Genomic DNA, 53668 nt, shown 5'->3' with positions numbered 1-53668 from the left:
CCGTGGTGGCCGGGGGTGGCCTGGACGACGCCGGCCTGCGCGCCTGGCTGGCCGAGCGGCTGCCGTCCTACGCCCTCCCCGCCGCCGTCACCGTCCTGCCGGACCTCCCGCTCAACGCCAACGGCAAGGTCGACCGCGCCGCGGTCGCCCGCCTGGCCGAGGAGCACGGCGGCGGCGAGGCGCAGGACGCCCCGCCCGCCGGGCCCGTCGAGGAGGCCCTGGCCGGGATCTGGCAGGCACTGCTCGACGTGCCGCGGGTGGGCAGGCACCAGAACTTCGTGGCCCTCGGCGGGGACAGCATCCTGGCCACCCGCCTGGCCGAGGAGATCAGGATCGAGTTCGGCGTCGAGCTCCCCCTGCGGGAGCTGCTCGCCGGGCCGACCATCGCCGAGCACGCGGCCCTGATCGCACAGCGTCACGACGACGAAGCCTTCGAGGAGGGCACGATATGACAGCCGGTCAGCTCATCGCCGAACTGGCCCGCGAGGGCGTGCACCTGTGGGAGGAGTCGGGACGGCTGCGGTTCCGCGCTCCCCAGGGCGTGCTCACCGAGGAACGCCGCGCGCTGCTGGCCGCCCGCAAGGACGAGCTGCTGGAGCACCTGCGGCGTCCCGCCGCGCCGCGGCTGACGCCGGACCCCGCGCACCGGCACGATCCGTTCCCCCTCACCGACGTCCAGGCCGCCTACCTCCTCGGCCGCGGCGACGCCTTCGACTACGGCGGCACCGCCTGCCAGGTCTACGCCGAGCTCGCCATGGAGGACCTGGACCCGCAGCGGATGGAGGAGGCCTGGAACCGGCTCGTCGAACGGCACGACATGCTGCGCGCCACCGTCCACCGCGAGGGCCACCAGGTCACCGCCCCGGCGGCGCCGCGCTACCGCGTCCAGGCCGCCGACCTCACCGGCCGCCCCGCCGAGGAGGTCGCCGCGCACGTGGCCGCCACCAGGGCCGCCATGGACGGCCGCGTCTACGACCCCGCCGTCTGGCCGCTGTTCGAGGTGCGGGTCACCCGGACCGGCGAGCGCGACCTGCTCCATGTCTCGGTCGACTTCCTCATCGCCGACTACCTGAGCATCCAGCTCCTGCTCACCGAGCTGAAGCGGCTCTACCTCGACCCGGCCGCCGAGCTGCCGCCGCTGGAGGCCACCTTCCGCGACTACGTGGCCGCCGCGCGCGGCCTGCGCGACGGCGCCGCCTACGAGCGCGACCGGCGCTACTGGGAGGACCGGATCGACGACCTGCCCGGCGCCGCCGAGCTGCCGCTGCGCGAGCGGCCCGAGATCCGGGCGCGCGGGACCTTCACCCGCCACCGGGCCGCCTTCACGCCCGAGCAGTGGCAGGGGCTGCGCGAGCGGGCGGCGGCGCACGCCGTCACGCCCTCCACCGCGGTGCTCGCCGCCTTCGCCGAGGTCGTCGGCCGTTGGAGCCGCCAGCCGGCCTTCTGCCTCAACCTCACCCTGCTCGACCGCCGGCCGCTGCACCCCCAGGTCGGCTCGCTCGTCGGCGACTTCACCGCGGTCAGCCTCCTGGAGGTGGACGGCGCGGCCGGCGGCGACTTCACCGCCCGCGCCGCCGCACTCCAGCGGCGGCTCTGGGAGGACCTGGACCACCGGCTCTACTCCGGCGTGGAGCTGATGCGCGAGATCGCGCGCCGCAAGGGCAGGCAGGCCGCGCTCATGCCGGTCGTCTTCACCAGTACCGTCGGCCTCGGCGACGAGAACGAGGGCATGAGCGGCCTGGCCGAGGTCGTGTACGGCCGGAGCCAGACCCCCCAGGTGTGGATCGACTGCCAGGCCCTCGTGGAGGGCGGCGCCCTGGAGGTCAGGGCGGACGTGCGCGACGGCGTCCTCCCCGACGGGCTGGTGGAGGACATGTTCGACGCCCTGCGCGGGCTGCTGCTCGACCTGGCCGCCTCCGACGCCGCCTGGGAGTCGGCCTCGCCGGTCGCGCTCCCCGCCGCGCAGGCCGGGCGGCGCGAGCACGCCAACGCCACGGCGGCGCCCCGGCCCGCCGGGCTGCTGCACGAGCCCGTCGTCGCGCAGGCCGCCGACGCACCCGACGCACCCGCCGTCCTCGCCGCGGACCGTACGCTCACCTACGGCGAACTGCTCGCGCGGGCCACCGCGGTGGCCGAGCGCCTGGCGGGCGCCGGGAACGCGCCGGTCGCGATCGTCATGGACAAGGGCTGGGAACAGGTCGTCGCCGTGCTCGGCACGCTGCTGGCCGGAGCCGCCTACCTGCCCGTGGACACCGGCCAGCCGCCGGTCAGGCGCGAGCGCATCCTGGCCGACGCCGGGGTGACCACCGCGCTCACCCAGTCGTGGACCGGCGAGCGCCCGGCGGGTGTGCGCTGCATCGACGTCGACACGCTGCCGCCCTCCACCGCTCCCGCGCCCGCGAGCCCCGCACGTCCCGGCGACCTGGCCTACGTCATCTACACCTCCGGCTCCACCGGCGACCCCAAGGGAGTGATGATCTCCCACGAGGCGGTGCTCAACACCGTCGCCGACGTCAACCGCCGCTTCTCGGTCACCGCGGCGGACCGCGTGCTGGGACTGGCGGGCCTCGGCTTCGACCTGTCGGTCTACGACGTCTTCGGGCCGCTGGCGGCGGGCGGCGCCCTCGTGCTGCCGGACCCGGCCGGCCGCACCGACCCCGCCTCCTGGGCCCGGCTGATCGCCGAGCACGGGGTGACCCTGTGGAACTCGGTGCCCGCCCAGCTCCAGATGCTGGAGCACTACCTGGCCGCCGGCGCCGGCGCGGACCTGCCCACCCTGCGGCTGGCCCTGCTCAGCGGCGACTGGATCCCCGTCACGCTGCCCCCGGCGATCCGCGCCCACCTGCCGGGGCTGGAGCTGGTCGGCCTCGGCGGCGCGACCGAGGCGTCGATCTGGTCGATCCACCACCCGATAGACGAGCCCTCACCCGACTGGACGAGCATCCCGTACGGCAAGCCGCTGGCCAACCAGACCTTCCACGTGCTGGACCACGCGCTGCGGCCCTGCCCCGACTGGGTGGCCGGCGAGCTGTACATCGGCGGCGCCGGGCTGGCACTGGGATACCTGGGCGATCCCGACAAGACGGCCCAGCGCTTCATCCGCCGCCCGGAGACCGGTGAGCGCCTCTACCGCACCGGCGACCTCGGCCGCTACCGCGAGGACGGGGTGATCGAGTTCCTCGGCCGCGAGGACCGGCAGGTCAAGATCCGCGGGCACCGGATCGAGCTCGCCGAGGTCGAGGCCGCCCTGCAGGAGCACCCCGCCGTCGCCGCCGCGCACGTACTGGTCGACGGCGAGGGCATGGACCGCCGCCTGGCCGGCTTCGCCCAGCCCGTCCGCCGCGCCGCGACCGAGGGGGTACCGGCGGCGGACCCGGCCCGGGAGCTGCGCACGGCCGCCTCCCGCGCCGCCGACCCGCACACCGCGCACATCGACCGCACCGAGCTCATGGAGTTCATCGCCCGGCTCGACAGGGCGGCGGTCGTCGGCATCATGCGGGCCCTCGCCGGCCAGGGCGTGTTCGGCAAGCCCGGCGACACGGCCACCGCCGAACAGGTCGTCCACGCGGTCAAGGCCGCGCCCCGGCACCACCGCCTGGTCCGGCGCTGGCTGCGCGTGCTCCAGGACGAGGGCTTCCTGACGCGTGAGGGCGAGGTCCTGCGCGCCGTGCGCACCGCCGCCGCCGAGGACCTCGACGCCGCCTGGCGCGCGGTGGACGAGCTGCAGCGCGAGGACGGCTACCCCGCCGCGCTGATCTCGTATTTCAAGACCAGCACCGACCACCTGCCGGAGCTGGTCCGCGACGAGATGGACCCGCTGCCGCTGCTGTTCCCCGAGGGCCGTCTGGAGATCTCCGAGGCCGCCTACCGGGAGAACATCATCAGCCGCTACGTCAACCACGCCGCCGTCGAGATGCTGCGCCGCATCGCCGCGCGGCACGAGGGCCGCCTGCGGGTGCTGGAGGTCGGCGCGGGCGTCGGCGGCACCAGCGCCCAGACGATCCCGGCGCTGGCGGAGTTCGACGTCGACTACCTGTTCACCGACGTGTCCTCCTTCTTCCTCACCGAGGCCCGCAAGCGCTTCGGCGACCTGCCCTGGGTGCGCTACGGACTGTTCGACGTCAACGAGGACTTCCGCGAGCAGGGCTACGCACCCAACGACGTCGACGTCATCCTGTGCGCCAACGTGCTGCACAACTCCCGCCACGCCGGCCGCGTGCTGAACCGGCTGGTCCAGATGCTGCGCCCCGGCGGCTGGCTGGTCTTCATCGAGACCACCGAGGACAGTTACCAGATCATGACCTCGATGGAGTTCATGATGCCGGAGAAGGACCCGCGCAAGTGGGACTACGAGGACCTGCGCAGGGGCCTGGACCAGACCTTCCTCGGCCGCGGGCAGTGGCTGGACCTGCTCCGCGAGGCGGGCGCCGACGCCACCGTCTGCCTGCCGGAACCCCACGACGTCACCGGGCCGCTCGGCCAGCACGTCTTCGCCGCCCGTTTCAAGGCCGACCGGGCGGCGCCGGACGTCGCCTCGCTGGCCGGGCATCTGGCCAGGCGGCTGCCCGAGTACATGATCCCGGCGCACCTGCAGATCGTCGACGAGCTGCCGCTGACCCGCAACGGCAAGGTGGACACCGCCACGCTGCGTTCCTGGCTGCCGCGCGCCGCCGCGAGCCGTACCTCGGCGGGCGGCCCGCCCCGCGACGACCTCGAGCGCGAGCTGGCCGCGGTGTGGGCCGAGGTGCTGGACCTGCCCGAGGTCGGCCGTGACGACGACTTCTTCGACCTCGGCGGCGACTCGCTCGTGGTCGCCAAGCTGGCCGCCGCGCTGCGCGAGCGCGTCGCGGCCGCGGCCGGCGTCCACTGGGACGACCTGGTCCGCCACATCCTGCACCGGCCCACGGTCGCCGCGCTGGCCGGGGAACTGCGCCGCGGGGGCGGCCGCGAGGAGACCGGCGGTCGCGCGGAGGGCTCCCCGCTCATCCCGCTCGGCGGCGATCCGGGGGCCGGCGGCCCGCTGCGCGTGCTGGTCCACGAGGGCAGCGGCACCCTGGCCCCCTACCGGGCGCTGTCACGGCTGCTGGCGGCCGGGGGCGGTCCGCTGGCCGGTCTCGCGGTCACCGACGTGGACGCCTACCTGGCGGAGGAACCGCGCGGGCTGATCGAGCGCCGTGCCGCCCGCTACGCCCGCGCGCTGCTCGACACCGGCGCGCCCGCCTTCCAGGTGGTCGGCTACTGCATGGGCGGCCTGCTGGCCACCGAGGTGGCCAGGCAGCTCACCGAGGCGGGCGCCGACGTCGCCGGCCTCACCGTGATCAGCAGCTACCCGCTGCCCAGGATCATCGAGGACGAGCTCATCGCGGAGTACGTCTTCGCCAAGGTCATGGGCGTCGACCCGGGCGAGGTCGGCTATCCGGCCGACGAAGGGCTCATGTCCGAGGTCTTCGAGCTGCTCATGCGCGAGGATCCCGACCGGGTGCCGGCCGGACGCGTGACCGGGCTCACCGGCGGGCCGGCGGCCGCCGCCGAGGCCTTCCGCGCCCAGGCGGCCCGCCCGCGGGCCGAGCGGCTGGCCGCCATCGGCCGCGCCGGCGCCGGCCACGCCGACCCGGCCGTCGAGCAGCACGTGGACACCTCCTTCCAGGTGGTACGGCACAGCCTGCTCGCGGTCGGCTCCCACCGGCCGGAACCGTACGCCGGTGACATCACCTTCCTGCGCCAGCTCGGCGACACCCGCTTCCTGCCGTGGCTGCGCGACGACATGACCGGATTCTGGCGCGAGCTGTGCCTGGGCGAGCTGCGGGTGGCCGACATCCCCGGCGACCACTTCGGCTGCCTGCGACCACCCCACGTGGAGGAGGTCGCCGCCCTGCTGGCCCGCATCCACCGGGAGGGGTCATGAGGGTCGGCGTGATCGGATGCTGCGGCGCGGTGGGCCGCGCACTGGTGCGCCGCCTGCCCGGACCGCTGCGCCTGGGCGGCAGGGACCCGGACCGGGTACGGCGGACCGCCCGCCCCGGCGACGAGGCCGTCGCCGTGGACATCGCGCAGGCCGCCCGGCTGGCCGGCTTCTGCGCCGGGTGCGACGTCGTGGTCAACTGCGCGGGCCCCTCGGCCCGCATCCAGGACACCGTGGCACGGGCCGCGCTGGAGGCCGGCGCCCACTACGTGGACGTGGCCGGCGACCGGCTCGACCACGCCCGCCTGACGGCCCTCGCCCGCGGGCGCGCGGCGGTGCTGGCCGCCGGGATGATGCCCGGCCTGTCCGCGCTGCTGCCCCGCGCCCTCGCCCGGGGCGCGGGCCGGCCCGTCCGACTGGTCGCCCGCGTCGGCGGCCTGGACCGCTTCACCCGGGCCGCCGCGCTGGACTACGTCGCCTCCCTGGCGGGCGACTACGCCGTCCCGCTGGCGGCCTGGCGGGGCCACCAGGTGATCCGCGGCGCGCTCCGCCCGGCCGAGCGGGTCGCCCTGCCCCACTTCCCCGGCCGCGTCAGCGCCTACCCCTACCTCAGCCGTGAGACCGAGCGGCTGGCCCGCGCGCTCGGCCTGGCCGAGGTGGAGTGGTGGGGCGTCTTCGACGGCGAGAGGACGCTGCGCGCGCTGTCCGCGCCCGGGGACCGGGACCCCGAGCGGATCGCCGAGGAGCTGGAGCTGGCCGCCCGCCTGGACGGCCTCGGGCGCCGGCCGTACTTCCGGCTCGTCTTCGACCTGGACGGCCGGGTGCTGGTCGTCGGCGCCGCAGACGGCTACGAGCTGACCGCCGCGCTGGCCGCCACCGCCGTCCGGGAGGTCGCCGCGGGCCGCGTCCCGCCGGGCGCGCACGATGCGGCCGACGTGCTCGACCCGGACGGCGTGCTGCGCGACCTGCGCGACGACCCGGCCGCGGAGGTCCGGGAGCCGTCGGGCGAGCCCGTCGAGGAGGGGGTCCTGTGAGCCGGCGACCCCGCGTGCTGGTCTGCGGCACCGGCTTCGGGCGGGTGCACCTGGCCGCCCTCACCGCACCCGGATCGGCCTTCGAGCCGGTCGGCGTCCTGGCCAGGGGCGGCCCGCGCTCGCGGGCGTGCGCGGAAGAGGCGGGCGTGCCCCTGTACACCCGCGTCCAGGACGTGCCCGGCGAGGTCGACCTGGCGTGCGTCGTCCTGCTCGCCGACGTCAACGGCGGCCCCGGCAGCAGGGTGGCGGCCGAGCTGATGGCCCGCGGCGTGCACGTGCTGCAGGAGGGGCCGCTGCTGCGCGAGGAACTGGCCGCGTCGCTGCGAGCCGCCCGCCGGCACCGGGTGGTCTACCAGGTCAACAGCCACTACGTGCACCTGCCGCCGGTGCGGCGCTTCATCGCCGCCGCCCGCAGGCTGCGGCCGGTGTACGTCGAGGCCGCCTGCGGCGTGCAGGTCTCCTACCACCTGTTCGACATCCTGGGCCGGGCGCTGGGCGGGCTGCGGCCCTTCGACCTGCCCCCGCCCACCGGCGCCGGCCCGTTCCGCACGATCGACGGCATGCTGGCGGGCATCCCCTGCACGCTGCGGGTGCAGAACCAGCTGCACCCCGCCGACCCCGACAACCACGCCCACCTGCTGCACCGCGTCACCATCGGCGCCGAGGGCGGCACGCTCACGCTGGCCGGCACCCACGGCCCGGTGCTGTGGTCGCCGCGCCCGTACCTGCCCGCCGAGGCCAGGAAGACCACCCGGCTGGACGCCGCCGCCGATCCCGGCCTCGACCTGCCCGCCGCCGGTGTCATCGGCCCCGCAGAGACCCCGACATACCGGGAGATTCTCGCGACCATGTGGCCGGAAGGGGCCCACCGGGCGATCATGGGAACGTGGACGGCGGCGTGTGACGGAGTCGATCCGCTGCGTGCGGGGCAGTACCAGCTGGCCGTCAGCACGGTCTGGCAGGCGACGGCCGCCGCCCTGGGCTTCCCCGAGCGGCTGTCGGGCCCGCCGCCCCGTCCCATGCCCGCCGACGAGCTGATCGCCGCCGCGAGAACGGAGCTGGAGGAGGAGCCGGAATGACCATCACGACCACCGGGCGGCGCGAGCAGTGGCTGCGGCCGCTGCGCGTCCAGGACGTGCCCAGGCTGCGCCTGGTGTGCTTCCCGCACGCGGGCGGCGCGGCCGGCTTCTTCAGGACGTGGGGCGCCCGCCTGCCGGAGGGCGTCGAGCTGTACGGCGTGCAGTACCCCGGCCGCCAGGACCGGGTGCGCGAACCCCACGCCCGGACCATGGACGAGCTGGCCGGGCCGGCGGCGGCCGCGCTGCGTCCGCTGGCCGGGGTCCCCACGGCCCTGTTCGGCCACAGCATGGGCGCCGCCGTCGCGCACGAGACGGTCCTGCGGCTGGAGGCCGAGCTGGACGGCCCGCTGGCGGGGCTGGTGGTCTCCGGCCGCCCGGCACCCGACCGGCTGCGCCGTACCGAGGTGCACCGGGGGGGCGAGCAGGCGCTGCTGGCGGATCTGCGGCGGCTGGGCGGCACCAGCGAGGAGGTCCTGGACGACCCGGCGCTGCGCGAGCTGGTCCTGCCCACGCTGGCCGCCGACTACCGGCTCATCGAGACCCACCGGCCCCGCGGCCTGCGGCCGGTCCGCACCCCGGTGTGCGCGTGCGTCTCCGACGCCGACCCCGAGGTGGACCGCGAGGAGGCCGCCGCCTGGGAGCGCCACACCACGGGCCCGTTCCGGCTGCGGGTCTTCTCCGGCGACCACTTCTACCTGGTGCCACGGGAGGAGCAGCTGGTCGAGCAGGTGCTGCTGTTCTGCGGCCTGCCCGGCGGGCGGCCCTCCACCCCGTAGAGAACATCCGTCTGAAGGAAAGGACGACCGCGTGAATCTCGACAAGGAACTGCGCGAGCTGGAGGAGAAGGGCTGGGCCGCCATCGCGGTCGGCAACGGCGAGTTCTACCGCGAGCTGGTCACCGACCGGACGATCTGCGTCGAGCCCGACGGCCTGCAGACCGGTCACGAGCTGGCCGACGACATCGAAGCCAACAAATCGCCCTTCGAGGAGTACACACTCGACGACGTCAGGACGCTGGCTCTCGGCACCGAGGCGGGGCTGATCACCTATCGGGCCACCATCCGGCTCAAGGGGACCGACCTCTCCTTCCAGATCTACATGGCCAGCGTCTACGAGCGCAGCGGGAACGCCTGGAAGCTCGTCTTCCACCAGCAGACCCCGGTGAAGCCGGAGGACTGACGGGCACGGACGTCTCAGGAGGTGGCGCACATGGATGCGGGCGGAGTCGAGGTCGAGGGCCTCCGCAAGGTCTTCGGTGAGAAGACGGCCCTGGAGGAGGTGTCGTTCACCGTCGAGCCGGGCGCCGTGGTGGGACTGCTGGGCCCCAACGGCGCGGGCAAGACCACGGTGGTCAACTGCCTGAGCACGCTGCTGCCGCTGGACGGCGGCCGCGCCTCGGTCGCCGGGCACGACGTCGCCCGCGATCCGGCGGGCGTCCGCGCGTCCCTCGCGCTGACCGGCCAGTTCGCGGCGGTCGACGACGTGCTGACCGGGCGGCAGAACCTCGTGCTGTTCGGCAGGCTGCTCAAACTGGACCGCCGGGCGGCCGCCGCGCGGGCCGGGGAGCTGCTGACCGCCTTCGGCCTGGACGCCGCCGCCGACCAGCGGGTCGCGTCCTACTCCGGCGGCATGCGCCGCCGCCTGGACCTGGCGGCCAGCCTGGTGGTCAAGCGGCCCGTCGTCGTCCTGGACGAGCCGACCACCGGGCTGGATCCGGCCGGGCGCCGGGAGATGTGGGACGTGGTGACCGGGCTGCGCGAGGAGGGCGTCACGCTGCTGCTGACCACCCAGTACCTGGAGGAGGCCGACCGCCTGGCCGACCGGATCGTGCTCGTCGACGACGGCAGGGTGGTCGCCGAGGGCACGCCGGCCGAACTGAAGAAACGGGTCGGCGGGCAGGTCTGCGAGGTGGTCGCCGAGCCGCGCGAGCAGGTGCTCCGCACGCTGCGTGAGCGGCTGGAGGGCGTGGAGGAGTCCGGCGGCACGGTCACCGTGCGCGGCGCCGCCCCCGACACCCTGGCCGACGTCGTCGCGGCGCTGCGGGAGGCCGGGATCGAGGCCGACGACATCCGGCTGCGCCGCCCCACGCTGGACGAGGTCTTCTTCGCCCTGACGGGCCGGAGGTCCGGACGGCGGCGCGAGCAGGAGCGGAAGGAGGCCGGCTCATGACGGCCTCCACCGGGGCGGCCTCCTCCACCGAGGCGGGCCTGGGCAATCTCTTCGCCCAGGGGCTGCTGCTGGCCGGGCGCGACCTCCGGCGCACCTCGGCGGCCGACACCGTCAGCACGATGGTGGTCTTCCCGGTCGTCTTCGTGTTCGGGTTCCTGGCGCTGTTCGGCAACCTGCTGCGCACCCGCGGCATCGACTACGCCCAGTTCCTGCCGCCGGCGATCATCGTGCAGTGGATGTTCTCCGTGGCGATCGGCGCCGCCTTCTCCTTCGCCGCCGACCGGCGGAGCGGCATGCTGGCCCGCTACCGGTCGCTGGCCATCAGCCGCGGCGCGGTCGTGGCGGGTCGGCTGGCGGCCGACGGCCTCCGGGCGCTGCTGGCCATCGCCGTGATCGTGGTGACCGGCTACGCGGTGGGCTTCCGGTTCCAGGCCGGGACTCCGGCCGCGCTGGGCTTCGTCGCGCTGGCGGTGGCCTTCGCGCTCACGGTGTCGGCCGGCACCAGCGCGCTCGGGCTGGTCTCGCGCGATCCCGAGACGGTCTCCTCCACGCTGCACGTCCTCTACCTGCCGCCGCTGATGATCTCCTCGGCCTTCGTGCCCGCCGACGCCTTCCCCGCCTGGATCGAGCCGTTCGTGCGCCACCAGCCGGTCACCGCCGTGCTCGACGCGCTGCGCGCGCTGGCAGACGGCGGCCCGACGGCCGGGCCGGTGCTGAAGGCGGCGGCGTGGCTGGCCGGGCTGCTGGCCGTCTTCTCGGTCGCGGCGGTCCACGCGTTCAGGAGGGCGACATGAACACCATCACCGAGACGGGCCTGCTGGCCGGTCGCACGCTGCGGCGCTTCGCCAGGAGCCCGCAACTGGTCGCCGACTCGCTGCTGTTCCCGCTGATCCTGCTCTTCCTCATGCTGCTGGTCTTCGGCGAGCTGGTCGACCAGGCCGTCCACGGCCGGTACATCGACCGGCTGGCTCCGGCCATCGTGCTGTTCAGCGCCGCCTACGGCGCGGTCGGCACCGGGCTGGGATTCTTCACCGACCTGCGGGGCGGCATCGTGGACCGGTTCAGAGCCATGGACATCGGCCGGATCTCGATCCTCGCCGGCCGGATCACCGGCGACCTGGTGCGGGCGGTGCTGGTCGCCGCGGCCACCACGGCCGTCGCCCACCTGGCGGGGTTCCGCTTCACCCAGGGGCCGCAGGCCGTCCTGGGGTTCTTCGGGGTCGTCGCGCTGTTCGCCTGGATCTTCCTGTGGCCGGCGGTCGCGGTGGCGACGTCGGCCTCCAGCGAGCAGGCGGTCGGCGGGGCGCTCAACACGCCGGTGACGCTACTGCTCTTCCTGTCGTCGGGGTTCGTGCCGGTCGAACAGTTCCCCGGCTGGCTGCAGCCGGTGGTGCGGGCCAATCCGCTGTCGCTGGCGTGCGACGCGCTCACCGGGCTGTCCGGCGGCGGTCCGGTGCTGCTGCCCGTGCTTTTCACCGCGGCCTGGGCGGTGGGCGCGACCGCCGTTTTCCTGCCCCTCGCCGTGCGTCGTTTGAAATGAATTCCCCGGGCCTTCCGAAGGCCCGGGGAAAACATTCACCCGGCTCGCGTGAATTCGAGGAGCCGGTATTCGATGTGCCCGTTCCCGGCGGCGCATTTCGCGGCGCGCAGCAGTGCGGCCCGCCAGCCGTGCTCGGCCGCCAGCGCGTGCACGCGGCGCTCGTCGCCGAGGTCGGTGAACCCCAGCAGCAGTCGGCCGCCCGCCTCCAGGTGCGCGGCGGCGCCGCGGAAGAAGGCGGCGTGCGTGACGTAACCGGGGTCGAAGAAGGCGCGCTCCAGCGCGTCGGCGGGCTCGCCCTCGACGAAATTGGAGTTCCAGTAGATGACGTCGAACTTGTCGTCGCAGGTCAGAGGATCGAACATGTCGCCGCAGGCGACGCGGACGACCGAGGCGACGCCGTGGCGCCCGGCGTTGAGCCGGGTGTTCTCCGCGGCGGCCCCGCTGACGTCCAGGGCGGTCACCGAGGCGCAGCCGCGCAGCGCGGCCAGCACCGAGACGTAGCCGGTACCGCTGCCGACCTCGCAGAAGGAGCCGTACAGCGGATAGGGCAGCCATTCGGCGTAGAGCGCGGAGGACTGCGACAGATGAGGGGCGTAGACGCCGGGCAGGAGATCCCACTCCATGCCGAGCAGACGGAATGTCCGGGGGGTCGTTATCTCCCGGTGGCGGGCGACGAGTGCATGCGCGGCTTCTTGCATGGAGTCGATTATAGGCAATGTGATTAAAAAGGCGAGAGAATGGTAGGGAGAGGGAATGCTGACCCGGTTAGCGGCCGACCCCCTGCGTCAGTTCCTGCTCTGGCAGGAGGAACGGCGGGCGGCCGACCCCCAGATGTCCACCTCTGCCGTGCTGGCCACCGCCGACCATCGCGGACGCCCCTCGGCCCGCTGGATCGACGTGGCCTACGTCGATCACGGCTTCGTGTACTTCACCAACCACGCCAGCCGCAAGGCCGCCGACACCGCGGTCAACCCGGTGGCCGCGCTGTGCTTCGGCTGGCTCGACAAGGGCCGGCAGGTCAGGGCCGAGGGCCCGGTCGACCGGCTGGGCGACGTGGAGTCCGACGCCCACTTCGCCACCCTGCCCCGCTCGATCCAGCTGCTGGCCTGGAGCAGCGACCAGCACGCCGAGATCGACGACCGGCGGGTCGTGCGCGAGCGCTTCGACGCCCAGCGCGACCGCTTCACCGGTCAGGAGATCCCCCGCCCCACCCACTGGGGCGGCTACCGGCTCACGCCGATGGAGATGGAGTTCTGGCAGCGCAGGGCCGACGAGATCCAGGACCGCTTCCGCTACCGCCGCCAGGGCGCGGACTGGCACATGGCGCGGATCGCACCGTGAGGAGGACCGGATGATTCCCGGATGCGTACCCTGGCCCGCCGAGACCGCCCGGCGCTACCGCGAGCTCGGGCTGTGGAGCGGCCAGACCCTGGACACCCTGCTGCACGCCCACGGCGAGCGCACCGCGCTGGTGTCCGGCGGTGTCCGCCGCAGCTACCGCGAGCTCGCCGTCCGCGCGGCCCGTCTGGCCGCCGGCTTCCACGACCTGGGCGTACGGCGCGGCGACCGGGTGATCGTGCAACTGCCGAACACCCCCGACCTGATCGACACGCTCTTCGCGCTGTTCACGCTCGGCGCCGCCCCGGTGCTGGCGCTGCCGCCGCACCGCCGTGACGAGATCGGCCACCTGGCCGCCCAGACCGAGGCCGTCGCCTACGTCATCCCGGCCGTCCACCAGGGCTTCGACCACCGCGAGCTGGCCCGCCGGATCAGCGGCCCCGAGCACGTCGTCGTGGCCGGCGAGCCGGAGGAGTTCACACCCCTGGCGTCCCTGTACGCCGAACCGGCCGAACTGGAGCGGCCCGAGCCGGGCGACGTGGCGCTCTTCCTGCTGTCCGGCGGGACCACCGGGCGCTCCAAGCTCATCCCGCGCACCCACGACGACTACCTGTGCAACATCCGGCTCAGCGCCGCCAACGCGCGCTTCGGCCCCGACGACGTCTACCTGGCCGCACTCCCCATCGCGCACAACTACGCGCTCGGCTGTCCCGGCGTGCTCGGCACGCTCCACGCGGGCGGCCGCGTCGTGCTCAGCCCCACGCCCAGCCCCGACGACACCTTCCCGCTCATCGAGAGCGAGCGCGTCACCGTCACGGGACTGGTGCCGTCGCTGGCGCTGCTGTGGGTGGAAGCCGCCTCGTGGAGCCCGCACGACCTGTCCAGCCTGCGACTGGTGCAGGTGGGCGGCGCCGGCGTCAGCCCGCAGCTGGCCCGCGACGTCGGTGAACGCCTGGGCCGCGTGCAGCAGTCGTTCGGCATGGCCGAGGGGCTGCTCAGCCAGAGCCCTCCGGACGATCCGCCCGAACTGCTGGCCACCGCGCAGGGCAGACCGCTGTCGGAGCACGACGAGGTCCGCATCGTGGACGAGAAGGGCGACGAACTGCCCCCGGGCGAGGTCGGCGAGCTGCTGGTGCGCGGGCCGTACACCATCAGGGGGTACTTCCGCGCGGAGGAGCACAACGCGCGGGCGTTCACCGCCGAGGGCTTCTTCCGCACCGGCGACCTGGCCCGCCGTACCGGGACCGGCCACCTGGTCGTCTGCGGCCGGATCAAGGACGTCATCAACCGCGGCGGCGACAAGGTGCCCGCCGAGGAGGTCGAGGAACACCTGCTGGCCCACTCGCGCGTGCTGGCCGCCGCCGTGGTCCCGGTCCCCGACCCCTACCTGGGCGAGCGCACCTGCGCCTACATCGTCGCCCGCGGCGAGCCGCCCACCCCCGGGGAGATCGACGCGTTCATGCGCGAGCGCGGCGTGGCCGCCTACAAGATCCCCGACCGGGTGGCCGTCGTGCCGAGCCTGCCGCTCACCCCGGTCGGAAAGGTCGACAAGGCCCGGCTCAGGAGCGAGGCGCCGTGACCGCCGCCACCGCACAGCAACCCGACTGGGGAGACCCGGCGCTGCTCGAGCGCGTCACCAGGACCCTGCACACGATGCCTCCGCTGGTCACCGCAGGAGAGTGCGACCGGCTCATCGAGGCGGTGGCCCGTGTCGGCCGGGGTGAGGGATTCCTGCTGCAGGGCGGCGACTGCGCCGAGCGCTTCTGCGAGTCCGGCCCGGCCGAGGTGCGTGCCAAGCTGGCCCAGCTGTACGGCCTGGCCGCGGCGATCCGGTCCGCCACCGGCTCGCTCGCCGTGCCGCTGGGCCGCCTGGCCGGGCAGTACGGCAAGCCGCGCTCGGCTCCTTACGAGCGCATGCCCGACGGCACGCTCGTCCCGTCCTACCGGGGCGACGCGGTGAACAGCCCGGCCGGTGAACCGGGCGCCCGCCGTCCCGACCCGGCCCGGCTGCTGCGCGCCTACGAGTGCGCCGAGCGGGTGCTGAAGGTGGTGCGCGACTCCTGGACCGGACGCCCGCCGCTCGAACGGGCCTGCGTCTCCCACGAGGCCCTGCTGCTGGACTACGAGCATCCGCTGATGCGCGGCGGCTACGCCGCCTCGGCCCACTCGGTGTGGATCGGCGACCGCACCCGCCGGCCCGACGGTCCGCACGTCGCCTTCGCCCGCTCCGTCTCCAACACCGTCGGCGTCAAGATCGGGCCCAGCACCACCCCCGCGCAGGCCGTGCGGCTCAGCCGCCTGCTCAACCCCGACGGCAGGGACGGCAGGCTGGTGTTCATCGTCCGCCTGGGCGGGGCCCGTGCGCGCAGTCTCCTGCCGGAGATCGTGGGTGAGGTCACCCGGCGGGGCAGGCCGGTGGTGTGGCTGTGCGATCCCATGCACGGCAACACGATGCGCATGGGCGCCGGACCCAAGACCCGGCCGATGGAGGCGATCCTGGAGGAGATCGTGACATTCGTCCGCGTCATGCGGGTCCAGCGGAGGCATCCGGCCGGGATGCACCTGGAGATGACGCCCGAGGACGTCACCGAGTGCATCGCCGCGCCCAGGCCGTTCTGGCGGCCGCCCGAGCTGCCGCGCTACCGTACCGCGTGCGACCCCCGCCTGAACGCCGCCCAGGCCGCGGAGGTCGTCGAGCGCTTCGCCGCCCTGGTGTGATTCCCGGTGAAAGGAGGAACCGGTGGCCTTCGACGGCATCCCGCGCAAGGCTTTCGACTTCTACAAGGAGCTGGAGGGCGAGAACACGCGCGAACACTGGCGCGCCCGCAGGGCCGACTACGACAGCGCCGTGCGCGCGCCGCTCCAGGCGCTGCTGGAGGAACTGGAGGGGGAGTTCGGACCGGCCAAGTTGTTCCGGCCGCAGCGCGACACGCGGTTCAGCAAGGACAAGACGCCCTACAAGACCAGTCAGGGCGCCACCGTCGGAGGCGAGGGCCATGCGGGCTACTACCTGCAGCTCGCCGCCGACGGCCTGTTCGCGGGCGCCGGCTTCCACCCCTTCGCCTCCGAGGAGGTCGGCCGCTTCCGGGCGGCCGCCGACGACGGCACGTCGGGCCCCGAACTGCAGAAGATCGTCGACCGGCTGGTCGGCAAGGGGTTCTCGCTGGTGGGGGAGAAGGTCAAGACCCGGCCGCGCGGTTACTCGGCCGACCACCCGCGCATCGGGCTGCTCCGCTACAGATCGCTGGGCGCCGAGAAGCGCTTCCCCGTGACGAAGGCCACCGGGAAGCAGGCGCTGTCCGCGGTCCGCGACGCCTGGCGCGACCTGCGGCCCCTGGTGGAGTGGTTCACCGCCCACACCTGAGCTTGATCTTCAATCTGCGCGTTGTCGTCTGGCGGCCAGGACCTCAGCCTGTGCGACATCGCCGCCCTGCTCGTCATCACCAGCGGGGCGAAAAAGGGGCCGTCACCCCTCGGCCGTGACGGTCATGCGCATGCTGCGCGACCACGACCAGCAGGGTGCGACCTGACGGGGCCCGGCCCGTCAACGCATGGAGAACAGCCGAACGCGGGAGCTGCTGCAGGCGAATCGACTCGGCCGCGGTCATCCCGGCCGCAGGGGCAAAGAGCCGGTGACGGCCAGGGCCGGCCTGGTTCACCGCGGTGCCGACGGGTCGGCCGGCAGGCGGACGGTGAAGACCGTGCCGCCGTTCTCGCGGGGTGCTGCGGTGACGGCGCCGCCGTGCGCCTCCACGATCGCCTTGGTGATGGCCAGGCCCAGCCCGGTGCCCTTGATCCCGGCCGCCCGCGCGGTGGAGGCGCGGAAGAACCGGGTGAACAGCTGCTCGTACTGCTCGGCCGGGATGCCGATGCCGGTGTCGGTGACGGTCACCGTGACCGCGCTCTCGCGCTCGTGTCCGTCCTGCCGATTCTCCCCGCCGGTGTCGTGGCCGGCGGTGACGGTGACGGCACCGCCGTCGGGCGTGTACTTGATCGCGTTCGACAGCAGGTTGTCCAGCACCTGGCGCAGCCGGACCGGGTCGGCGTGCACGTGCAGGTGGTGCGTCAGCTCAGCGGTCAGGGTGATCCGCTTGGCCGCCGCGACCGCCTGGTGCTCGTCGACGGCCTGGCGGACCAGCCCGGTCAGCCACACCGGGCGCGCGTCCACGACCACCCGGCCGGCGTCCAGCCGGGCCAGGTCCAGCAGGTCGTCCACCAGGTTCTGCAGGTGCTCGCTCTTGCGGTCGATGGCCTCGATGAAGGTGCGGTACTCCTCGGGCAGGCCGGGAGTCTCGCTCAGCATCTCGGCGTAGCTGCGGATGATCCCGATGGGGTTGCGCAGCTCGTGGCTGGCCATCGCCATCAGGTCGTCCTTCATCGCGTCCAGCTGCCGCAGCCGCTCCATCTGCTGGCGCTGCTGGGCCAGCAGGTGTTCGCGCTCCTCGGCGATCCGGCGGCGCTCGGTGACGTCGCTGGAGATGCCGTCGACCAGCAGCCGCTCCCCTTCGCGGCGGGGGGCGCCCCGGCTCCAGATCCAGCGGGTGACGCCGTCCAGGCCGATGAGCCGGTACTCCAGCTCGGCCCGCTCCCCGGTGATGAGCTCGGTGCAGTAGGCGCGGAAGGCGTCGTGGTCGTCGGGGTGGACGAAACGCAGCATGACGGCGATGAAGTCGTCGTCGGGATCCAGGTGCAGCCGTCCGCCGAACACGGTGGTGTGCTCGGTGTTGACGTAGACGGGGCGGGCGGTGCCGTCGGGCCGGATCTCGACGGTCCAGGCCTTGTCGGTGAGCTGGTTGATGATCCGGTCGAACTGGCGGCGGCTCTCGGCCAGGGCGACGGCGAGCTCCTCGGCGCGGCGGCGCTCCATGTAGCGGCCCAGGTGGGCGCAGACACCGTCCAGCAGGTCGACCAGGTCCTCATCGGGCGGCTGGGGGTGGTCGGTGGCGAACAGCAGCACGCCCAGCACGTGGCCGCCGCTGCGCACCGGCAGGGCCAGGACGCAGCGCAGGCCCGCCTCCATCGCGGCCGGCTTGCGGGAGAACTCGCAAGGGTCGCTCGCCAGGTCGGCGATCCAGATCGGCTCGCCACGCTCCCAGGTCACTCCGGGCAGCGCCTTGCCGCGGGGGAATGCGACCGGCTGGTCGCCGGTGAAGACCGACAGGTCCCGGCCGGGCCGGCTCCAGGAGCCGACGCGGACGATGGACGCCTGGTCCTCGTCGACCTGCCAGTACTCGCCGCAGGTCCAGTCCAGGGCGTCGGTGACGGCGGCGACCACGCCGTCGGCGGCCTCCTGGGTGGAGGCGGCGTCGGCCAGCACCTGCGCCGCGGCGTGCTGAGCCGAGCGCAGCACCTCGGCCCGGTGCCGGCGGGTGATGTCGTCCAGGGTCACCACCGCGCCCAACCGGCGCCCGTCGCCGGTCTCGATCGGCCGGCCGCATGACGATCTGCTGGCCGTCGACGTGTTCGCCGGCCAGGGCCCGCGCCAGCGGCACGCGGGCGCCGCGCAGCGGGGTGCGCCCGTCGGCGGCCAATAGCCCGAAGGCCTCGCCCAGCTCCAGGACGTGCAGGTCGCGCTCCTGTGTGCGGGTCTGGCGCAGCGGCTGGTTGACCACGATCATCCGCCCGTCGCTGTCGCAGGCGCCGACCCGCACGTCCAGGCTGTCCACCAGCGCCCGCCAGAACACGGGCTCGTCTTCGAGGCGGCGCCGGGCCTCGTGGTGGTCGCCGATGTCGTGCAGCACCACGTGGCAGTGCGTCCCGTCGCGCCCGGTGCGGGCCTGCGCGATCATCTCGGCGGGGAACTCCCGCCCCGAGCGGTCGGCGCAGGTCAGTTCCAGCCGCTGCGCCTGCTGGGCCGGACCCTCCTCGTCGCAGAGCCCGCGCAGGACCCGTTCGCAGTCGCCGCGCAGCCGTTCGGGGCTGACCAGCTCGCTGAGCGGCCGGCCGACGGCCTCGGCGACCGGGCGGCCGAACAGGTGCGCAGCCGCGCTGTTCCACGCCGTCACCGCCCCGGCGGCGTCCAGGCGGGCGATCGGCTCCGGCACGCGGTCGAGCACCGCCTGCACGCCCTCCCGCTGCCCGGACGGCTCGGATGGTTCGGTCCGGGCCAGCCGCACCGCGATCTCGGCTTCGGCCAGCGCGGCCAGATCCTCCAGGATGCTCAGCTGCTCGCTGCTCCACTGCCGGGGCCGGTCGTCGATCACGCACAACACACCCAGCACCTGCGCGGGACCGGCCCGCAGCGGCATCCCGGCGTACGAGGCCGGGTGCCCGTCCCCGGGGGATTCGATCCCGCGCCAGCGCTCGTCGGCGCGGGCGTCGGGCACGGTCAGCGGCGCGCCGGTGGCCACGATGTGCCTGCACAGGGACTGTGACAGGGGCGCCTGCCCGTGGCGGTCGGGTTCGTCGGGCCCGGCCGCGCTGACGACGACCTGGCGGTCGGCGTCGATCAGCGACACCATCGCCGTCGGCACGTGCAGGCACCGGACCGCCAGCCGCGTCACCCGGTCCAGCACCGGCGCCTCGTCCGCTTCCAGCAGGCCGGTGGCGTGCAGCGCCCGCAGCCGCCGGGCGTTGTGGATGTGATCTGTTGTGGCCACGGATCTCATCTCCCCCGAGATTTGCCGTTCCCTATCCGGGTCTACCCGCCACGTTGCGCAGCCCACGGAGCGCAGGTCGCTGTCGGAGTCGGCGGACTGCTCGACGAAGGCGACCCGCCGTGCGATCCGCCGGGCGCTCCAGCCGCCGATGTCCTGGCCGGCTGCGCTCTGGTGTGCTTCCTGGCCCCCGCGGTGGCCGCCCTGGTCCCCACCAGCCGGCACTTCTCCCGCAGCGAGAGGAAATGAACCCTGTCCTTCGACCGTCGTTCCCGCCCGCGCCGGCAGCAGCAGCCCGGACCGAGCCAGGGGGCACCAGTCTCTGCATGACGGCGAGCGTGCCGAATGGGCCGTCGCCCGCGACCTCCATGCCCGGTCGGCCGGGCCGCATTCGCCGCGACTGTTCCGCTGTGGAAGCCATGGACTCCCCGAGGACGCGATGTAACGGGAAAACCCCAAGCGGCATTTGATTCGTTACACCCTGGATCTTGCGAGAGAAGATCCGTTCGAGGAGATTGACGGCAGTCGTCAAATCTCCATCGGCTTTCGGAGTAACCCCCATGACCAGATGGAAACATCTCCTGCTCGCCCTGGCAGTGGCCGTACCCGCAGGCGCCCTGCCGGCAGCGACCGCACCCGCCGCGTCGGCGTCATCCACCCCCGCACCGCCGCCCCTGCCGTCCACGCCGATCGAGAACGGCGAGACCCAGCCCGTCCACTCCCGCGCCGACGCCCTGACCGAGACCGTGTTCGTGGAGGTCGCCGGAACCGACAGCGACGCCGACGGCCGCCCCGACCGGGTCGCCGTCGACATCATGCGCCCGGCGGCGACCGCCACCGGGCTGAAGGTCCCGGTCATCATGGAGGCCAGCCCCTACTACGCGGGCGGCAACGACGTGGACAACCACGTCGTCGACCTCGACGGCTCCGACCCGGCCGGCATGGAGTACCGCCGCAACAAGTTCAACGACCTGCGCGAGCAGATGTTCGGCCAGGCCGAGGACCCGGCCGCCGCCCGCGCCGCCGCCGGTCCCTTCCCGGGCTACTACGACAATTTCTTCGTTCCGCGCGGTTACGCGGTCGCGCTGGTGGAGAACCTCGGCTCGGGCCGGGCCACCGGCTGCCCGACCACCGGCCTGCCCAACGAGACCGCCGGGCCGAAGGCCGCGATCGACTGGCTGAACGGCCGGGCGAAGGGCTTCGACGCGGCCGGCAACGAGGTGCGGGCCGACTGGTCCACCGGGAACGTCGGCATGATCGGCGTCTCCTACAACGGCACCCTGCCCAACGCCGTCGCCGCCACCGGGGTCAGGGGCCTGAAGACCATCGTGCCGATCGCGGCCATCTCCTCCTGGTACGACTACTACCGCGCAGGCGGCGGCGTCGTCGCCCCCGGCGGCTACCAGGGCGAGGACGCCGACGTGCTCGCCCGGTACGTGCTGACCCGGGAGAGCGGTCAGGAGGTGTGCGGCGGGCTGATGGACGCCATCGAGCGCGACCAGGACCGCGTCACCGGCGACTACTCCCGCTTCTGGGACGAGCGCAACTACCTGAACGACGTCCGCAAGGTCCGGGCGAGCGTGTTCCTGGTGCACGGCCTCAACGACTGGAACGTCAAGACCGGGCAGGCCGTCCAGTGGTGGGACGCGCTGGCGAAGCGCGGCGTGCCGCGCAAGATCTGGCTGCACCAGGGCGCGCACTTCAACCCGTTCAACTTCGCCGGGCGCAACGCCGAGTGGCTGCGCCAGCTGCACCGCTGGTTCGACTTCCACCTGTACGGCCTGCGCAACGGGATCATGGACGAGCCGCAGGCCGACGTCGAGCACGGTCCCGGCCAGTGGGCGCGGCACGCCGCCTGGCCGCTGCCCGGCACCCGCGACGTGCGCCTCGCGCTGACCGCGGGGAAGGACGGTGGCACCGGAACGCTGAGTCCGCGTCACGGCCGCGCGGAGAGGTCCACCGAGTCCTTCGCGGATGCTCCCACACGCACGGCCGAGCAGCTCGCCGAGAACGAGACGGCCGCCGACCCGAACCGCCTGGCGTACCTGTCGGCGCCGCTGGCGAAGGACGCACGGCTCTCCGGCACACCGGAGATCTCGGTTAAGGCGGCGTTCTCCGGCGGCCGCTCGCCGTACCTGACGGCGCTGCTGGTCGACTACGGCACCGACGCCCGCGCCTACGGCCAGGTCGCCTACGGCGCCACCCCGGTCTGCTACGGCCAGGGCGTCCCCGGCGACACCGGCTGCGCCCGGCTGGCCGAGCACGTCACCGCCACCGCCCCCTTCAAGATCATCACTCGGGGCTGGCTGGACGTCCGCAACCGGCACTCCGCATCCAGGACCGAACTGCTGCGCGAGGGCCGGTTCTACGACTTCCGCTTCGACCTGCAGCCGAGCGACCACATCGTCAAGGCCGGGCACCGGATCGGCGTCGTGCTGATCTCCACCGACCGCGACTTCACCCTCCGCCTGCCCGCCGGGACCCGGGTGGAGGTCAAACCGGGCGACAGCTCCGTGACGCTCCCGCTCGTCGGCGGGCGGCACGCGCTGGACTGACCCCGGCCGGCTCCGGCCGCCCGGACCGGGTGCCCGGAGCCCGGCGGCCGCAGCGGTCGCCGCCCGCCCGGTCCCGGCCGGCCGCACGTCGTCTCGTGGCGGCGTGCGACCGGCCGGGACCGGCGGGGCAGGACGCCCTCACCCGGCCGGGGTCCGCTCCACGAGACGGTGGACGTAGTACGCGCCCAGCCGCTCGCGGGAGCGGGGCGCGCCGGTCTCGGCGCCGTGGAACCGCGGAGCCTCCATGATCTCCTCCCTGGTGGGGGAGACGTGGACCGTGCGCTCGACCGGGTCGATGCGGGTGATCAGGCCGGCGGGCAGCAGCGTGCTCCTGTCGGAGATCCACGACCCGGTGTCGATGACGATGTAGCTGTCGTCCGCCATGGTGCTCTCCTCCTCCACGGGGCCGATCTCCCCGTCGGGGGCCTGCACCTCGAAACCGATGAGGTCCAGCGTCCGGTCGCCGCCGTAGACGTCCGGACGGTAGTTCCACAGGTTCTCGTTCGTCATGATGGGCTCTCCTCCTGTCGGGGAACGGATGTCGGCGGCTCGTCTACCCGCCCAGGTGAGAGCAAACGGACCCCGGGAACGGCTCGCGGGCCGCGTCCCGGCGGCCCGCGCCTGCGGCCGACCGCCGCCTGCTCCGTCCCGCCCCGTACGGCGGGCGGGGCGACCCTGAGGGGCGACCCTGGCTTGTCCCTGATCTCGGTCCGCGGGACCGCCGCCCGGCCCCGTCGCGGCCTACGGTGGGCACATGGGACGAATTCTGCTGATCGTGGCGGCCGTGGTGCTCGCCTTCTTCCTGCTCGGCTCGGTGCTGGGCCTTCTGTTCGGCCTGCTCAAGTGGGCCCTGATCATCGGTCTGGTGGCCGTGGTCGTCATGTTCGCGGCCAAGCTCTTCCGCTCCTCGAAGGTCCGCGGCTGACGCCGGCCCGGTGACCGCCGGGGCGGATCCCGCCGGGGACCGCGCCCGGCGGGGCCGGGGCGGACGGCGGGGCCGCGCCCGGCGGGCAGGGTCACGCCTGGCGGTAGCCGTCGAGGAACCGGCCGATGCGGCCGATCGCCGCGTCCAGGTCGTCGGCGTGCGGCAGGGTGAGGATGCGGAAGTGGTCGGGGCGCGGCCAGTTGAAGCCGGTGCCCTGCACGACCTGGATCTTCTCCCGCAGCAGCAGGTCGAGGACGAACCGCTGGTCGTCGACGATCCTGTGCACCTCGGGGTCGAGGCGGGGGAACGCGTACACCGCGCCCTGCGGTTTCACGCACGAGACGCCGGGGATCCGGTTGAGCCTCTCCCAGGCGAGGTCGCGCTGCTCGCGCAGGCGGCCGCCCGGCAGGACCAGGTCGGTGATGCTCTGCCGGCCGCCGAGCGCCGCCTGGACGGCGTACTGGGCGGGGGTGTTGGGGCACAGCCGCATGGAGGCCAGCATGGTCAGGCCCTCCAGGTAGTCGCGGGCGTGCTCGCGGGGGCCGGACACCACCAGCCAGCCGGAGCGGTAGCCGGCCACCCGGTAGGCCTTCGACAGCCCGGAGAAGGTCAGGCACACCAGGTCGGGGGCGAGCGCCGCGACGTGGTGGTGGACGGCGCCGTCGTAGAGGATCTTGTCGTAGACCTCGTCGGCCAGCACCATCAGGCCGTGCCGCCGGGCCAGGTCGAGGATCCCCTCCAGGACCTGCCTCGGGTAGACGGCGCCGGTGGGGTTGTTGGGATTGATGATCACAACGGCCCTGGTGCGGGAGGTGATCTTGGCGGCCATGTCGTCGAGGTCGGGGTACCAGCCGGCCGACTCGTCGCACAGGTAGTGCACGGCCCGCCCGCCGGCCAGGGTGGTCACGGCCGTCCACAGCGGATAGTCCGGGGCCGGGATCAGGACCTCGTCGCCGTCGTCGACCAGGGCCTGGACCGCCATCGAGATCAGCTCGGAGACGCCGTTGCCGAGGTAGACGTCGTCGACGTCCACGTCGGGCAGGCCGCGCTCCTGGTAGTGCTGGGCCACCGCCCGCCGCGCGGGCAGCACGCCCCGGGAGTCGGTGTAGCCGTGGGCCTTGGGGAGCATCCGGATCATGTCCTGGACGATCTCCTCGGGCGCCTCGAAACCGAACAGCGCCGGGTTGCCGGTGTTCAGCCGGAGGACGCTGTGACCTGCCTCCTCCAGGGCGTCGGCGTGCTCGACGACCGGTCCGCGGATCTCGTAGCAGATCCCGTTCAGCTTGCTCGACTGCCTGAACTCCATGCGGTGGTCTCCCGATCCGTGTGCACGTCTCCGCCGTCTGCGATGTCACTTGGTTCTACCAAGTGAACACTTGGAAAGTCCAACCGTTAGAGTGGCGGCATGCCACGACGGAGCTACGACCAGTACTGCGCCATCGCGCGGGCACTCGACGCCGTCGGCGACCGGTGGGCGCTGCTGGTCGTCCGGGAGCTGCTGGCCGGTCCCCGCAGGTACACCGAGCTGCACGCCGACCTGCCGGGAGTGAGCACCGATGTGCTCGCCGCCCGGCTGAAGGACCTGGAGCGCGAGGGCGTCGCGACCCGCCGCAGGCTGCCGCCGCCCGGCGCCGCCACGGTCTACGAGCTCACGCCGCGCGGCCGCGGCCTGCTGCCGGTCCTGGCGGCGCTGGCGGCCTGGGGTGCGGACGGCCTCGCCGAGCGGAGCCCGACCGACGCCGTCCGCGCGCACTGGTTCGCCGTCCCCCTGCTGCACCGGCTCGAGCGGGTCGCAGGCGGGCGCGCCGGGGTCGTCGAGGTCGCGCTGGAGGAGGGGACCTTCCACCTGCGGCTCGGCGGGCAGGACCCGCCGTCCTACGGGGACGGCCCGGCCGAGGCCGCCGACGTGCGGCTCGCCACGGACGCGGACACCTGCGTCGCCCTCGCCCGGGACGTCCGGACGGTCGCGGACGCCGTGGCCGCCGGGCGGATCACGGTGACCGGCCGGGGCCCGCTCGCCGACGCGCTGAGGAGCGCGTGACGCGTCCGGGACGCACCCTGCGTGAGTCGGACGCCAACCGGAAGTGCAGCAGCCGGCCGCCAGCCGGACGCCGGTCGCACGCGGGGCGCGCCGAGGAGCACCCGACCGCGTCCGGCGCGATCCGGCCGCTCGGGGGCTCCGGTCACTCCGGTCCGGCCGCTCCGGTCACTCCGGTCCCGCGGCGCGGGCCGGCCCCAGGGCGGCCCACTCCCTGCGGCGGACCTCGGCCACGGCGATCGCCGTGGCGACCCCGACGTTGAAGGACCCGACCCGGCCGACCTGCGGGATGTAGCAGACGGCGTCGGCGGCCTCCAGCAGCGCGGGGGAGCAGCCGTGGTCCTCGCTGCCCACCACCAGGCACACGTCGCCGGACAGCTCCGCCTCGTGCAGCGGGACGGCGTCGCCGGTCAGCTCCACCGCGACCACCCGGAACCCGTCCGCCTTGGCGGCCCGTACGGCCTCCGTCACCGGGACCGGCTCCTCCCAGGAGACGAGCCGGTCGGTGCCCAGCGCCGTCTTCTGCGCCTTGGGGTTGGTCGGGGGAGTGGCGTTGCCGGCCAGCCAGATGCGGTCGGCCCCGAAGGCGGCGGCCGTGCGGAAGATGGAGCCGATGTTGAACGGCCCGGTCACCGACTCGACGATCAGGGCGAGGCGGCCTTCGGTGTTCCTGCGCCAGGTGCGGTTGAGCCGCTTGACGTCGGTCGGCCGCAGCTGCCTGCGCGGGTTGGCGGTCATGGGGCGTTCACCGTTCCTGGTCGTGGGTCTCGTCGTCGTGCTCTCGCCGCCTGCCGGCCGGCTCCGCGCCGGTCGGGCGGTGCTCACCGGGCCCCGACCCGGAGGATCCGGTAGGACGACCGGGAGGCCGTACGGGTCGTGGGCCAGCCCTGCTCGTTGAGCCAGCGCTGCAGGGAGTCGGAGCCCAGGTGCTTCTGGACCACCAGGTGGGCGGCGCCGTCCGGGGTCAGGCGCGACAGCCAGCGCGTCAGCATCTCGTGCAGGGCGGCCTTGCCGATGCGGATCGCCGGATTGGACCAGATGGCGCTGAACCTGACCTCCTCCGGGACCTCGTCGGCGTGCACTGACCTTACTTTGTCAAGGCCGGCGGTCCGGGCATTCGCGGCGCACAGGTCCACGGAGCGGCGGTTCACGTCGACGGCCCAGACGGTCGCGGCGGGAGCGCGCGAGGCCATCGTCAGCGCGATGGGCCCGTAACCGCAGCCCAGGTCCAGCAGGTCGCCCTCCGGCGGGGGAGGGGGCACGCTCTCCAGCAGGATGCGGGTGCCCTGGTCGACCCGCTCGGGGGAGAACACCCCGCTGTCGGTCTCCAGCCTCAGGTGGAGGTCGGGGAGGACGAGCGTGACCGAGCCCGGCCGGCTGGCGCTCTCGGGGCGCTCCTGGAAGTAATGTGCCACGTGCCCATTGTCCCGCCTCCGGCGCGGCGCTCCGCACACCGGTGGCCGGTGCGCGCCCCGGCGCGGTCAGGGGATGCGCGAGCCCAGCAGCAGGGCGGAGACGGCGAACAGCAGGCCCGTCACCACGCCCGCCACGGTGAACCACTGGCCGATCTCCTGGTTGACCGTCCGGTAGCCGAGGGAGGTGCCGATCTGCTCGTAGACCGCCCGCAGCTCGCTGCCCGACTCCGCCTCGTAGGCGCGCCCCCCGGTGCCCTGGGAGAGGGTCTGCAGGGTGGCCTTGTTGACCGGGACGTTCACCTCCCTGCCGTCGATGGAGACGGTGCCGTCCTGGGTGCCGTAGGCGATCGTGGAGACGGGCACGCGGGCGTTGACCGCGGACTCGACGGCCTCGGCCACCGACCGGCCCGAGGTGTTGTCCCCGTCGGACAGCAGCACGATCGCGGCAGGCGGGGGGTCGCTGACGGCCTGCTGGTCGAAGAAGCGGATGGAGTCGATGGAGCTGAACACCGCCTCGCCGATGGCGGTGCCGGCCCGGGTGTTGAGGTTGGCGAGCGAGGTGGCCACGGCCTGGTGGTCGATCGTGGGGGAGACGACCACGGCGGCCGAGCGGGCGAAGGCGACCAGGCCGACGTTGAAGCGCTCCGGCAGGTCGCGGACGAACTTCTGGGCGGCCTCCTTGGCCGCGGCGAGCCGGTTGGGCGAGACGTCGTCGGCCTCCATCGAGAGCGAGACGTCCAGCGCGATGATGATCGTCGCCCGGTCGCGGGGCACCCGCACCGCGTCGGCCGGACGGGCGGCGGACAGCACGAGCAGGCTCATCATCAGTAGGAACAGCGCGGGGGCGACGTGCCGGCGCCAGTCCGGCCCGGAGGGCGTCACCAGGTCGAGCAGCGGCAGGTTGGTGAAGCGCACCGCGTAGCGGCGGCGGGCGAACTGGGCCGCCACGTAGGCCGCGACGAGGGCCGCGAGCGCGGCGAACAGCCAGAGCCAGGCGGGAGACAGGAAGGTCACCGGGCCGCCCCCGCCGCCGGGTGCCGGTGCGTCAGGTGCGCGGTGCGCCGCTGCCTCAGCACGAACTGCGCGATGTCGGCCACCCAGTCGCGGTCGGTCCGCAGCACCAGGTGCGCCGCGCCGCAGCGGCGCAGCGCCATCCGGTTGACCTCCCGCTGCGCGGCCGCCGCCCGGGCGTAGGCCGCGCGCACCTTCGCGGTGAGCCGGACCCGGCGGCTCCGTCCCGACTCGGGGTCGGCGAGGCTGACCAGTCCCACGGGCGGCAGTTCCAGCTCGCGCGGATCGATCACCTCCACGGCCAGCACCTGGTGGCGGGCGGCCAGGCGGCGCATCGGCCGCTCCCAGGGCAGCTCCAGGTCGGGGTCGAGGGCGGGCTCGGCGTCCAGGAAGTCGGAGACCACCACCCGCAGGCCGCGCCGGCGCCGCGCCGAGGCCAGCACCTCGATGCCCTCGGCCAGGTCGGGGGCGTCGGCGACCGGACGGCCCCGGGGCGCGTCCATCAGCGAGTGCAGCAGGCCGTACAGGGCGGGCCGGCCGCCGCGGGCGGGCATCCGGTGGACGTACTCGTCGTGCAGGACGTAGGCGCCGAAGCGGTTGCCGACCCGCCGGGTGAGGAACCCGATCGCGCCGACCGCGGCGACCACCAGCTCCCGCTTCTCCACGGCGGCGGTGCCGAAGTCCATGCTGGGGGAGAGGTCGGCCAGCACCCAGGTCTCCAGTTCGCGGTCGGCGATGAGGTCCCTGACGTGCGGGACGGAGGTCCGGGCGGTCACCGCCCAGTCCATGCGGCGGACGTCGTCCTCGCCGGGGACGTAGACGCGGCTGTCGCCGGCCTCGCTGCCGGGCCCGGGGAGCAGGCCCTGGTGCGCGCCGTGCAGCAGGCCGTCCAGCCGCCGCACGATGGTCAGCTCCAGTCTGCGGAGCGCCTGCTCGGCCGTGTTCATGGCGACGCCGGAGCGTCGCGGCTCGGGGACCGGGGTCATCGGGGGCCCTGGTTCCAGACCACCAGCGGCGGGGGCACGGCGGCGAGGATCTGCCGGACCACGTCGTCGGGGTCGATCCCGTCGGCGAGCGCGTCGAAGGTGAGCATCAGCCGGTGGGACATCACGTCCACGGCCACGTCCCGGATGTCGTCGGGGAGCAGGTAGTCGCGGCCGCGCAGCAGGGCCAGGCCGCGGCCGGCGGCGACCAGGCCGAGCGTGGCGCGCGGGCTGACGCCGATCTCGATGTTCTCCTCCAGGCCGGCCAGGCCGTACTCGGCGGGCGAGCGGGTGGCCATGACCAGCCGGACGACGTAGTCGGCGACCAGCTGGTGCACCGAGACCTGATCGGCGAGCCCCTGCAGGGCGGACAGCCGCTGCGGGTCGAGGACCGCCCTGGGCGTGGGCGGGGTGACGCTCATCCGGTGCAGGATCTCGAGCTCCTCGTGGGCGCTGGGGTGGCCGACCCGGACCCGGAAGAGGAAGCGGTCGCGCTGGACCTCGGGGAGCGGGTAGACGCCCTCGGACTCGATCGGGTTCTGGGTGGCGAGCACGACGAACGGCCTGGGCAGCGGGTGGGTCCGTCCGGCCAGGGAGACCTGGCGCTCGGCCATGACCTCCAGCAGGGCCGACTGCACCTTGGCCGGGGCGCGGTTGACCTCGTCGGCGAGCAGGAAGTTGACGAAGACCGGACCGAGCTCGACGTCGAAGGCCTCGCGGGAGGGGTGGTAGACCCGGGTGCCCACGATGTCGCTGGGCACCAGGTCGGGGGTGAACTGGATGCGGGCGAAGGTGCCGCCCACCACGGTGGCCAGCGTGGAGGCGGCCAGGGTCTTGGCGACGCCGGGCACCCCTTCCAGCAGGCAGTGGCCGCGTGCCAGCAGCGCCACGAGCAGCCGCTCCACCATGTGGTCCTGGCCCACGATGACCCGCCGGACCTCGGTCAGGGCCTCGCGCAGCAGTCCGGCGTCGGTCTCGCTGGGAACTTCCTCGGCGACGGTCATGGTGACATTCCACCAAACAGAGGGCTCTGCCGCATGGCTGGAGTGGTGCGCATTTCCGGTTGATACCCACCTGCGCGAGAGGTGATCGCCGCCGCCGGCTTTCCCGTGTGCTTTCATGGCAGGCGTGGCCAGTCCGCTCCAGTACGGTGACCCGCCCCGGCTCGGGCAGTTCGTCCTGCAGGCACGCCTGCGGATCGGGCCCGCGGGGCTGGTCTACCTGGGGCAGGACTCCGGCGGCCGGGCGGTCTCGCTGGCGGTGCTGACCAGGGGCGCCGCGCAGGACCCGGCGGCCAGGGACCGCTTCGTCACGGCGATCCGCGAGGCGGCGGCCAGCCGCGGGGTCCGGGGCTGGATGGCCAGGGCGGCGCGGGGCCGGACGGCGGTGACCGAGGCCGTCCCGCAGGTGCTGGCCATGGACGGCGGCGCCGCGCCCTGGGTCGCCACGCCGTACGAACCGGACCGGGCCGGGGCCGAGCGGTTCCTGGAGCCGGTGCTGGTGCGCGGCACGCTGATCGGCGAGCGGCACGGCCCGGACTTCGCGCCGCACTGGGTGGGCGACCGCTCGCCCGCGCTGCCGCCGCCCTCCCGGGGGGCCCCGCCGGCGGTGGAGACCCTCAGGACGGTGGTCCTGGCCGGGGCGGTGCTGTCCGTCCTGCTGGTGCTGCTGGCCGCGATGCTCTGGCAGTCGTTCCGCCCGGAAGACGAGGTCGAGCGGTTTCCCGCGCCGCTGCCGCCGACGAGGTTCGAGCCGACGCCGCCGCCGGTGCCGACGACTCCGGAGCCGGGACGGCCGTCGCCCTCTCCGTCGGAGAGCGGGACGGGGCCGGGGGAGCCGGGGGACGAGGAGGGCCCGGAGGACCCCCGCGGCGGGATCTGAGGTCCGGGGACGGGCCGGGGACGGCGCCCGTCCGGCCGCCTCCTCCGGGGCGGCGGCGGCGCGGGGCGCCGTGCCGCCCGCGGGCGGCACGCTGCGGGGCGGCCCTGCCCGCGTGATCCCGGGACATCCCGGGGTATGGACAGCGGATGAGCAACGGGGAAGAACTGCGCAGGCTCGACGAGGAGCTGGCGCGGCTGCGCGCGGAGGTCGCGGCCATGCGCGACCAGGTCGGCGGGCTGGGCGCCACGGACGCCAACGAGCGGGCGCAGATGATCAACTTGGCCGACGAGCAGGAGAACCTGATCAACGAGCTCGAGGCCCGGCGCGAGTCGCTGCGCAGATCCTCCGGCGAGGGGTGAGGCGGTGGATCACGGGAGCGGACGGGGTCCGGCAGCGGACGGGGTCCGGCGGGCCGGAGCCGGTGAGGCTCGCCGCCTGCCGGGAGGCCGCACCGGATCGGCGCGCAAGTGGTCGACGGCCGGACGACGCAAGTTCACGCAAATATTTGCGTGAAATATCGTACAATTTGCGGCATGACGCGACGACTTGCACATGTGGCGAAGAAGGTCGGAGTGAGCGAGGCGACGGTGAGCCGCGTCCTCAACGGCAAGCCCGGGGTGTCGGAGGCGACCCGGGAGGCCGTGCTCACCGCCCTCGACGTGCTCGGATACGAGCGCCCCACCCAGCTGCGCGGCGACCGCGCCCGTCTGGTCGGGCTGGTGCTGCCCGAGCTGCAGAACCCCATCTTCCCCGCCTTCGCCGAGGTCGTGGGCGGCGCGCTGGCGCAGCAGGGGTTCACCTCGGTGCTGTGCACCCGGACGGTGGGCGGGGTCTCCGAGGCCGACTACGTCGACCTGCTGCTCCAGCAGCAGGTGTCGGGCGTGGTCTTCGCCGGCGGCCTCTACGCCCAGGCCGACGCCTCCCATGAGCACTACCGGCTGATCCACGAGCGGGGCCTGCCCACGGTCCTGGTCAACGCGGCGGTGGAGCACCTGGGGTTCCCCCAGGTCTCCTCCGACGACGTGGTGGCCGCGGAGATGGCGCTGGGCCACCTGCGGGCGCTCGGGCACGAACGCGTCGGCCTGGTGCTCGGTCCCCGGGACCACGTGCCCTCCCGGCGCAAGCTGGAGATCTTCATGGCGTCGGCCGGGGGGGACTCCGATCTGGTGGAGCACACCATGTTCTCGCTGGAGGGCGGGCACGCGGCGGCGACCCGCCTGCTGCGCAGGGGCGTCACCGGCATCGTCTGCGCCAGCGACGTGCTGGCGCTCGGGGTGATCAGGGCCGCGCGCCGCGCGGGGCTGTCGGTGCCCCGGGACGTCTCGGTGATCGGCTACGACGACTCGGCGATGATGAACTGCACCGACCCGCCGCTGACCACGGTGCGCCAGCCCATCGACGCGATGGGCCGCGCGGCCGTGGAGCTGCTGGTCGCCCAGATCGACAAGGCCGTGGTGCCCGCCGACGAGCTCCTGTTCGAGCCGGAGCTGGTGGTGCGCGCCTCGACGGCGCGGGCCGGGACGGGGGGCTGAGGCCGGGGACCGCGTCCGAGGCCCGGGGGCGGGAACCCGGCGGCGCCCCCGGCGGGGGCAGAGAGGCTGGGCCGAGAGGCCGGGGCGGGAAGTAGGCGGCCGGGACGAACGGCTGCTCACAGGGGTGGAACGGGACACCGTTCCACCCCTTCTGCATGCCCTCACAAGATTCACGTAACTCAGTCGTTATCTTGCAATTAGATGTTGAAATATTGCGGACATATGTCGATGGTGCTTATCGTGTGGGTCACACCAGGGGACGGCCGACCGCTCGCGGCGCCGTTCCGTCCAGGCCGGGACGGGCACCGCCACCGGCTCCGTTCCCCGTCAGAAGGGTCAGCGCGATGAGGAGATCCGGCTACCGCGAGACCATGGGCGCGCTGCTCGTGGCCGGGCTCGGCCTGTCGGCCGCCGCGTGCGGTTCCGACGAGTCCGCCCGAAACGGCGCCCGGCCGGCGCAGAGCGCCGGAGCCCCGGCCGCCGGGAACGCCCCGGTGTCGATCTCGATCAACTGCGTGCCGCCGAAGACCAACAAGGCGGAACGGCAGAACTTCGAGGCCGACATGGCGGAGTTCCAGAAGCTCAATCCGGACATCAAGATCGAGAAGGCTTCGGACGCGTTCCCCTGCTACGAGCCGAGGACGTTCGAGGCCAAGCTGGCCGGCGGTCAGCTCGAGACCGTCTTCTACGCGAACTTCCCCAACGTGGGCCGCCTCATGGAGTCCGGCCAGGCCGCCGACATCACCCCGTACCTGGACACCGTCAAGACGTACGGCGACCTCAACGGCTCGGTGGAGATCTTCAAGAAGGACGGCAGGGTCTACGGCGTGCCGACCGACGGCTACGGCATGGGCCTGGTCTACAACCGCAAGGTGTTCACGCAGGCCGGCCTGGACCCGAACAACCCGCCCAGGACCTGGGCGGAGGTGCAGGCGGCGGCCAAGAAGATCGCCGCCCTCGGCCCCGGATACGTCGGCTTCGGCGAGTACAGCGGCGGCAACACCGGCGGCTGGCACTTCACCGCGTCGATCTACGGACGCGGCGGGGACGTGATCACCCCCGACGGGAGGAAGGCGGCCTTCAACACCCCCGAGGGCAGGGCCGTCCTGGAGAACCTCAAGCAGATGCGCTGGGCCGACGACAGCATGGGCAGCAGGCTCTTCATCAAGTGGGAGGACCTGATGAAGGCCATGGCGGGCGGCAGGATGGGCATGATGCTCGGAGCCCCCGACGTCCTGGTGCCGCTCAGGAACGACTTCCAGGCGAAGTTCGAGGACTACGCGGCGGCCGCGCAGCCGGAGGCGAAGGCCCTGCTCAACGGCGGCAAGGGCTTCATGATCAACCCCAAGGCGACGCCCGAGCAGATCAGGGCGGGCCTGAAGTGGATCGAGTTCCAGTACCTGACGCCGGGCAAGGGCCAGCTCGACTACGAGCGGGCCAAGTCCCAGGACTACCCGGTCGGCCAGCCGTACCCCGACCTGTGGAAGGCCGGCAGCGCGACCGGCACGCAGGTCCTCGCCGCGCGCGAGCAGTACGCCACGGTCGACCCCGCGCAGTACGCCCGGTGGGTCGAGGGCTCCAGGGGCCTGCCCGCCAAGCCCGAGCCCGGTCCGTACGCCCAGGAGATCTACGCCATCCTCGACACGCCGATGTCGGCGGTGCTCACCAGGAAGGACGCCGACGTCGACCGGCTCCTGGCCGACGCCGAGGCGAAGGTCAACGCCCTGCTGGCGAAGAAGGGCTGACCCGCCGTCCACGTCTCCGGGGTGCCGGCCGGTCCGCCGGGCCGGCCGGCACCCCGCCCGTCACGCCGAGACCGAAAGACCTGTATCGATGACCACAGTGAGCATGCGGGGCGCGCGAGGGCGGCCCCCCACCAGGCGGCGGCGCAGCGTCAAGCGCAACCTGACCGCCTACGGTTTCCTGTGCGGGGCGCTGATCTGTTTCGCGTTCTTCTCCTGGTACCCCATGGTGTGGGAGGTCGTGCTCAGCTTCCAGCAGACGAACTTCGTCGACCCGCCCGTCTGGGTCGGGCTGGAGAACTTCGTCACGGTGTTCGAGGACGCCGCCTTCGGGCCCGCCTGGAGGAACACCGCGCTGTTCACCCTGCTGGCGCTCGTCTGCGGCTACGGCATCCCGTTCGTCGTCGCGATCGTCCTGAACGAGCTGCGCCACGCGCGGGCCTACCTGAGATTCGTCGTCTACCTGCCGGTGATGCTCCCTCCGGCGGTCGGGGTGCTGCTGTTCCAGTGGTTCTACGACCCGGAGGCCGGCCTGTTCAACCAGATCCTGGGCTTCCTGCACCTGCCCGCGCTGGACTGGCTGAACTCCTCCGACACCGCGCTGATCTCCCTGGTCATCGTCTCCACCTGGATGAACCTCGGCAGCGGCACGCTGATCTACCTCGCCGCCCTGCAGACGATCCCGAGCGAGCTGTACGAGGCGGCGGAACTGGACGGGGCCGGGCTCCTCAAGCGGATCCGGCACGTCACGATCCCGCAGACCAGGCTGATCCTGCTGGTGATGCTGCTGCTGCAGATCGTCGCGACCATGCAGGTCTTCATCGAGCCGTACCTGCTCACCGGCGGCGGCCCGGAGAACTCGACCGTCACCGTCGTGTACCTCATGTACCAGTACGCGTTCAACTTCGGCAACGTCAACGGGGGCAACGCGCTGGGCGTGATGCTCATGCTCGTCCTGATGGCGTTCTCCGCCTTCTACCTGCGCCTCTCGCGCGACAACACCAAGTAGGAGGTCTGAGAGATGACGGATCTCACCACCGCCCCGGGGCGTTCCCCCGGTGTCCCCGCCGATCCCGGCCGCCGGCCCCCGAAGGAGGGGAGGACCCCGCGCAGGCGGCCCCGCCGGCCCATCCCGACGGAGTTCCGCACGGCGGTCTCACCGCACCAGCTCAACTCCCGCAGGGGCAGGATCGTCTACTGGACCGTGCTGGCCACGGTGGTGACGAGCTTCACCGCGGTCTTCGTCTTCCCGCTGTACTGGATGGTCACCGGCGCGATGAAGTCGACCGAGGACCTCCTGCAGATCCCGCCGAGCCTCCTGCCGCCCCGGTTCACCCTGGAGGCGTATCTGGAGGCGTGGGAACTGCTGGACCTGGGCCTGCTGCTCGGCAACACCGCCCTGTACGCCGGCGGAGCCTGGCTGTTCACGCTCGCGATCGACGTCACGGCGGCCTACGCGCTGTCCAAGCTGCGGCCCGTGCTCGGCAGGCTGGTCCTGGGGCTGATGCTCGCCACGCTGATGATCCCGCCGATGGTCATCATGCTCCCCGCCTACCTGACGGTGAAGGACCTGCCGATCCTCGGCTGGGACCTGCTGAACACCCCGTGGGCGATCTGGCTGCCGGCCGCGGCCAACGGGTTCAACATCTTCCTGCTCAAGCGCTTCTTCGACTCGATCCCCGGAGAACTGCTCGAGGCCGCCGAGATCGACGGGGCCTCCCCGGGGCGGATCCTCTGGTCGATCGTGATGCCGATCTCCCGGCCGATCCTCGGCGTCGTGTCCATCCTCACCGTGGTGAACGTCTGGCGGGACTTCGTCTGGCCGCTGCTCGTGCTGCCGGACAACGAGAAGATGTCGGTGAGCATCGGCATCGCCTCGCTGTCGGCGCAGATGCCGCAGAACGTGCTCATCGCCTCCCTGGTGATCGCCAGCATCCCGACCATCGTCGTCTTCTCCGTCTTCCAGCGGCAGATCATGGCCGGCCTGACCGCCGGCGGCCTCAAGGGCTGACCCCGTCACCCACCCACGACCACAAGGAGTTGCTGCAGCATGTCCGGCAGTGCCATTCCGGGAACGACCCCGGCCCCCGCCGCGTCGGCCGAGACGGCCCCGGAGAGGAGGGCGGAGCGGGGGGCGTGGTGGCGGGGCGCCGCGATCTACCAGGTCTACCTGCGCAGCTTCGCCGACGGCAACGGTGACGGGATCGGGGACCTGGCCGGTCTGCGGGCCCGCCTGCCGTACCTCGCCGAGCTCGGCGCCGACGCGATCTGGCTCAACCCCTGGTACCCCTCGCCGATGGCCGACGGCGGCTACGACGTGGCCGACTACCGCGACATCGACCCCGTCTTCGGCACGCTCGCCGAGGCGGAGAAGCTCATCGAGGAGGCCCACTCCCTCGGCATCCGGACGATCATCGACATCGTGCCCAACCACGGCTCGGTGGAGCAGGAGTGGTTCGTCCGGGCACTGGCTGCCGGGCCCGGCTCGCCCGAGCGGGAGCGCTTCTGGTTCAGGGACGGCCGCGGCGACCTGCCGCCCAACGACTGGCGGTCCATCTTCGGCGGGCCCGCCTGGACGCGGGTCCCCGACGGCCAGTGGTACCTGCACCTGTTCGACCCCGGCCAGCCCGACTTCAACTGGGACGACCCCGAGGTCGCGGCGGAGTTCCACGACGTGCTGCGCTTCTGGCTCGCCCGGGGCGTGGACGGCATCCGGATCGACTCGGCCGCGCTGATCGTCAAGGACTTCGACAGCCCCACCGGCGCCGACGGCGACCTCGACGGCGTGCACGAGATCTACCGGGGCTGGCGGCGCATCACCGACTCCTACGAGGGCCGGATCCTGATCGGCGAGGTGTGGCTGCCCGACCAGGAGCGGTTCGCGCGCTACCTGCGCCCCGACGAGATGCACACCGCGTTCAACTTCGACTTCCTGGGGCGGGCCTGGGACCCGCGGGAGCTGCGGGCCTCGATCGAGCTGACCCTGGCCACCCACGTGCCGATCGGCGCCCCGCCGACCTGGGTGCTGTCCAACCACGACGTGCCCCGCCCGGTGACGAGGTACGGCCGGCAGGTCACCTCCTTCTCGCACGCCGACCGCCGCGACGGCGTCCCGTCCGACCCGGTGCTGGGGGAGCGCAGGGCCAGGGCCGCGGCGCTGCTCGCGCTGGCGCTGCCCGGAAGCGCCTACGTCTACCAGGGGGAGGAGCTCGGCCTGCCCGAGGTCGACGACATCCCCGGCGAGCTGCGCCAGGACCCCATCTGGACCCGATCGGGGCACACGGTCCCCGGCCGGGACGGCTGCCGGGTGCCGCTGCCCTGGTCGGGGCAGGAGCCGCCGTTCGGATTCGGCACGGGGAAGCCGTGGCTGCCCCAGCCGGCCTCCTGGAAGGACCTGACGGCCGAGGCGCAGGCCGCCGACCCCGGCTCCATGCTCAGCCTCTACCGGCAGGCGCTGCGCATCCGCCGCGCCGAGCTCGGCGACGGCGTGCTGCGCTGGCTGGAGGCCGGCGAGGACGTGCTCGCCTTCACCCGCGAGTCCGGCCTGACCTGCGTGGTCAACCTGGGCCCCGACCCGGTACGGCTCCCGCCGCACGGGGCCGTGCTGCTGGCCAGCGGCCCGCTCGACGGCGACCGGCTGCCCGCCGACACCGCCGTGTGGCTCCGCACCGGCTGAGCCCTCCCACACCGCTGAGCCCTCCCGCGGCGGCCGCTCAGCGCGGCGGTTGCGGGGAGGCCAGGGCGGTCCGGTAGGCGTCGGAGATGTGCCCGGCGACGGCCAGGATCGGCTCGATCAGGCGTTGCAGCTCCCGGGCACGGCGGGAGGAGACGACGATCCCGACGGCCGCCACGGGCCTGCCGTCCACCAGGACGGGGGCGGCCGCCGAGCACGAGCCGAGCGTCATCTCCTCGTGCGTGACCGCGTAGCCGCGCTCGCGCACCTGGCGCAGCTCGCGGGCCAGGCGCCCGGGCTCGGTGACGGTGTGCGGGGTGGGCCTCTCCAGGGGGCGCGACAGATAGGAGGCGACGACCCGGTCCGCCTCGAAGGCGAGCAGCGCCTTGCCGACGCCGGTGGGATGCATGGGCAGGCGCCCGCCGGTGCGCGAGACGATCGGCACGGCCCGCCTGCCGTGCACCTTGTCCACGTAGAGGACCTCGAAGCCGTCGCGGACGGCCAGGTGGACGTTCTCGCCGGTACTGCCGAACAGCTCCTGCAGCCAGGGGTGCGCGACCTGCTGGAGGGGGCCGGGGGCGAGCTGCCCGAGCTCCCACAGGCGCAGGCCCACGTGGAAGCGCCCGTCCGGGGCACGGGTGAGCGCCTGCCAGGCCTCCAGCTCGCCGGCCAGCCGGTGGACGGTGCTCAGGGCCACCCCGCTGCGCCGGGCGATCTCGGTCAGGGTGAGCCGGGGATGCTCGGTGTCGAAGGCTCCGAGGACGGCCAGGACCCGGGAGGTGACCGACCTCCCGGCATCGCGTGCGCCACCGGGCACCGCGCCCTCCCTGCGACCTCCCGCGGGACCCCGTCGCGGGAATCCGCCCGTTTCTTCCGCTGAGCGGAAGTGAACACTACACGGTGCCGCGTTCCGCCGGGATTCTCAGGTTCCGGAGGCGGCCTGAGGGGCGCCGTCGGCCGTCGGATGCGGCGGTGCCGCTGGTTATGCTCGAAAGAGCGCGTCGCGTGGCATCATCGTGCGCGGCGAGGGAGGTGAACCTGTGGCGGAGCGCAAACCACCCGGTCTCGGCTTCGAGACGTGGATCGACCGGCAGATCCGCGAGGCCACCGAGCGCGGTGAGTTCGACGACCTTCCGGGCGCCGGTAAGCCCCTCCCGGGCGAGGGCAGGCCGTACGACGAGCTGTGGTGGGTCAAGCAGAAGATGGAGGCGGAGAACCTGTCGTTCCCGCTGCCGGGGACGCTCGCGCTCCGCAAGGAGGCCGAGGACCGCCGGGCCGAGGCGGTGGAGGCGCGGACGGAGGCCGAGGCCCGCAAGATCATCGGCGAGCTCAACGAGAGGATCCGCGAGAGTCACGGCAAGACCCTCTCCGGCCCGCCGCTCGTCCAGCCGCTCCTCGACGTGGAGGAGGTCGCCGCCGACTGGCGGGCCCGTCATCCCGCCGAGGACGAGTCCGCTCCGCCGCCGGGCCGTCCGGCCGAGGGCGCGCCCGGTCCGCAACCCTCTCGGCGGAGGCGTCCCCGGCTGCGCTGGTTCCGGCGGGGCTGAGGGTCGCAGGCCGCGGACGGCCATCGGCCCGGAACGCTCTCGGGGACCTCGTCCGCTCTGCCCGGGGGCGGGCCGATTGAGCGGCGGATCGGACGTCCTCAGGTCTTTCGGGCCGGATGGCGGACACGCTGCGCAGGACGAGGTCGGCCATGGCGGCCTGTCCCTGCTGGTTGAGGTGCAGGACCGCGTCCATGCCTTCCTGGCCCTCGGCGAGGGCGTCGAAGCCCCGGTAGAAGGGCGTTTCGGCCTGGCACTGCGAATGACCTTCGAATTCGGGCCGGAGCCGGCTCGAATTCACGTAGGGGCTGACGAACCGGACCTGGACACCCTGTGCCCTGGCGGACCGGGCGGCTCTCGCCGGCGTCTCGTCGAGCTGCTTGGCAACCCGCTCGCCCCCACTCGTGACCCCCGCTCAGCCGGTCGACGATGTGTCCGCCGTGCTATGACCAACCGCCCGTCTCCGGGACCGGCCTTCGGACACCGGCGAAGACGAGGCCGAGCTCGTAGGCCAGGACGGCCGCCTGGGTGCGGTCGCGGGCGCCGAGCTTGCCCAGCGCGGCCAGCGGCGCGCACACCCCCATGGCCAGGGTGGGAACGGTCGTCAGCAGGGCCACCCCGGTCGCGGTCAGGTCCAGGTCGGCGCGGATGCGGTCCACCAGGGGGAGACCGCGGCGATGGCCGGCCGCAGGTCGGCCGCCGCCACGAACATCGCCAGTCCTGCCAGCCCGAGTGTTCGCTTGCCGGACGGCGAAGCGATCGATGTCATGAACACTCAAATGATCTCAGATAGTTTATATCCGAGTTTTATCACGACTCGGATAGAGATTGTCCGAGTTGGGTAGGCTGGCGGCCATGAAGCTGTCCACAGGGGTGGAGTGGGCGCTGCACAGCTGCGTCACCCTCAGCCAGAGCCGCGAGCCCGTTCCCGCGGCCCGGCTCGCCACCTTGCACGGCACCCCTCCCGCCTACCTGGCCAAACATCTGCAGGCGCTCTCGCGTGCCGGCATCGTGCACTCCACGGCCGGGCACGTGGGCGGATATGAGCTGACCCGCTCCGCCGCTCAGATTTCGGCGCTGGAGGTCGTACGGGCCATCGACGGCGACGAGCCCGCCTACCGATGCACCGAGATCCGGCAGCGGGGCCCGCTCGCCCTCCCGGCCGAGCGGTGCGAGCGGCCGTGCGCGATCGCCCGCGCCATGGCCGCGGCCGAGGAGGCCTGGGCGGACGCCCTGCGTCAGGTCACGATCGCCGACCTCGCCGCCCGCATCGACGCCGACAGCGAGGGGACGGCGATGGGCGCCGTCAGCCGGTGGCTGGCCGCCGCACGTCCGGAACCCGGCCAGGAATAACCTGGGACTCGGGCAGCGGGTAGGCGGTGCCGGCGGTTCACGCGTGGCCGTGTTCCCAGGCCCAGGCGGCGATGCCCACGCGGTTGCGCACCCCGAGCTTGCGCTGGACGTTGGCCACGTGGGTCTTGGCGGTACCGGCCGAGATGAACAGCTCGGCGGCGATCTCGGGGTTGGACTTGCCTGCGGCAACCAGCTTGACGATCTCCAGCTCGCGGTCGCTCAGCGGTTGTTCGCCCGGTACGCCGGTCCGGGCGGGCGACGGGGTGAGATGGCGCAGCAGGCGTACGGTCACCGACGGGCTGATCAGCGCATCGCCCGCGGCTGCCGCTCTGATGCCCTCCACGAGGAGCACCGGCCCCGCATGTTTGAGCAGGAAACCGCAGGCTCCTGCGCGGAGCGCGGCGTGCACGTACTCGTCGAGGTCGTAGGTGGTCACGACGATCACCCGCATCGGTGCCGCCGCCTCGGGGCCGGCCAGGCGCCGGGTGAGTTCGAGCCCGTCCATACGCGGCATGCGGATGTCGGCGACGACCACGTCCGGCCGGAGTTCGCGGGCGAGGTCGAGCGCGGCCAGGCCGTCCGGTGCCTCGCCCACCACCTCCAGATCCGGCTGGACGGCGAGGATCGTACGGAAGCTGCGCCGGACGGTCGGCTGATCGTCGGCGATCAGAACCCGGATGGTCATGGGAACACCGCCTTCACCACCCAGCCGCCGCCGGCGGCGCGGCCGGAGGTGAACTCGCCGCCCAGCGCCTGCACCCGCTCGGCCAGCCCGGCCAGGCCGACACCGGCGCGTTCGGCGGACGGCAGGCGTAACAGTGCCTGGTCGCGTGCCTGGTCGTGCGCGTGGTCGGCGACGGTCACGACGACCGCCCCCGTCTCGTCGGTCACCTGGATGGCGACACTCGACCCGGCCGGCGCGTGCTTCCTGACATTGGTGAGCGCCTCGACGACGATGCGGTAGATCGTGGTCGCGATCTCGCGCGGCACCGGGCCGGATGGTTCGACGCGCATCTCGGTGTCGGGGAAACCCGCGTCGGCGAAACGCCGTACCAGATCGGGCAGGCCGTCGAGTCCGGGCAGCGGCTCGGCGGAGGCGCTGTCGCCCTCCAGCTCGCGCAGCATGCGCACGGTCCGGTCCATGGACGCGAGTGCTCGCGCGCCGTCCTCCTCGATCGCCCGCAGGGCCGCCGCGGCCTCGGACGGATCGCGGTCGAGCAGGATCTGCGCCGCCTGCGCCTGGATGACCATGGCGCTGACGTCGTGGGCGACGAAGTCGTGCAGGTCGCGGGCCAGTTGCAGGCGCTGGGTGCGGCGGGCCTGCCTGACCGCGTCGACCCGGCGCCGGTCGAGGGTGCGCAGATAGGCGCCGAGACCGACCGCGCCTGCCGTACCGATGGACCAGAAGAGGGTGAGGGCGACCGCGTCGAGGCCCGAGGGCGGCGGCTGGGTGATCTGCAACCCCAGCAGCGCTTCGGAGATCGCGGCCACTCCCACCGCCGGGGCTGCCTGCCGTACGGCGGACCAGCGCACGGTCAGCGTGATGAGCGTGAGCACGGCGACCGTGTGGACGTAGGTCGACGGGCCGCCGGGGATGCCCGGATCGGCCAGCCAGGCGAGCGTGCACGTCGCGCCGGCCACACCTGCGGTCGCCGTGATCGCCGCCAGGAGGGGGCGTGCCCGCGGCCACCAGACGAGCGACATGGCCGCGACCGTGAGCAGCGCGGGCACGACGACGAGCGGGCTCGGGAGCGGCCGGAGGACGAGTGTGAGCGCGAGCGCGCCGGCCACCGCCGGCCCGCCGGCGAGGAATCTCATGACGGCACCCTAGGACAGCCGCCCGCGCCGGCGAATCGGCCGATCGGCAGATGTCTTCCCCGCCTTGGCGGCGCAGTCTGGGTCCACGTCATCCGCGACAGTCCTGGAGGTAGAACGATGACGATCAACTTGCTGCACAAGGCTCCGGCCGCCAGCGACACCGAACGGCCCGTCCCGCGCTGGGCGCTGCGTGCCGCCTACGCGCTTCCCTGGCTGCTGCTCCCCTCGTGCCTGTGGAGGCTGCCGTTCGCCTTTCACTTCGAGATGGGTCAGCTCAGCGACGCGCCGGTGTCGCCGTTGTGGATCACCATCCCGTACGTGTTCGGGCTCAGTGTGCTCACGGAACTGGCGGCGCTGCTCAGCATCGGTCTGGTGCGCCGGTGGGGCGAGGTGGTGCCGGGCTGGATCCCGGTCATCGGCGGCCGGCGTGTGCCGCCGATGGCGGCGGTCGTCCCTGCCGTGGCCGGCGGGCTGCTCTTGACCGTGGTCTCGGTGTGGATGGTGCTCACCTGGATCGGGGTCTCCGGGCGCATGGCGTATGAGAACGGCTGGTGGCAGGCGCTGGCCATGGTGTGCATCACCCCGCTCGCGCTGTGGGGCCCGATCTTGCTCGCCCTGGCCCACGCCTACCACCGGCGCCGCCGCCACGCCTGAAGGTCCCCGGACCGGCGCTGAACGCTTGCATGGTGAGCAATACATCTGTATAGAGCATTGGACGTACGACCAATCACTGAAGAGGATCTGACGACGCGTGCGCGCATCCGCGACGCGGCGATGGCGTTGTTCGCCGAGCAGGGGGTCAAGGCCACCACGATCCGCGGGATCGCCGAGGCCGCCAAGGTCTCGCCGGGCCTGGTGCAGCACCACTTCGGCACCAAGGAGGCGCTCAGGCACGCGTGCGACGAGTACGTCCTCGGCTACCTGCGCGACCAGGTCACCGCAGGCGTCACCGACCGAGGCCTGGACAAGCCGGAATTCATCGAGAACGTCCACCGGACCGCGCCGCCCCTGATGAAGTACCTCGGCCGCGCCCTCGTGGACGGCTCCCCGGCGGCCGCCGCGATGTTCGACGAACTCGTCCGCGTGACGGAGGAGCACCTCGCCGACGACGAGCGGTCCGAGGCCGATCACCGCGCCCGCGCGACCGTGCTGACGGCGATGAAGCTGGGCATCACGGTGCTGCACGAGCACGTATCCCGCGCGCTCGGCACAGACCTGTACGACTCGCGGGGCGCGCTGCGCGCCGGCAAGGCCCAGCTTGACCTGATCAGACCGGAATTCCTCGGCCGCGAGCTGTTCGACCGAGCGCGGACGGGCCTGGAGAAGCTCGAGGGACGACGATGAACGCCGCAGTGCACGCCGACGGCCTGGTCAAGACCTTCGGCCGGGCCAGGGCCCTGGACGGGCTCGACCTCACCGTCAGGACGGGCGAGGTGCACGGCTTCCTCGGCCCCAACGGCGCGGGCAAGACCACCACGATCCATATCCTGCTGGGTCAGATGCGCGCCGACGGCGGCCGGATCGCGTTACTCGGCGGCGACCCCTGGCGCGATGCCACCGAGCTGCACCGAAGGCTCGCCTACGTGCCCGGCGACGTCACCCTGTGGCCCTCGCTCACCGGCGGCGAGGTCATCGACCTGCTGGGCAGGGTTCGCGGCGGCCTCGACCCGAAGCGCCGCGCCGAGCTGCTGGAGCGCTTCGAGCTCGACCCGCGCAAGAAGTGCCGCACCTACTCCAAGGGCAACCGGCAGAAGGTGGCGCTGGTGGCCGCCTTCGCCTCCGACGTCGAACTGCTGATCCTCGACGAGCCGGCCTCGGGCCTGGACCCGCTCATGGAGGCGGTCTTCAACGAGTGCGTCCTGCGGGAGAAGCGCAACGGCCGCACCGTACTGCTGTCCAGCCACATCCTGTCGGAGGTGGAGACGCTGTGCGACCGCGTCAGCATCATCCGCACCGGCCGCACCGTCGAGTCCGGCACCCTGACCGACCTGCGCCACCTCACCCGCACCTCCGTCACCGCCGAGCTGATCGGGCCGGCGCCCGGCCTGGCCGCCCTGCCACCGCGCTGCTTCCGGCGAGCATCGCCTCCGCCACCACCGGCCTGTACGCCGACCAGGCCGCCCGCGACTCCTTCGCGGCGGCCTCGGCGGGCAACCCCGCGCAGCTGGCGATGCGCGGCCCCATCTACGACGCGAGCGTCGGCGGCTTGACCGCCTGGACGCTCGGCTCCTCTCTCGCGCTGATCGGCGGGCTGATCAGCATTCTGCTGGTGATCAGGCACACCCGCGTCGAGGAGGAGACCGGCCGGCGCGAGCTGCTGGCCTCGGGGGTCATACGCCGACGACCAGTGGTGGGTGCTGGGGTTGACCGCGGTGTCCGTCGCCGCCCTGACGGCGGCCGCGTTCGCGCTTTCCACGCGGCGGGACGTAGCAAGCGGCCTGATCTCCGCCCGCCCCGGACCCGCCCCGGACCCGCCACCGGGACGCTGCGGGGCGCGTTCGGGCTGGCCGCTCGCCTGCACCGCGGCACCTTGGCGGGCTTCGCGATCGGTTTCGGAGCGCTGGGCGCCCTGCTCGGCCTCTTCCTGGCCGTGGATCTGCTGGCGGAGTTCAAGCTGGCCACCGGAGTCATCCTCGAGCTTTCTCCGTTCGTGCATGTGCCGGCGCTGCTCCTGGACGGCGCCTCGTCACCGGTGGCGCCGCTGCTGGGGCTGACCGTGGTGGCCATCGCCCTGACCGCGGCGGGGCTGGCGTTCCTGCGTCGCCGCGACCTGGTGCCCTCCGCGTGAAGCCGGCCGCGCCGACATCAGGTGAGGATGAGGCTCGCGGGTAGCAGGGTGATGAACAGGCGGGTGGCCGGCAGCCGGACGAAGTCCATGACCTGGTCGAGCGCGTCCCCGGCCGTATCGGCCGGGTGGGCCGGGGGAGGCCGGCCAAGCCGGCGTGGAGCTGGTCGTCGAGCACGGCTTCGAGCACGGCTTCGAGCAGGCCCGGCTTGTGGCCGAAGGACTGGGGGACGGAGCCGCGGCTGATGCCGGCTTTGTCGGCGATGTCGATGAAGCTCCTCGGCCGGTAGCCCCGCTCGGCGAAGAGTCCGACGGCGGCCGTCACCAGGAGGCGGCGACTCTCCAGGGTCCTCTCGTTACGTCACGTGGCCATGGGTTCCATCCAACCAGGTATGCCGGAGAGCAGAGCGTATGCTGATCGATATATTCTATGTTGATCAACATAGAAATGAGGAGGTTCGCCATGCGCTGGGTGACCTACGCGACCGGCACCGGTGACCGCACCGGCGTACTCGCCGAGGACCTGATCCACCCCGTCCCGCCAGGAACCGGCCTGATCGATCTCATCAGCCGGGGCGCGGACGAACTGCGCGCGGCCGGGGAGGCCGCCCTGGCCTCGGGCGAGCGGCCGGTCCCGCTGGCCGACGCCAGGCTGCGCGCGCCGATCCCGCGCCCGCCGTCCGTCCGCGACTGCCTGTGCTTCCTGGAGCACATGCGCAACTGCCAGCAGGCCTCCGGCGCGCCTCGCACGCTCAAGGACGCCTGGTACGAGATCCCCGCCTTCTACTTCGCCTCTCCGGCGACGATCGTCGGACCGTACGACGACGTGCCGATCTCCCCCGGCAGCGCCTGGTTCGACTTCGAGCTGGAGATCGCCGCGGTCATCGGCCCCGGCGGCCGAGACCTCACCCCCGAGCAGGCCGAGCGGCACATCATCGGCTACACCATCTACAACGACTGGTCGGCCCGCGACCTGCAGCTGCGCGAGTCGCCGCTGGCGATCGGCCAGGCCAAGGGCAAGGACGGCGCCACCACCCTCGGCCCGTTCCTGGTCACCCCCGACGAGCTGACGCCGCACCACCGCGACGGCCGACTCGCCCTGCACGTCGAGGCCACGGTCAACGGCCGCACCATCGGCTCGGGCCGTACCGACGCCATGGACTGGAGCTTCGGCGAGGTCGTCTCCTACGCCTCGCGCGGCGTCGACCTGCTGCCCGGTGACGTGTTCGGCTCGGGCACCGTGCCCGGCTGCTGCCTCATCGAGCACCTGTCACTCGCCGACCCCGCCTCCTTCCCCGGCTGGCTGCGCGACGGCGACGTCGTCGAGCTGACCGTCGAGGGGCTGGGCGCGATCCGGCAGACGGTGCGCGCGTCGGCGGCGCCGTACCGGCTGGCGCCCCGGCACAACCCCGACCGGCGGCCACCCCGCCCGCGCGTCAACCGCGCCCCGTCGCGGCTGCCCTACACGCGCGGCCTGCACGAGATCGGCGCGGGCGTGTGGGCGTGGCTGCTGCCCGACGGCGGGTACGGCTGGAGCAACGCCGGCCTGATCGCGGGCGACGGCGCGTCCCTCCTGGTCGACACCCTGTTCGACCTGCCGCTCACGGCCGAGATGCTCGCCGCCATGCGCGTCGTCACCGACCGGCACCCGCTCACCCACGCCGTCATCACGCACGCCAACGGCGACCACACCCACGGCAACCAGCTGCTGGGGGAGGCCGTCGAGATCATCGCCGCGGCGGCGACCTGCGCCGAGATGCGGCACGAGCTGCCGCCGGAGATGCTGACCGCCACCCAGGTCGTGGACATCGGCCCGGCGACGCCGTACTTCCGCGAGCGCTTCGGCGCCTTCGACTTCAGCGGCATCCGCCCGCGGCTGCCCGACCGCTCCTACGAAGGGGAGCTGACCCTGGACGTCGGGGGCCGCGAGGTGCGCGTGATGGACCTCGGACCGGCCCACACCGCCGCCGACTCGGTCGTGCACGTGCCGGACGCGGACGTGCTGTTCGCGGGCGACCTGCTGTTCATCGGCTGCACCCCGATCGTGTGGAGCGGTCCGATCTCCGGCTGGATCGCCGCCTGCGACAGAATGATCGCCACCGGCGCGGCCACGATCGTCCCCGGCCACGGCCCGGTCACCGGCCCCGACGGCGTCCGCGCGGTACGCGGCTATCTCGCCCACGTGGTCGAGCAGGCCGACGCCGCCCACGCCCGCGGCCTGTCCTTCGCCGAGGCGATCGAGAAGGTCGACCTGGACGAGTACGCCACCTGGCTGGACGCCGAGCGGATCGTGGTCAACCTCCACCGCCGCTACCGCGAGCTCGACCCCGCCGCCACCCCCGACCTCGACCAGCTCACGCTGCTGGCCATGATGGCCGAACGGGGCCTGTCGTGAGGCTGCCCAAGAGCGCGCACACGTCTCTCCCCTGGCGCATCCACGAGCTCACGCGGGACTTCTCGGTCGAGGACGTGTGGTCGTTCCGCACTCCGGGAGCCGGTCCCGGCGACTTCCCGGCGATGCTCGCGGCCATGCGCGCGGCCATGCGCGCGACCGGCGGGCCCGCGAGGCTGCGGATGGCCGTCCTCGTCAAGCCAAACGGCCGGTTCGGACGCCTCTACATGGCCGCCATCGCCCCGTTCCGGTACCTCGTCGTCTACCCGGCCCTGACCCGGCAGTGGGAGCGGGCCTGGCGCGCCCACCTGGAGCGGACGTCACGATGAACACCGGGAAGCCGTCGCGCTCCACCGGGTCCGCTCGTCAACGAAGGACAGCGCATGCTGGGCGGCGCGACGGTAGCGCTCGTCGGCCCAGACGGCGCGCTCCGTCACGGGGCTTGAGCAGCAACCGAACGGCCGGTCACGTCGGGGAGGGCGGCGGGCACCGCTTACCGTGATCGGCCGTCGTGATGCGGGCGGTCGAGGGGACGGCCGGTAGGACCTGGTTAGCCGATGAGGTGCACGGTGTGACGGCTACCGGTCCTGCTGGGCCTCGACGAGCCGGGCTTCCTCGGTCGTCTTGTGGACGACGCCGATGGAGACCTCGACTCCGGCGGCGATGGTGCGGATGGATTCCCCCCACGCCGGCGGCGATCCGGGCGGACCCTGGTCCCGTCCGATGGTCAGCCTGCTGAAGGGGCGGAGATGGTGATCAGCACCGGTTCGGTCATGCCGGTGGCGCGCAAGGCGTCAACGAAGACGTCGGTGACCCATGCGGCCGCGTTCAGAGACCACTCCCGCACCCCGCACCGGAAGGCCCGGCCGCAGCGCAGGCCCTCGAAGTAGATCCCCCCGGCGAGCGGCGGCGCCAATCCGGCCGGCGCCGTCTCGGCGTCAGCCGGCGCACGCTCCGCCGCGACGACGCCGAGACGGTGGAGTTCGCCCACCGCACCCGCACCGGCCGGACCGCGCCCAGGACAGTCCACCCGCACCACATCGTCCGCGTCGAGAACCGCCTGTACCTCGTCGCCTGGGACCTCGACCGGGCCGACTGGCGCACGGGGAGCGGTCGGTACGCTCTGGCCGGCGGACATGCGACTTCGGAGGACATATATGGATATAGGGCAGATAGTGCTGCTGATGGTGGCCGCTGCCGGAGCGGGCTGGATCGACGCCGTGGTCGGCGGGGGAGGCCTGGTGCAGCTCCCCGCGCTGCTGGTGGCGGGCGTGCCGCCGATCCAGGCGATGGCCACCAACAAGTTCTCCTCCGTCTTCGGCACGGCCTCGGCGGCCGTCACCTACGCCCTCACCACGAAGATCGACAAGCGGGTGGCGGTCCCCGCCGGGCTGGCCGCGGTGCTCCTGTCCGGGCTCGGCGCCTCGGCCGTGTCGCTGATCTCGAAGGACGCGCTGATCCCGCTGGTGATGGCCGTTCTGGTGGGAGTGGCGCTGTTCGTCACCTTCCGCCCCGCCCTCGGCACCCGCCCGCAGCCGCAGCTGGGCACCCCGGCCCGGACGCTGACGGCGATCGGTGTCACCGGGGTCGGCATCGCCTTCTACGACGGCATCATCGGCCCGGGCACGGGTACCTTTCTGATCATCGCCTTCACGGTCATCCTCGGCATGGACTTCGTGGACGGCTCGGCCCACTCGAAGATCGTCAACTTCTGCACGAACGTGGGGGCGCTGCTGGTGTTCGGGTTCCAGGGGGAGGTGCTGTGGCTCCTCGGCCTGGGGATGGCGGCGTGCAACATCGCCGGAGCGCAGCTCGGCGCGCGGATGGCGCTGCGCAGGGGAGCGAAGTTCGTGCGGATCGTCCTGCTGTGCGTGGTCGCCGCGATGGTCGCCAAGCTCGGCTACGACCGGTTCCTGGCCGCCTGACCGGGAGGTGGCCGGGTTCCAGACGATGCGGCGGCCTGCCGTTCGTTCTCATCGCAGTCCGTCCTGTGCGCAGGTCCCAGAACCCCAGGCCTGGGGGAGCGGCAGCCCCGGGCCCGGATGGAGAGGTCCCAGGGGATGGGGCCGGGAGTTCACCGACGGGGCATCGGCTCACGCACCCTGCTGTCACTCCGGCCCTCAATAAATCTACTTTGTAAAGGAACCAGTTCTTACAATCGAAGCCCCCAGACCCACGAACAACGCCAACAAGACGGGAATCGCCAGCGCATAGGAGAGGCCGAGGACCTCCGCCGCACCTCCGATCAGCACCGGGCCGGAGAGGAAGCCCGCGTAGCCGAGGCTGGCCACCCGAGCCAGGGCCCGGCCGGCGCGGGCGGGATCGCAGCGGCCCGCCGCTGAGAAGACCTGGGGGACGATGCAGGACAGGCCCGCGCCGAAACAGGCGAAGCCGATCACTCCGGCGATCGGCAGGTTCACCAGCAGGGCGGCGCCGAGTCCGGTGGCGGCGAGGAGACCGCAGCCGCGGACCAGGGCGACCGGACCGAACGCGGCGGCGAGCCGGTCCCCGGCGAGGCGCCCGGCGGTCATCATGATGGAGAAGGCGGCGTAGGCTGCCGCGGCGAACCCGTCGGAGCCGCTGAGCTCGTGCAGGTAGACCGAGCTCCAGTCGGCGGCGGCGCCTTCCCCGATCATGCAGCAGAAGGCGAGCATGCCCAGGAGGAGCACGCCGCGGCCGGTGCCGCCCGGGCCGGTTTCCGCCGATGCGGGGCCGGCGTCCACCGCGAGCGCCCATCGGGAAGCCCAGAGCGCCATGCCCGCGATGACTGTGGCCACGGCGGTGAAGGTGAGAGCGGGGGAGAGTGCGGTGGCTGCGAGGAGGCCGCCGGTGGCCGCGCCGACGAAACCGCCGATGCTGAACACTGCATGGAAGGAGGACATGAGGGACCGGCCGGCGGCGCGCTCGACCTCGACGGCGTTGGCGTTCATCGCGACGTCGAGGATGCCGTGGACCGCGCCGAAGACGAACAGGGCGAGAGCGAGGGCGGCCAGGTTCGGGACCAGAGCCGGCAGGACCAGGGCGGCGCCCTGCGCGAAGGCCATCGGCAGCATCACCCGGACGCTGCCGTAACGGTCGACCAGGCGGCCCACCACCTGCATGCCGGTGATCGCCCCGGCGGCGATGCCGAGCAGGCCGAGGCTGAGCTGGCCGTCGCTGAGGCCGAGGTCGTGTTTGATCGTCGGGATGCGGGCGGTCCAGGTGCCGATGGCCATGCCGGAGAGCAGGAACAGCAGGTAGACCGCGATCCGGCCGCGCCGCAGGGCGGTCCGATCGTCATGGACGAGGGTCATGGGGATCTCCAAGGGCGGCGGTGCGCCGCGCGTCGTGGGGGCCGTGCTCAGCCGCAGGCGCCTGAGCGGTGGGCAGCCGTGAGGTCCGTCGGGGGAGCCACGGGGAAGTGGTGTGTGACCGCGTCATGGGGCGGTGGAGACGGCGGAAGGACGGAAGCAGCGGTGAAGGGGGCGGCGGGGCGGAACGCGGCGGGACCGGGTCAGACGGTGCGGACGGTGACGCCGGCGGCGGTGAGGGCGTCGTGCTCGGACGGAGGGATCGCATCGTCGGTGACGACCAGGTCGAGGTGGTCCAGAGGGCAGACGGCGCCGAAGGCGGTGCGGGTGAACTTGCTCGAGTCGGTGGCCACGACGACGCGGCGGGCGGAGGCGATCGCGGCCTGCTTGACGGCGGCCTCCGACAGGTCGTGGGCGGTCAGGCCGTGCTCGGCGGACAGTCCGCAGCAGCCGATGACGGCCGTGTCGAAGCGCAGGGAGCGGATGGCGCCCTCGGTGAGAGGGCCGGTGAGATCGAGTTCGCCGGGGCGGACCTCGCCGCCGGGAAGGACGAGGCGGATCCGCGGGGCCGTGCCGAGCTCGTGGGCCGACTGCAGGGAGAGCGGCAGGACGGTCATCCGGCGATCGCGGATCGCGCGGGCGACCTCTAGGGCGGTGGTGCCGGAGTCCAGCAGGACGGCCTCCCCGTCGGAGAGCAGCGACGCCACCTCGGCGGCGACGCGCCGTTTGACCTCCGCCGCCTCACGTTCGCGGACCGCGAAGGGGGGCTCCTCCCCGCGCAGCAGCAGGCTGACCGCGCCCCCGCGCACCCGCCTGACCACGCCCTGCTGGGCGAGCTCGTCGAGGTCGCGCCTGATGGTCATCTCGGAGACCGCGTGCTCGAGCGCGAGCTCGGCCACCGAGACGGAGTCGCTGGTCCGCAGGGCGGTCATGATGGCGCGGAGGCGATCGGTGCTTTCCATGTGTTCATTTGAACACGGGTTATGTTCGAATGGCAACCGGGGGAGAATGAGTGCATGCGTGCGAGTCGTCTCCTGTCCCTCCTCCTCCTGCTGCAGACGCGGGGACGGATGACGGCCACCGAGCTCTCCGAGGAACTGGAGGTCTCGATCCGGACGGTCTACCGGGACGTGGAGGCGCTGTCGTCGGCCGGGGTGCCGGTGTACGCCGATCGCGGCCCCGCCGGGGGCTACCGGCTCCTGGACGGCTACCGCACCCGCCTGAACGGGCTGACGGCCGAGGAGGCCTCCTCGCTGTTCCTGGCGGCCCTGCCCGGTCCGGCGGCCGAGCTGGGGCTGGGCGAGGTGGCCGCCGCCGCGGAGCTGAAGCTGCTGGCCGCGCTGCCGCCGGGACCGCGTTCCCACGCCGCCCGGATGCGCGAGCGCTTCCACCTCGATGTTCCGGGGTGGTACCGCAGCGCGGAGGAGGCGCCGTTCCTGGGCGAGGTCGCCGGGGCGGTGTGGGAGCAGCGCCCGGTGCGGATGACCTACCGCCGCTGGGGTCCGGAGGACGTGGAGCGCCTGGTCCATCCGTACGGCCTCGTGCTGAAGGGCGGGTCGTGGTACATGGTGGCGTCGCCGGGGCAGGAGGCGCCGCGCACCTACAAGGTGGCGCGGATCGTGGCCGCAGAGGTGCTCGACGGGTGCTTCGAACGGCCCGAGGGGTTCGACCTCGCGGACTTCTGGGCGCGGTACACCGCGGATTTCCGGGAGCGCATGTACACCGCTCACGCGGTGATCCGGCTGGCCCCCGGACTGGAGGGCCTGCTGCGCTACACGGTGGGGGAGGACCCCGCCGACACCGCGCTCGCCGGCGCCGGGCCGCCCGACGAGCACGGCTGGAGGGTGCTGCGCCTGCCGGTCGAGTCGATCCGGCACGCCCGGTGGCTGCTGCTGCGCCTGGGGACCGACGTCGAGGTGCTGGAGCCGCCGGAGCTGCGTGCGGCGATGGCCGAGACGGCGGCCTCCCTCGCGGTCCTGTACGGCCCGCCTCCGGCCGATGGTCCCGCGCTCCCGGAAGGCTGAAGGTACGGGCGTCGCCGGCCTGCGCCTGCGGCGCCCCCCGCGCGCCGGTCCAGCCAGGATTCCGGAGCCAGGATTCCGGAGCCGGGATTTGCCCTTCGATACCGGAGACGCTAAACTGAACGCAGTTGCAGTTGTGGTACCCATGAAACTCTGTGTGCACCTGACGGGATGTGACCCTCAGGTGCATTTTTGTTTGCCGGTCATCTCCGGATGGGCTCATCTCGGCGACGCGGGATCCGTGCAGTGCGGGTTCCGGCTCTGCCCCTATCGAAGGAGATAGACATGGCTACTGGCACCGTGAAGTGGTTCAACGCGGAAAAGGGCTTCGGCTTCATCGAGCAGGACGGCGGCGGCGCCGACGTCTTCGCTCACTACTCGAACATCGCCGCCCAGGGTTACCGCGAGCTCCAGGAGGGCCAGAAGGTGTCGTTCGACGTCACCCAGGGCCAGAAGGGCCCGCAGGCCGAGAACATCGTTCCCGCCTGACCCGAAGCGCATCCGAGCCGGGGTCCGCAGCCGAAAGGCCGCGGGCCCCGGCTTGCGTTGTGGCCGGTCCGGCGCCGGGGTCAGGCGGTGCGGCGGGAGCCGGCCAGGGCCAGTCCACCGAGAACCGCGGCGATCGGCCCGACCACCAGGTCCACATAGCCCCCGACTATTCCGTAGCCGGTGCCGGGACCGCCCTCGGCGGCGGCCACGACCAGCCCGCCGATGACCACGCAGGCCAACCCCGCGGTCAGGGCCACGATGGCTCCCCTCCTCCCCGGTCGGCTGCCGGTACGGCCCGTGGAACGGGCCAGCGCCAGCCCGCCGATGACGACGCCGGCCAGGCCCAGCAGCGCGGCCACCGCGGACCAGAGACGCCCGGAGGTCAAGGTGTAAGCGCCGGCGGGCTGGGTCAGAACATGCGCTGCCGCCGGTGCGGCGAGCCCCGCGATTCGGAGCGGGGCGGCTGCGGCGGCGGTCAGCAGGTGACGGGCGGGCATGAGGATCCCTAAGATCGATTTGTCTGGAGTGAGTCGCTCTGGATGCCCAGGGCGACGGGGTGTGGC

Annotated in this window: 53 protein-coding genes and 3 pseudogenes; 36 read left to right on the top strand and 20 right to left on the bottom strand. The window is 73.0% G+C overall.

From position 1 onward, the window contains the following. The 9 genes from IEZ06_RS30160 to IEZ06_RS30120 all read left to right on the top strand — a co-directional run. Positions 1 to 452: phosphopantetheine-binding protein (locus IEZ06_RS30160; RefSeq protein ID WP_189240081.1), on the top strand; the 452-nt coding region annotated here is incomplete at its 5' end. Further along, positions 449 to 5905 carry a non-ribosomal peptide synthetase gene (locus IEZ06_RS30155; protein ID WP_189240080.1) on the top strand — a complete coding sequence of 1819 codons (5457 nt, stop codon included), beginning with the start codon at positions 449 to 451 and terminating at the stop codon, positions 5903 to 5905. The genes IEZ06_RS30160 and IEZ06_RS30155, both read left to right, overlap by 4 nt. After that, positions 5902 to 6936: a saccharopine dehydrogenase NADP-binding domain-containing protein gene (locus tag IEZ06_RS30150; RefSeq protein ID WP_189240079.1), complete on the top strand. Its 1035-nt coding sequence runs from the start codon at positions 5902 to 5904 to the stop codon at positions 6934 to 6936. Before IEZ06_RS30155 ends, IEZ06_RS30150 begins: the two co-directional genes overlap by 4 nt. Continuing rightward, complete coding sequence (locus tag IEZ06_RS30145; RefSeq protein ID WP_189240078.1) at positions 6933 to 8015, top strand: Gfo/Idh/MocA family oxidoreductase; 1083 nt, start codon at positions 6933 to 6935, stop codon at positions 8013 to 8015. Before IEZ06_RS30150 ends, IEZ06_RS30145 begins: the two co-directional genes overlap by 4 nt. Beyond that, a complete protein-coding gene (locus IEZ06_RS30140; protein ID WP_189240077.1) occupies positions 8012 to 8791 on the top strand; it encodes a thioesterase II family protein in 780 nt (259 codons plus the stop codon). Before IEZ06_RS30145 ends, IEZ06_RS30140 begins: the two co-directional genes overlap by 4 nt. Before the next feature lie 31 nt (positions 8792 to 8822). After that, the gene (locus IEZ06_RS30135) at positions 8823 to 9194 is read left to right on the top strand and encodes a nuclear transport factor 2 family protein (RefSeq protein ID WP_189240076.1); all 372 of its coding nucleotides are present in this window, start codon (positions 8823 to 8825) and stop codon (positions 9192 to 9194) included. A 30-nt stretch (positions 9195 to 9224) separates the two neighbouring features. Beyond that, positions 9225 to 10184: an ATP-binding cassette domain-containing protein gene (locus tag IEZ06_RS30130; protein ID WP_189240075.1), complete on the top strand. Its 960-nt coding sequence runs from the start codon at positions 9225 to 9227 to the stop codon at positions 10182 to 10184. Next, the gene (locus IEZ06_RS30125) at positions 10181 to 10978 is read left to right on the top strand and encodes an ABC transporter permease (RefSeq protein WP_189240074.1); all 798 of its coding nucleotides are present in this window, start codon (positions 10181 to 10183) and stop codon (positions 10976 to 10978) included. The genes IEZ06_RS30130 and IEZ06_RS30125 overlap by 4 nt, the downstream gene beginning before the upstream one ends. Further along, positions 10975 to 11724: an ABC transporter permease gene (locus IEZ06_RS30120; protein WP_189240073.1), complete on the top strand. Its 750-nt coding sequence runs from the start codon at positions 10975 to 10977 to the stop codon at positions 11722 to 11724. The genes IEZ06_RS30125 and IEZ06_RS30120 overlap by 4 nt, the downstream gene beginning before the upstream one ends. 35 nt (positions 11725 to 11759) lie before the next feature. Here the strand turns inward: IEZ06_RS30120 and IEZ06_RS30115 are convergent, their stop codons facing one another. Next, a complete protein-coding gene (locus IEZ06_RS30115; RefSeq protein WP_189240072.1) occupies positions 11760 to 12422 on the bottom strand; it encodes a methyltransferase in 663 nt (220 codons plus the stop codon). A gap of 55 nt (positions 12423 to 12477) precedes the next feature. Between IEZ06_RS30115 and IEZ06_RS30110 the strand changes: the two genes are divergently transcribed. From IEZ06_RS30110 to IEZ06_RS30095, 4 genes are read left to right on the top strand one after another with little or no spacing between them, the layout of a single operon-like run. Beyond that, on the top strand, positions 12478 to 13065 hold the full coding sequence (locus tag IEZ06_RS30110) for a pyridoxine/pyridoxamine 5'-phosphate oxidase (protein ID WP_189240071.1): 588 nt from the start codon (positions 12478 to 12480) through the stop codon (positions 13063 to 13065). Positions 13066 to 13075: 10 nt separating this feature from the next. Beyond that, on the top strand, positions 13076 to 14641 hold the full coding sequence (locus tag IEZ06_RS30105) for a (2,3-dihydroxybenzoyl)adenylate synthase (protein ID WP_189240070.1): 1566 nt from the start codon (positions 13076 to 13078) through the stop codon (positions 14639 to 14641). Beyond that, entirely contained in the window at positions 14638 to 15780 is a 1143-nt protein-coding gene (locus tag IEZ06_RS30100) for a 3-deoxy-7-phosphoheptulonate synthase (protein ID WP_229798909.1), read from the top strand. The genes IEZ06_RS30105 and IEZ06_RS30100 overlap by 4 nt, the downstream gene beginning before the upstream one ends. Before the next feature lie 22 nt (positions 15781 to 15802). Next, positions 15803 to 16426, top strand: coding sequence for a DUF2461 domain-containing protein (locus IEZ06_RS30095; RefSeq protein WP_189240069.1), 624 nt, complete (start codon positions 15803 to 15805; stop codon positions 16424 to 16426). Positions 16427 to 16717: 291 nt separating this feature from the next. On the opposite strand, the gene IEZ06_RS36820 is transcribed toward IEZ06_RS30095, so the two are convergent. Further along, positions 16718 to 18451 (bottom strand): sensor histidine kinase, encoded by a 1734-nt coding sequence (locus IEZ06_RS36820; RefSeq protein ID WP_229798906.1) that lies wholly within the window; start codon positions 18449 to 18451, stop codon positions 16718 to 16720. Here IEZ06_RS36820 and IEZ06_RS36815 point away from each other — a divergent pair. After that, positions 18435 to 18596, top strand: a complete 162-nt coding sequence (locus IEZ06_RS36815; RefSeq protein WP_229798904.1) for a hypothetical protein — start codon at positions 18435 to 18437, stop codon at positions 18594 to 18596. The genes IEZ06_RS36820 and IEZ06_RS36815 overlap by 17 nt on opposite strands. Positions 18597 to 18818: 222 nt before the next feature. On the opposite strand, the pseudogene IEZ06_RS37750 reads toward IEZ06_RS36815, so the two are convergent. Beyond that, positions 18819 to 19670, bottom strand: a pseudogene (locus IEZ06_RS37750) (GAF domain-containing protein); the annotation flags it as partial. A 548-nt stretch (positions 19671 to 20218) separates the two neighbouring features. On the opposite strand from IEZ06_RS37750, the gene IEZ06_RS30075 reads away from it, so the two are divergent. Beyond that, positions 20219 to 22213 carry a Xaa-Pro dipeptidyl-peptidase gene (locus IEZ06_RS30075; protein WP_189240067.1) on the top strand — a complete coding sequence of 665 codons (1995 nt, stop codon included), beginning with the start codon at positions 20219 to 20221 and terminating at the stop codon, positions 22211 to 22213. 138 nt (positions 22214 to 22351) lie between these two features. Here the strand turns inward: IEZ06_RS30075 and IEZ06_RS30070 are convergent, their stop codons facing one another. Further along, positions 22352 to 22723: a PRC-barrel domain containing protein gene (locus IEZ06_RS30070; RefSeq protein WP_189240066.1), complete on the bottom strand. Its 372-nt coding sequence runs from the start codon at positions 22721 to 22723 to the stop codon at positions 22352 to 22354. 244 nt (positions 22724 to 22967) lie between these two features. Here IEZ06_RS30070 and IEZ06_RS30065 point away from each other — a divergent pair, with 244 nt between their 5' ends. Next, a complete protein-coding gene (locus tag IEZ06_RS30065) occupies positions 22968 to 23138 on the top strand; it encodes a hypothetical protein (protein ID WP_189240065.1) in 171 nt (56 codons plus the stop codon). 91 nt (positions 23139 to 23229) lie between these two features. Here IEZ06_RS30065 and IEZ06_RS30060 read toward each other — a convergent pair whose 3' ends face one another. Continuing rightward, positions 23230 to 24444, bottom strand: coding sequence for a pyridoxal phosphate-dependent aminotransferase (locus IEZ06_RS30060; protein WP_189240064.1), 1215 nt, complete (start codon positions 24442 to 24444; stop codon positions 23230 to 23232). A 99-nt stretch (positions 24445 to 24543) separates the two neighbouring features. Here IEZ06_RS30060 and IEZ06_RS30055 point away from each other — a divergent pair, with 99 nt between their 5' ends. Continuing rightward, positions 24544 to 25179 carry a winged helix-turn-helix transcriptional regulator gene (locus tag IEZ06_RS30055; RefSeq protein ID WP_189240063.1) on the top strand — a complete coding sequence of 212 codons (636 nt, stop codon included), beginning with the start codon at positions 24544 to 24546 and terminating at the stop codon, positions 25177 to 25179. 165 nt (positions 25180 to 25344) lie between these two features. On the opposite strand, the gene IEZ06_RS30050 is transcribed toward IEZ06_RS30055, so the two are convergent. From IEZ06_RS30050 to IEZ06_RS30030, 5 genes are all read right to left on the bottom strand, one after another. Next, on the bottom strand, positions 25345 to 25914 hold the full coding sequence (locus IEZ06_RS30050) for a TrmH family RNA methyltransferase (protein WP_189240062.1): 570 nt from the start codon (positions 25912 to 25914) through the stop codon (positions 25345 to 25347). 83 nt (positions 25915 to 25997) lie between these two features. Then, positions 25998 to 26591: a class I SAM-dependent methyltransferase gene (locus IEZ06_RS30045; RefSeq protein ID WP_189240061.1), complete on the bottom strand. Its 594-nt coding sequence runs from the start codon at positions 26589 to 26591 to the stop codon at positions 25998 to 26000. A 66-nt stretch (positions 26592 to 26657) separates the two neighbouring features. Next, positions 26658 to 27605 carry a VWA domain-containing protein gene (locus IEZ06_RS30040; protein ID WP_189240060.1) on the bottom strand — a complete coding sequence of 316 codons (948 nt, stop codon included), beginning with the start codon at positions 27603 to 27605 and terminating at the stop codon, positions 26658 to 26660. Continuing rightward, positions 27602 to 28588 carry a DUF58 domain-containing protein gene (locus tag IEZ06_RS30035; protein ID WP_189240059.1) on the bottom strand — a complete coding sequence of 329 codons (987 nt, stop codon included), beginning with the start codon at positions 28586 to 28588 and terminating at the stop codon, positions 27602 to 27604. The genes IEZ06_RS30040 and IEZ06_RS30035 overlap by 4 nt, the downstream gene beginning before the upstream one ends. After that, positions 28585 to 29589: an AAA family ATPase gene (locus IEZ06_RS30030; RefSeq protein ID WP_189240058.1), complete on the bottom strand. Its 1005-nt coding sequence runs from the start codon at positions 29587 to 29589 to the stop codon at positions 28585 to 28587. Before IEZ06_RS30030 ends, IEZ06_RS30035 begins: the two co-directional genes overlap by 4 nt. Positions 29590 to 29704: 115 nt before the next feature. Between IEZ06_RS30030 and IEZ06_RS30025 the strand changes: the two genes are divergently transcribed. From IEZ06_RS30025 to IEZ06_RS29995, 7 genes are all read left to right on the top strand, one after another. Continuing rightward, a complete protein-coding gene (locus IEZ06_RS30025) occupies positions 29705 to 30466 on the top strand; it encodes a hypothetical protein (RefSeq protein ID WP_189240057.1) in 762 nt (253 codons plus the stop codon). Positions 30467 to 30612: 146 nt separating this feature from the next. Next, positions 30613 to 30825 (top strand): hypothetical protein, encoded by a 213-nt coding sequence (locus IEZ06_RS30020; protein WP_189240056.1) that lies wholly within the window; start codon positions 30613 to 30615, stop codon positions 30823 to 30825. A gap of 174 nt (positions 30826 to 30999) precedes the next feature. Next, a complete protein-coding gene (locus IEZ06_RS30015; RefSeq protein WP_189240055.1) occupies positions 31000 to 31998 on the top strand; it encodes a LacI family DNA-binding transcriptional regulator in 999 nt (332 codons plus the stop codon). 344 nt (positions 31999 to 32342) lie between these two features. Then, complete coding sequence (locus IEZ06_RS30010; protein WP_189240054.1) at positions 32343 to 33743, top strand: ABC transporter substrate-binding protein; 1401 nt, start codon at positions 32343 to 32345, stop codon at positions 33741 to 33743. Positions 33744 to 33831: 88 nt separating this feature from the next. Then, entirely contained in the window at positions 33832 to 34749 is a 918-nt protein-coding gene (locus IEZ06_RS30005; RefSeq protein ID WP_189240053.1) for a carbohydrate ABC transporter permease, read from the top strand. A 12-nt stretch (positions 34750 to 34761) separates the two neighbouring features. Next, positions 34762 to 35751 (top strand): carbohydrate ABC transporter permease, encoded by a 990-nt coding sequence (locus IEZ06_RS30000; RefSeq protein WP_189240052.1) that lies wholly within the window; start codon positions 34762 to 34764, stop codon positions 35749 to 35751. A gap of 39 nt (positions 35752 to 35790) precedes the next feature. Then, complete coding sequence (locus IEZ06_RS29995; RefSeq protein WP_189240051.1) at positions 35791 to 37416, top strand: glycoside hydrolase family 13 protein; 1626 nt, start codon at positions 35791 to 35793, stop codon at positions 37414 to 37416. Positions 37417 to 37453: 37 nt separating this feature from the next. Here the strand turns inward: IEZ06_RS29995 and IEZ06_RS29990 are convergent, their stop codons facing one another. Next, positions 37454 to 38230, bottom strand: a complete 777-nt coding sequence (locus IEZ06_RS29990; protein ID WP_189240050.1) for an IclR family transcriptional regulator — start codon at positions 38228 to 38230, stop codon at positions 37454 to 37456. Positions 38231 to 38453: 223 nt separating this feature from the next. On the opposite strand from IEZ06_RS29990, the gene IEZ06_RS29985 reads away from it, so the two are divergent. Further along, positions 38454 to 38960, top strand: a complete 507-nt coding sequence (locus IEZ06_RS29985) for a DnaJ family domain-containing protein (protein WP_189240049.1) — start codon at positions 38454 to 38456, stop codon at positions 38958 to 38960. A gap of 440 nt (positions 38961 to 39400) precedes the next feature. Here IEZ06_RS29985 and IEZ06_RS36805 read toward each other — a convergent pair whose 3' ends face one another. Further along, positions 39401 to 39616 carry a hypothetical protein gene (locus tag IEZ06_RS36805; RefSeq protein WP_203872214.1) on the bottom strand — a complete coding sequence of 72 codons (216 nt, stop codon included), beginning with the start codon at positions 39614 to 39616 and terminating at the stop codon, positions 39401 to 39403. After that, the gene (locus tag IEZ06_RS29980; RefSeq protein ID WP_203872213.1) at positions 39586 to 39726 is read right to left on the bottom strand and encodes a hypothetical protein; all 141 of its coding nucleotides are present in this window, start codon (positions 39724 to 39726) and stop codon (positions 39586 to 39588) included. The genes IEZ06_RS36805 and IEZ06_RS29980 overlap by 31 nt, the downstream gene beginning before the upstream one ends. Positions 39727 to 39812: 86 nt before the next feature. On the opposite strand from IEZ06_RS29980, the gene IEZ06_RS29975 reads away from it, so the two are divergent. Further along, positions 39813 to 40310: an RrF2 family transcriptional regulator gene (locus IEZ06_RS29975; protein ID WP_189240048.1), complete on the top strand. Its 498-nt coding sequence runs from the start codon at positions 39813 to 39815 to the stop codon at positions 40308 to 40310. A gap of 37 nt (positions 40311 to 40347) precedes the next feature. Here the strand turns inward: IEZ06_RS29975 and IEZ06_RS29970 are convergent, their stop codons facing one another. Together IEZ06_RS29970 and IEZ06_RS29965 are read right to left on the bottom strand one after the other, a co-directional pair. Beyond that, on the bottom strand, positions 40348 to 40995 hold the full coding sequence (locus tag IEZ06_RS29970) for a response regulator (RefSeq protein WP_189240047.1): 648 nt from the start codon (positions 40993 to 40995) through the stop codon (positions 40348 to 40350). Continuing rightward, positions 40992 to 42128, bottom strand: a complete 1137-nt coding sequence (locus tag IEZ06_RS29965) for a sensor histidine kinase (RefSeq protein WP_189240046.1) — start codon at positions 42126 to 42128, stop codon at positions 40992 to 40994. The genes IEZ06_RS29970 and IEZ06_RS29965 overlap by 4 nt, the downstream gene beginning before the upstream one ends. 117 nt (positions 42129 to 42245) lie before the next feature. On the opposite strand from IEZ06_RS29965, the gene IEZ06_RS29960 reads away from it, so the two are divergent. The 4 genes from IEZ06_RS29960 to IEZ06_RS36800 are packed head-to-tail and all read left to right on the top strand — an operon-like array spanning position 42246 to position 44916. Then, on the top strand, positions 42246 to 42782 hold the full coding sequence (locus IEZ06_RS29960) for a hypothetical protein (protein ID WP_189240045.1): 537 nt from the start codon (positions 42246 to 42248) through the stop codon (positions 42780 to 42782). A 57-nt stretch (positions 42783 to 42839) separates the two neighbouring features. After that, positions 42840 to 43472 (top strand): TetR/AcrR family transcriptional regulator, encoded by a 633-nt coding sequence (locus tag IEZ06_RS29955; protein WP_189240044.1) that lies wholly within the window; start codon positions 42840 to 42842, stop codon positions 43470 to 43472. Then, complete coding sequence (locus tag IEZ06_RS29950; RefSeq protein ID WP_189240043.1) at positions 43469 to 44338, top strand: ABC transporter ATP-binding protein; 870 nt, start codon at positions 43469 to 43471, stop codon at positions 44336 to 44338. Before IEZ06_RS29955 ends, IEZ06_RS29950 begins: the two co-directional genes overlap by 4 nt. Then, the gene (locus IEZ06_RS36800; RefSeq protein WP_229798900.1) at positions 44299 to 44916 is read left to right on the top strand and encodes a hypothetical protein; all 618 of its coding nucleotides are present in this window, start codon (positions 44299 to 44301) and stop codon (positions 44914 to 44916) included. Before IEZ06_RS29950 ends, IEZ06_RS36800 begins: the two co-directional genes overlap by 40 nt. A 196-nt stretch (positions 44917 to 45112) precedes the next feature. Here the strand turns inward: IEZ06_RS36800 and IEZ06_RS37745 are convergent. Then, positions 45113 to 45238 (bottom strand): annotated as a pseudogene (locus IEZ06_RS37745) (helix-turn-helix domain-containing protein); the annotation flags it as partial. Between the two features lie 138 nt (positions 45239 to 45376). Between IEZ06_RS37745 and IEZ06_RS29940 the strand changes: the two are divergent. Both IEZ06_RS29940 and IEZ06_RS29935 read left to right on the top strand, forming a co-directional pair. Beyond that, a complete protein-coding gene (locus tag IEZ06_RS29940) occupies positions 45377 to 47308 on the top strand; it encodes a fumarylacetoacetate hydrolase family protein (RefSeq protein WP_189240041.1) in 1932 nt (643 codons plus the stop codon). After that, complete coding sequence (locus tag IEZ06_RS29935) at positions 47305 to 47634, top strand: DUF2867 domain-containing protein (RefSeq protein ID WP_189240040.1); 330 nt, start codon at positions 47305 to 47307, stop codon at positions 47632 to 47634. Before IEZ06_RS29940 ends, IEZ06_RS29935 begins: the two co-directional genes overlap by 4 nt. Before the next feature lie 398 nt (positions 47635 to 48032). Here the strand turns inward: IEZ06_RS29935 and IEZ06_RS36795 are convergent, their stop codons facing one another. Further along, a complete protein-coding gene (locus IEZ06_RS36795; RefSeq protein WP_229798898.1) occupies positions 48033 to 48296 on the bottom strand; it encodes a hypothetical protein in 264 nt (87 codons plus the stop codon). On the opposite strand from IEZ06_RS36795, the pseudogene IEZ06_RS37740 reads away from it, so the two are divergent. Continuing rightward, a pseudogene (locus IEZ06_RS37740) lies at positions 48282 to 48350 on the top strand (hypothetical protein); the annotation flags it as partial. The gene IEZ06_RS36795 and the pseudogene IEZ06_RS37740 overlap by 15 nt on opposite strands. Before the next feature lie 112 nt (positions 48351 to 48462). After that, entirely contained in the window at positions 48463 to 49230 is a 768-nt protein-coding gene (locus IEZ06_RS29925; protein WP_189240039.1) for a TSUP family transporter, read from the top strand. Between the two features lie 204 nt (positions 49231 to 49434). On the opposite strand, the gene IEZ06_RS29920 is transcribed toward IEZ06_RS29925, so the two are convergent. Together IEZ06_RS29920 and IEZ06_RS29915 are read right to left on the bottom strand one after the other, a co-directional pair. Next, the gene (locus IEZ06_RS29920; protein WP_189240038.1) at positions 49435 to 50598 is read right to left on the bottom strand and encodes an MFS transporter; all 1164 of its coding nucleotides are present in this window, start codon (positions 50596 to 50598) and stop codon (positions 49435 to 49437) included. A gap of 200 nt (positions 50599 to 50798) precedes the next feature. Next, entirely contained in the window at positions 50799 to 51557 is a 759-nt protein-coding gene (locus IEZ06_RS29915) for a DeoR/GlpR family DNA-binding transcription regulator (protein WP_189240037.1), read from the bottom strand. Positions 51558 to 51611: 54 nt separating this feature from the next. On the opposite strand from IEZ06_RS29915, the gene IEZ06_RS29910 reads away from it, so the two are divergent. Together IEZ06_RS29910 and IEZ06_RS29905 are read left to right on the top strand one after the other, a co-directional pair. Then, positions 51612 to 52619 carry a helix-turn-helix transcriptional regulator gene (locus IEZ06_RS29910; RefSeq protein ID WP_189240036.1) on the top strand — a complete coding sequence of 336 codons (1008 nt, stop codon included), beginning with the start codon at positions 51612 to 51614 and terminating at the stop codon, positions 52617 to 52619. Between the two features lie 282 nt (positions 52620 to 52901). After that, positions 52902 to 53105, top strand: coding sequence for a cold-shock protein (locus IEZ06_RS29905; protein ID WP_049562746.1), 204 nt, complete (start codon positions 52902 to 52904; stop codon positions 53103 to 53105). Positions 53106 to 53185: 80 nt separating this feature from the next. Here IEZ06_RS29905 and IEZ06_RS29900 read toward each other — a convergent pair whose 3' ends face one another. Next, positions 53186 to 53602, bottom strand: a complete 417-nt coding sequence (locus IEZ06_RS29900; RefSeq protein WP_229798895.1) for a DUF6223 family protein — start codon at positions 53600 to 53602, stop codon at positions 53186 to 53188. Positions 53603 to 53668: the final 66 nt, after the last annotated feature.

Source organism: Planomonospora antibiotica (genome assembly GCF_014647955.1).
Lineage (GTDB): Bacteria > Actinomycetota > Actinomycetes > Streptosporangiales > Streptosporangiaceae > Planomonospora > Planomonospora parontospora.
This window is presented reverse-complemented; position numbering and strand designations above follow the sequence as displayed.

Coding starts and splice junctions, on each gene's coding strand:
- IEZ06_RS30150 (WP_189240079.1), top strand. CDS start 5,902: ATGAGGGTCGGCGTGATCGGATGCTGCGGCGCGGTGGGCCGCGCACTG.
- IEZ06_RS29900 (WP_229798895.1), bottom strand. CDS start 53,602: ATGCCCGCCCGTCACCTGCTGACCGCCGCCGCAGCCGCCCCGCTCCGA.
- IEZ06_RS30035 (WP_189240059.1), bottom strand. CDS start 28,588: ATGACCCCGGTCCCCGAGCCGCGACGCTCCGGCGTCGCCATGAACACG.
- IEZ06_RS30120 (WP_189240073.1), top strand. CDS start 10,975: ATGAACACCATCACCGAGACGGGCCTGCTGGCCGGTCGCACGCTGCGG.
- IEZ06_RS36815 (WP_229798904.1), top strand. CDS start 18,435: ATGTCGTCCAGGGTCACCACCGCGCCCAACCGGCGCCCGTCGCCGGTC.
- IEZ06_RS30025 (WP_189240057.1), top strand. CDS start 29,705: ATGGCAGGCGTGGCCAGTCCGCTCCAGTACGGTGACCCGCCCCGGCTC.
- IEZ06_RS29970 (WP_189240047.1), bottom strand. CDS start 40,995: ATGACCATCCGGGTTCTGATCGCCGACGATCAGCCGACCGTCCGGCGC.
- IEZ06_RS30155 (WP_189240080.1), top strand. CDS start 449: ATGACAGCCGGTCAGCTCATCGCCGAACTGGCCCGCGAGGGCGTGCAC.
- IEZ06_RS30020 (WP_189240056.1), top strand. CDS start 30,613: ATGAGCAACGGGGAAGAACTGCGCAGGCTCGACGAGGAGCTGGCGCGG.
- IEZ06_RS30105 (WP_189240070.1), top strand. CDS start 13,076: ATGATTCCCGGATGCGTACCCTGGCCCGCCGAGACCGCCCGGCGCTAC.
- IEZ06_RS29960 (WP_189240045.1), top strand. CDS start 42,246: ATGACGATCAACTTGCTGCACAAGGCTCCGGCCGCCAGCGACACCGAA.
- IEZ06_RS29910 (WP_189240036.1), top strand. CDS start 51,612: ATGCGTGCGAGTCGTCTCCTGTCCCTCCTCCTCCTGCTGCAGACGCGG.
- IEZ06_RS30140 (WP_189240077.1), top strand. CDS start 8,012: ATGACCATCACGACCACCGGGCGGCGCGAGCAGTGGCTGCGGCCGCTG.
- IEZ06_RS30060 (WP_189240064.1), bottom strand. CDS start 24,444: ATGGAGTTCAGGCAGTCGAGCAAGCTGAACGGGATCTGCTACGAGATC.
- IEZ06_RS29940 (WP_189240041.1), top strand. CDS start 45,377: ATGCGCTGGGTGACCTACGCGACCGGCACCGGTGACCGCACCGGCGTA.
- IEZ06_RS29925 (WP_189240039.1), top strand. CDS start 48,463: ATGGATATAGGGCAGATAGTGCTGCTGATGGTGGCCGCTGCCGGAGCG.
- IEZ06_RS29915 (WP_189240037.1), bottom strand. CDS start 51,557: ATGGAAAGCACCGATCGCCTCCGCGCCATCATGACCGCCCTGCGGACC.
- IEZ06_RS30010 (WP_189240054.1), top strand. CDS start 32,343: ATGAGGAGATCCGGCTACCGCGAGACCATGGGCGCGCTGCTCGTGGCC.
- IEZ06_RS30125 (WP_189240074.1), top strand. CDS start 10,181: ATGACGGCCTCCACCGGGGCGGCCTCCTCCACCGAGGCGGGCCTGGGC.
- IEZ06_RS29950 (WP_189240043.1), top strand. CDS start 43,469: ATGAACGCCGCAGTGCACGCCGACGGCCTGGTCAAGACCTTCGGCCGG.
- IEZ06_RS30030 (WP_189240058.1), bottom strand. CDS start 29,589: ATGACCGTCGCCGAGGAAGTTCCCAGCGAGACCGACGCCGGACTGCTG.
- IEZ06_RS30050 (WP_189240062.1), bottom strand. CDS start 25,914: ATGACCGCCAACCCGCGCAGGCAGCTGCGGCCGACCGACGTCAAGCGG.
- IEZ06_RS36800 (WP_229798900.1), top strand. CDS start 44,299: ATGCGCGGCCCCATCTACGACGCGAGCGTCGGCGGCTTGACCGCCTGG.
- IEZ06_RS30130 (WP_189240075.1), top strand. CDS start 9,225: ATGGATGCGGGCGGAGTCGAGGTCGAGGGCCTCCGCAAGGTCTTCGGT.
- IEZ06_RS29995 (WP_189240051.1), top strand. CDS start 35,791: ATGTCCGGCAGTGCCATTCCGGGAACGACCCCGGCCCCCGCCGCGTCG.
- IEZ06_RS29965 (WP_189240046.1), bottom strand. CDS start 42,128: ATGAGATTCCTCGCCGGCGGGCCGGCGGTGGCCGGCGCGCTCGCGCTC.
- IEZ06_RS30000 (WP_189240052.1), top strand. CDS start 34,762: ATGACGGATCTCACCACCGCCCCGGGGCGTTCCCCCGGTGTCCCCGCC.
- IEZ06_RS30075 (WP_189240067.1), top strand. CDS start 20,219: ATGACCAGATGGAAACATCTCCTGCTCGCCCTGGCAGTGGCCGTACCC.
- IEZ06_RS30065 (WP_189240065.1), top strand. CDS start 22,968: ATGGGACGAATTCTGCTGATCGTGGCGGCCGTGGTGCTCGCCTTCTTC.
- IEZ06_RS30055 (WP_189240063.1), top strand. CDS start 24,544: ATGCCACGACGGAGCTACGACCAGTACTGCGCCATCGCGCGGGCACTC.
- IEZ06_RS29975 (WP_189240048.1), top strand. CDS start 39,813: ATGAAGCTGTCCACAGGGGTGGAGTGGGCGCTGCACAGCTGCGTCACC.
- IEZ06_RS30015 (WP_189240055.1), top strand. CDS start 31,000: ATGACGCGACGACTTGCACATGTGGCGAAGAAGGTCGGAGTGAGCGAG.
- IEZ06_RS29980 (WP_203872213.1), bottom strand. CDS start 39,726: ATGACATCGATCGCTTCGCCGTCCGGCAAGCGAACACTCGGGCTGGCA.
- IEZ06_RS30115 (WP_189240072.1), bottom strand. CDS start 12,422: ATGCAAGAAGCCGCGCATGCACTCGTCGCCCGCCACCGGGAGATAACG.
- IEZ06_RS29905 (WP_049562746.1), top strand. CDS start 52,902: ATGGCTACTGGCACCGTGAAGTGGTTCAACGCGGAAAAGGGCTTCGGC.
- IEZ06_RS30070 (WP_189240066.1), bottom strand. CDS start 22,723: ATGACGAACGAGAACCTGTGGAACTACCGTCCGGACGTCTACGGCGGC.
- IEZ06_RS30005 (WP_189240053.1), top strand. CDS start 33,832: ATGACCACAGTGAGCATGCGGGGCGCGCGAGGGCGGCCCCCCACCAGG.
- IEZ06_RS29920 (WP_189240038.1), bottom strand. CDS start 50,598: ATGACCCTCGTCCATGACGATCGGACCGCCCTGCGGCGCGGCCGGATC.
- IEZ06_RS30110 (WP_189240071.1), top strand. CDS start 12,478: ATGCTGACCCGGTTAGCGGCCGACCCCCTGCGTCAGTTCCTGCTCTGG.